At 65.9% G+C, this 56,222-nt stretch carries 50 protein-coding genes and 2 tRNA genes (1 of these 52 only partly in view); 27 read left to right on the forward strand and 25 right to left on the reverse strand.

All coding sequences use genetic code 11. The annotated features are described in order from the left end of the window. Positions 1–719: the 3' portion of an enoyl-CoA hydratase-related protein gene (locus ACFXP9_RS02275; RefSeq protein WP_397205642.1), read on the forward strand. Its footprint begins 424 nt before the window's first position; only the last 719 of its 1,143 coding nucleotides appear in the window; its start codon lies beyond the left edge, outside the window; it ends in the stop codon at positions 717–719. Here ACFXP9_RS02275 and ACFXP9_RS02280 read toward each other — a convergent pair. Continuing rightward, positions 716–4,192, reverse strand: a complete 3,477-nt coding sequence (locus tag ACFXP9_RS02280; protein WP_397205640.1) for an efflux RND transporter permease subunit — start codon at positions 4,190–4,192, stop codon at positions 716–718. The two genes, ACFXP9_RS02275 and ACFXP9_RS02280, sit on opposite strands and share 4 nt — an antisense overlap. Then, positions 4,185–5,564 (reverse strand): efflux RND transporter periplasmic adaptor subunit, encoded by a 1,380-nt coding sequence (locus ACFXP9_RS02285; protein WP_397205638.1) that lies wholly within the window; start codon positions 5,562–5,564, stop codon positions 4,185–4,187. The genes ACFXP9_RS02280 and ACFXP9_RS02285 overlap by 8 nt, the downstream gene beginning before the upstream one ends. A gap of 146 nt (positions 5,565–5,710) precedes the next feature. Here ACFXP9_RS02285 and ACFXP9_RS02290 point away from each other — a divergent pair, with 146 nt between their 5' ends. The 9 genes from ACFXP9_RS02290 (at position 5,711) to ACFXP9_RS02330 (ending at position 16,447) form a co-directional block, all read left to right on the forward strand. Further along, on the forward strand, positions 5,711–6,442 hold the full coding sequence (locus ACFXP9_RS02290) for a DeoR/GlpR family DNA-binding transcription regulator (RefSeq protein ID WP_397205636.1): 732 nt from the start codon (positions 5,711–5,713) through the stop codon (positions 6,440–6,442). A 90-nt stretch (positions 6,443–6,532) separates the two neighbouring features. Continuing rightward, positions 6,533–7,579 (forward strand): autoinducer 2 ABC transporter substrate-binding protein, encoded by a 1,047-nt coding sequence (locus ACFXP9_RS02295; RefSeq protein ID WP_397205635.1) that lies wholly within the window; start codon positions 6,533–6,535, stop codon positions 7,577–7,579. A 58-nt stretch (positions 7,580–7,637) separates the two neighbouring features. Further along, entirely contained in the window at positions 7,638–9,137 is a 1,500-nt protein-coding gene (locus ACFXP9_RS02300) for a sugar ABC transporter ATP-binding protein (protein ID WP_397205633.1), read from the forward strand. 4 nt (positions 9,138–9,141) lie between these two features. Then, on the forward strand, positions 9,142–10,119 hold the full coding sequence (locus tag ACFXP9_RS02305) for an ABC transporter permease (RefSeq protein ID WP_397205631.1): 978 nt from the start codon (positions 9,142–9,144) through the stop codon (positions 10,117–10,119). 11 nt (positions 10,120–10,130) lie between these two features. Continuing rightward, positions 10,131–11,099, forward strand: coding sequence for an ABC transporter permease (locus ACFXP9_RS02310; RefSeq protein WP_397205629.1), 969 nt, complete (start codon positions 10,131–10,133; stop codon positions 11,097–11,099). 1 nt (position 11,100) lies between these two features. Beyond that, positions 11,101–12,174 carry an aldose 1-epimerase family protein gene (locus ACFXP9_RS02315; RefSeq protein ID WP_397205627.1) on the forward strand — a complete coding sequence of 358 codons (1,074 nt, stop codon included), beginning with the start codon at positions 11,101–11,103 and terminating at the stop codon, positions 12,172–12,174. Between the two features lie 5 nt (positions 12,175–12,179). Beyond that, positions 12,180–13,103 carry a ribokinase gene (gene rbsK / locus ACFXP9_RS02320; RefSeq protein ID WP_397205625.1) on the forward strand — a complete coding sequence of 308 codons (924 nt, stop codon included), beginning with the start codon at positions 12,180–12,182 and terminating at the stop codon, positions 13,101–13,103. Between the two features lie 5 nt (positions 13,104–13,108). Next, positions 13,109–14,062, forward strand: coding sequence for a deoxyribose-phosphate aldolase (gene deoC, locus ACFXP9_RS02325; protein WP_397205624.1), 954 nt, complete (start codon positions 13,109–13,111; stop codon positions 14,060–14,062). Positions 14,063–14,074: 12 nt separating this feature from the next. Continuing rightward, on the forward strand, positions 14,075–16,447 hold the full coding sequence (locus ACFXP9_RS02330; protein WP_397205622.1) for an aldehyde dehydrogenase family protein: 2,373 nt from the start codon (positions 14,075–14,077) through the stop codon (positions 16,445–16,447). A 40-nt stretch (positions 16,448–16,487) separates the two neighbouring features. Here the strand turns inward: ACFXP9_RS02330 and pepN are convergent, their stop codons facing one another. Next, positions 16,488–19,055, reverse strand: coding sequence for an aminopeptidase N (gene pepN, locus ACFXP9_RS02335; protein ID WP_397205620.1), 2,568 nt, complete (start codon positions 19,053–19,055; stop codon positions 16,488–16,490). A 168-nt stretch (positions 19,056–19,223) separates the two neighbouring features. On the opposite strand from pepN, the gene ACFXP9_RS02340 reads away from it, so the two are divergent. From ACFXP9_RS02340 to ACFXP9_RS02350, 3 genes are all read left to right on the forward strand, one after another. Then, positions 19,224–20,015: a hypothetical protein gene (locus ACFXP9_RS02340; RefSeq protein WP_397205618.1), complete on the forward strand. Its 792-nt coding sequence runs from the start codon at positions 19,224–19,226 to the stop codon at positions 20,013–20,015. 214 nt (positions 20,016–20,229) lie between these two features. Then, on the forward strand, positions 20,230–21,804 hold the full coding sequence (locus ACFXP9_RS02345) for a Re/Si-specific NAD(P)(+) transhydrogenase subunit alpha (protein WP_397205799.1): 1,575 nt from the start codon (positions 20,230–20,232) through the stop codon (positions 21,802–21,804). A 10-nt stretch (positions 21,805–21,814) separates the two neighbouring features. Continuing rightward, positions 21,815–23,251: an NAD(P)(+) transhydrogenase (Re/Si-specific) subunit beta gene (locus tag ACFXP9_RS02350; protein ID WP_397205616.1), complete on the forward strand. Its 1,437-nt coding sequence runs from the start codon at positions 21,815–21,817 to the stop codon at positions 23,249–23,251. A 109-nt stretch (positions 23,252–23,360) separates the two neighbouring features. Here the strand turns inward: ACFXP9_RS02350 and ACFXP9_RS02355 are convergent, their stop codons facing one another. The 5 genes from ACFXP9_RS02355 to ACFXP9_RS02375 form a co-directional block, all read right to left on the reverse strand. Continuing rightward, positions 23,361–24,302 (reverse strand): NAD-dependent epimerase/dehydratase family protein, encoded by a 942-nt coding sequence (locus ACFXP9_RS02355; protein ID WP_397205614.1) that lies wholly within the window; start codon positions 24,300–24,302, stop codon positions 23,361–23,363. After that, entirely contained in the window at positions 24,289–25,728 is a 1,440-nt protein-coding gene (locus ACFXP9_RS02360; RefSeq protein ID WP_397205612.1) for a mannose-1-phosphate guanylyltransferase/mannose-6-phosphate isomerase, read from the reverse strand. The genes ACFXP9_RS02355 and ACFXP9_RS02360 overlap by 14 nt, the downstream gene beginning before the upstream one ends. Continuing rightward, on the reverse strand, positions 25,725–26,795 hold the full coding sequence (gmd, locus tag ACFXP9_RS02365; protein WP_397205610.1) for a GDP-mannose 4,6-dehydratase: 1,071 nt from the start codon (positions 26,793–26,795) through the stop codon (positions 25,725–25,727). The genes ACFXP9_RS02360 and gmd overlap by 4 nt, the downstream gene beginning before the upstream one ends. Then, positions 26,792–27,988: a DegT/DnrJ/EryC1/StrS family aminotransferase gene (locus tag ACFXP9_RS02370; RefSeq protein WP_397205609.1), complete on the reverse strand. Its 1,197-nt coding sequence runs from the start codon at positions 27,986–27,988 to the stop codon at positions 26,792–26,794. The genes gmd and ACFXP9_RS02370 overlap by 4 nt, the downstream gene beginning before the upstream one ends. 146 nt (positions 27,989–28,134) lie before the next feature. Beyond that, on the reverse strand, positions 28,135–28,692 hold the full coding sequence (locus ACFXP9_RS02375) for a YcbK family protein (RefSeq protein ID WP_397205607.1): 558 nt from the start codon (positions 28,690–28,692) through the stop codon (positions 28,135–28,137). Positions 28,693–28,997: 305 nt separating this feature from the next. On the opposite strand from ACFXP9_RS02375, the gene ACFXP9_RS02380 reads away from it, so the two are divergent. The 4 genes from ACFXP9_RS02380 to ACFXP9_RS02395 all read left to right on the forward strand — a co-directional run bounded on the left by ACFXP9_RS02380 (position 28,998) and on the right by ACFXP9_RS02395 (position 33,456). Beyond that, on the forward strand, positions 28,998–30,665 hold the full coding sequence (locus ACFXP9_RS02380; protein WP_397205605.1) for a L,D-transpeptidase family protein: 1,668 nt from the start codon (positions 28,998–29,000) through the stop codon (positions 30,663–30,665). 26 nt (positions 30,666–30,691) lie between these two features. Then, on the forward strand, positions 30,692–31,783 hold the full coding sequence (locus tag ACFXP9_RS02385; protein ID WP_397205604.1) for a UDP-3-O-(3-hydroxymyristoyl)glucosamine N-acyltransferase: 1,092 nt from the start codon (positions 30,692–30,694) through the stop codon (positions 31,781–31,783). A gap of 12 nt (positions 31,784–31,795) precedes the next feature. Further along, on the forward strand, positions 31,796–32,059 hold the full coding sequence (locus ACFXP9_RS02390) for an acyl carrier protein (protein ID WP_397205602.1): 264 nt from the start codon (positions 31,796–31,798) through the stop codon (positions 32,057–32,059). A gap of 188 nt (positions 32,060–32,247) precedes the next feature. Beyond that, positions 32,248–33,456: a beta-ketoacyl-[acyl-carrier-protein] synthase family protein gene (locus ACFXP9_RS02395; protein WP_397205797.1), complete on the forward strand. Its 1,209-nt coding sequence runs from the start codon at positions 32,248–32,250 to the stop codon at positions 33,454–33,456. 132 nt (positions 33,457–33,588) lie between these two features. Here the strand turns inward: ACFXP9_RS02395 and ACFXP9_RS02400 are convergent, their stop codons facing one another. Further along, complete coding sequence (locus ACFXP9_RS02400; protein WP_397205600.1) at positions 33,589–34,428, reverse strand: invasion associated locus B family protein; 840 nt, start codon at positions 34,426–34,428, stop codon at positions 33,589–33,591. A 541-nt stretch (positions 34,429–34,969) separates the two neighbouring features. Here ACFXP9_RS02400 and ACFXP9_RS02405 point away from each other — a divergent pair. Next, a complete protein-coding gene (locus ACFXP9_RS02405; protein ID WP_397205599.1) occupies positions 34,970–36,565 on the forward strand; it encodes a helicase HerA-like domain-containing protein in 1,596 nt (531 codons plus the stop codon). On the opposite strand, the gene ACFXP9_RS02410 is transcribed toward ACFXP9_RS02405, so the two are convergent. Continuing rightward, positions 36,508–36,879 (reverse strand): DUF6477 family protein, encoded by a 372-nt coding sequence (locus tag ACFXP9_RS02410; RefSeq protein ID WP_397205597.1) that lies wholly within the window; start codon positions 36,877–36,879, stop codon positions 36,508–36,510. The genes ACFXP9_RS02405 and ACFXP9_RS02410 overlap by 58 nt on opposite strands. 214 nt (positions 36,880–37,093) lie before the next feature. Here ACFXP9_RS02410 and ACFXP9_RS02415 point away from each other — a divergent pair, with 214 nt between their 5' ends. Then, positions 37,094–38,233, forward strand: a complete 1,140-nt coding sequence (locus ACFXP9_RS02415; protein ID WP_397205795.1) for a DUF6456 domain-containing protein — start codon at positions 37,094–37,096, stop codon at positions 38,231–38,233. 52 nt (positions 38,234–38,285) lie between these two features. Here the strand turns inward: ACFXP9_RS02415 and ACFXP9_RS02420 are convergent, their stop codons facing one another. Continuing rightward, positions 38,286–38,822, reverse strand: a complete 537-nt coding sequence (locus ACFXP9_RS02420) for a peroxiredoxin (protein WP_397205595.1) — start codon at positions 38,820–38,822, stop codon at positions 38,286–38,288. Positions 38,823–38,969: 147 nt separating this feature from the next. On the opposite strand from ACFXP9_RS02420, the gene lipA reads away from it, so the two are divergent. The 3 genes from lipA (at position 38,970) to ACFXP9_RS02435 (ending at position 41,105) form a co-directional block, all read left to right on the forward strand. Next, entirely contained in the window at positions 38,970–39,944 is a 975-nt protein-coding gene (lipA, locus tag ACFXP9_RS02425) for a lipoyl synthase (RefSeq protein ID WP_397205593.1), read from the forward strand. Between the two features lie 99 nt (positions 39,945–40,043). After that, positions 40,044–40,127, forward strand: a tRNA-Leu gene (locus ACFXP9_RS02430). A gap of 243 nt (positions 40,128–40,370) precedes the next feature. After that, positions 40,371–41,105, forward strand: coding sequence for a CatB-related O-acetyltransferase (locus ACFXP9_RS02435; RefSeq protein WP_397205591.1), 735 nt, complete (start codon positions 40,371–40,373; stop codon positions 41,103–41,105). 90 nt (positions 41,106–41,195) lie between these two features. Here ACFXP9_RS02435 and ACFXP9_RS02440 read toward each other — a convergent pair. Then, a tRNA-Ala gene (locus tag ACFXP9_RS02440) sits at positions 41,196–41,271 on the reverse strand. Positions 41,272–41,432: 161 nt separating this feature from the next. Continuing rightward, positions 41,433–41,756 (reverse strand): FYDLN acid domain-containing protein, encoded by a 324-nt coding sequence (locus tag ACFXP9_RS02445; protein WP_397205589.1) that lies wholly within the window; start codon positions 41,754–41,756, stop codon positions 41,433–41,435. A gap of 97 nt (positions 41,757–41,853) precedes the next feature. On the opposite strand from ACFXP9_RS02445, the gene ACFXP9_RS02450 reads away from it, so the two are divergent. Together ACFXP9_RS02450 and ACFXP9_RS02455 are read left to right on the forward strand one after the other, a co-directional pair. Next, positions 41,854–42,573, forward strand: coding sequence for a M48 family metallopeptidase (locus tag ACFXP9_RS02450; RefSeq protein ID WP_397205587.1), 720 nt, complete (start codon positions 41,854–41,856; stop codon positions 42,571–42,573). A gap of 30 nt (positions 42,574–42,603) precedes the next feature. Next, positions 42,604–43,248 carry a GntR family transcriptional regulator gene (locus ACFXP9_RS02455; RefSeq protein ID WP_397205585.1) on the forward strand — a complete coding sequence of 215 codons (645 nt, stop codon included), beginning with the start codon at positions 42,604–42,606 and terminating at the stop codon, positions 43,246–43,248. A gap of 21 nt (positions 43,249–43,269) precedes the next feature. Here ACFXP9_RS02455 and ACFXP9_RS02460 read toward each other — a convergent pair whose 3' ends face one another. The 5 genes from ACFXP9_RS02460 to ACFXP9_RS02480 all read right to left on the reverse strand — a co-directional run bounded on the left by ACFXP9_RS02460 (position 43,270) and on the right by ACFXP9_RS02480 (position 46,606). After that, positions 43,270–43,965, reverse strand: coding sequence for a ceramidase domain-containing protein (locus ACFXP9_RS02460; RefSeq protein ID WP_397205583.1), 696 nt, complete (start codon positions 43,963–43,965; stop codon positions 43,270–43,272). Between the two features lie 106 nt (positions 43,966–44,071). Further along, positions 44,072–45,358, reverse strand: a complete 1,287-nt coding sequence (locus ACFXP9_RS02465; protein ID WP_397205581.1) for a homoserine dehydrogenase — start codon at positions 45,356–45,358, stop codon at positions 44,072–44,074. 78 nt (positions 45,359–45,436) lie between these two features. After that, the gene (locus tag ACFXP9_RS02470) at positions 45,437–45,907 is read right to left on the reverse strand and encodes a methyltransferase family protein (RefSeq protein WP_397205579.1); all 471 of its coding nucleotides are present in this window, start codon (positions 45,905–45,907) and stop codon (positions 45,437–45,439) included. A gap of 24 nt (positions 45,908–45,931) precedes the next feature. Further along, positions 45,932–46,456, reverse strand: coding sequence for a hypothetical protein (locus ACFXP9_RS02475; RefSeq protein ID WP_397205577.1), 525 nt, complete (start codon positions 46,454–46,456; stop codon positions 45,932–45,934). A 24-nt stretch (positions 46,457–46,480) separates the two neighbouring features. After that, positions 46,481–46,606 (reverse strand): hypothetical protein, encoded by a 126-nt coding sequence (locus ACFXP9_RS02480; RefSeq protein WP_397205575.1) that lies wholly within the window; start codon positions 46,604–46,606, stop codon positions 46,481–46,483. A gap of 22 nt (positions 46,607–46,628) precedes the next feature. On the opposite strand from ACFXP9_RS02480, the gene ACFXP9_RS02485 reads away from it, so the two are divergent. Beyond that, positions 46,629–47,402 carry a 5'-nucleotidase, lipoprotein e(P4) family gene (locus ACFXP9_RS02485; RefSeq protein ID WP_397205573.1) on the forward strand — a complete coding sequence of 258 codons (774 nt, stop codon included), beginning with the start codon at positions 46,629–46,631 and terminating at the stop codon, positions 47,400–47,402. A gap of 45 nt (positions 47,403–47,447) precedes the next feature. Here ACFXP9_RS02485 and ACFXP9_RS02490 read toward each other — a convergent pair whose 3' ends face one another. Beyond that, positions 47,448–48,617: a Hint domain-containing protein gene (locus ACFXP9_RS02490; protein ID WP_397205571.1), complete on the reverse strand. Its 1,170-nt coding sequence runs from the start codon at positions 48,615–48,617 to the stop codon at positions 47,448–47,450. 213 nt (positions 48,618–48,830) lie between these two features. Continuing rightward, entirely contained in the window at positions 48,831–50,975 is a 2,145-nt protein-coding gene (gene scpA / locus ACFXP9_RS02495; protein WP_397205569.1) for a methylmalonyl-CoA mutase, read from the reverse strand. A 56-nt stretch (positions 50,976–51,031) separates the two neighbouring features. Here scpA and ACFXP9_RS02500 point away from each other — a divergent pair, with 56 nt between their 5' ends. Next, complete coding sequence (locus ACFXP9_RS02500) at positions 51,032–51,577, forward strand: DUF4174 domain-containing protein (RefSeq protein ID WP_397205567.1); 546 nt, start codon at positions 51,032–51,034, stop codon at positions 51,575–51,577. A gap of 48 nt (positions 51,578–51,625) precedes the next feature. Further along, complete coding sequence (locus ACFXP9_RS02505) at positions 51,626–51,820, forward strand: hypothetical protein (RefSeq protein WP_397205565.1); 195 nt, start codon at positions 51,626–51,628, stop codon at positions 51,818–51,820. Here the strand turns inward: ACFXP9_RS02505 and ACFXP9_RS02510 are convergent. From ACFXP9_RS02510 to ACFXP9_RS02530, 5 genes are all read right to left on the reverse strand, one after another. After that, on the reverse strand, positions 51,768–52,490 hold the full coding sequence (locus ACFXP9_RS02510) for a hypothetical protein (protein ID WP_397205563.1): 723 nt from the start codon (positions 52,488–52,490) through the stop codon (positions 51,768–51,770). The two genes, ACFXP9_RS02505 and ACFXP9_RS02510, sit on opposite strands and share 53 nt — an antisense overlap. Further along, a complete protein-coding gene (locus ACFXP9_RS02515) occupies positions 52,487–53,362 on the reverse strand; it encodes a restriction endonuclease (protein WP_397205561.1) in 876 nt (291 codons plus the stop codon). Before ACFXP9_RS02515 ends, ACFXP9_RS02510 begins: the two co-directional genes overlap by 4 nt. A 44-nt stretch (positions 53,363–53,406) precedes the next feature. Beyond that, the gene (locus ACFXP9_RS02520; protein WP_397205559.1) at positions 53,407–55,452 is read right to left on the reverse strand and encodes an acetyl-CoA carboxylase biotin carboxylase subunit; all 2,046 of its coding nucleotides are present in this window, start codon (positions 55,450–55,452) and stop codon (positions 53,407–53,409) included. Between the two features lie 122 nt (positions 55,453–55,574). Continuing rightward, positions 55,575–55,790, reverse strand: a complete 216-nt coding sequence (locus tag ACFXP9_RS02525) for a hypothetical protein (protein WP_397205558.1) — start codon at positions 55,788–55,790, stop codon at positions 55,575–55,577. A 108-nt stretch (positions 55,791–55,898) separates the two neighbouring features. Beyond that, positions 55,899–56,141, reverse strand: a complete 243-nt coding sequence (locus ACFXP9_RS02530) for a hypothetical protein (RefSeq protein ID WP_397205556.1) — start codon at positions 56,139–56,141, stop codon at positions 55,899–55,901. Positions 56,142–56,222: the final 81 nt, after the last annotated feature.

A 56,222-nucleotide genomic window follows, 5' to 3' on the forward strand; every position in this document is an offset into this window, starting at 1 on the left:
AAACACAGATCGGCATGACCGCGGATCTGGGGGTGCTGCAACGGCTGCAAAAGCTGATCCCGGCAGGGATGGCGCGGCAGATGGCCTATACCGCCGAACGCCTGAGTGCCGACCGGGCGCTGGCGCTGGGGCTGGTCAACGCGGTGCTGCCCGACCCGGCGGCGCTGCTGGACCACGCGCAGGGGCTGGCGCGTCAGATCGCGGATCAGTCACCTATGGCGGTGTCGGGCTGCAAGCAGGCGCTGAATTTCGCCCGCGACCACCCCACCCCCGAGGCGCTGGCACAGATGGCGCTGATGCAAAGCGCGGTCTTCGACCCGTCCGAGATGGCCCGCGCCATCACCGCATGGCGGGAAAAGCGTCCGGGCGATTTCGACGATCTGGCGGCGCTGGGGTCGCTGGATGCGCTGACAGGCGCGGGTGAACAGGCCGCCGCACCGACAGCAAAGCCGTCGCCACAAGCGGCGCGACAGGCGGCCCCGGACCCGGACGCCGCCGCGAAACCCGCAGCCGGGATCGCCGCGCCTATCGGTGACCTGCTGGACGATCCCGCCAGCCGCGCGGTGCTGGAAAAGCACCTGCCGGGCATTGGCGCCCATCCCCAGATCGGGTTGGCGCGGCAGATGACGCTGGCGGCGGTCGCGCCGCTATCCGGCGGGCTGATCAGCGATGCCGCACTGGCCGCGATCGCGGCTGATCTGGCGGCGCTGCCGCATTAACCGGGGCGGCGGGATTGACCGGGTCTGCGGGCGCGGGCGGCCCAGACCAGCAGCCCCGCGCCGGTCAGGCCCGCCAGCACCGCATAGGCCGCCATTGCCGCCCCCGCGCGGGTGGTGATGGCGCCGGTCAGCGGCCACCAGCCCGGCACGCCCCCCAGCGGCGCTGCGATAAAAGGCGCGGCCAGCACCAGACCGGCCAGCCCGATGCCCGCCGCCGCCCATCGCAGCGGCGCGCGGGTGGCGCGGGCAGACCAGCCACGCCGCAACGCGGCGCGGGCGCGGCCCAGATCGGCCCCGATCATCAGCGTCGCCGGCACCACCAGCAGCACGATCACCAGCCCGAACCCCAGCCCATAGCACAGCGAAACCACCGTGGATTTCAGAAACAGCGCCTGACTGGAACGTTCATACAGCAGCGGCGCCAGACCCAGAACCGTGGTGGCCGTGGTCAGCAGCACGGCGCGAAAACGGTCGCCCACCGCCGCAATGATCGCCGGGCGCAGGGCGCGGTCGCGGGCGTGGTCGTCAATGGTCGAAATCAGCACGATGGAATCGTTGATGATGATCCCCGACATGCCGATCAGCCCCACAACCGAAAACATCGACAGCGCGATTCCCCACAGGTGATGCCCCCAGACCGCGCCGATCAGGCCGAAGGGGATCACCGACATCACCACCAGCGGCCGGGTCCAGCTGGCAAAGATCCAGCACAGCACCAGATAGATCCCGGTCAGCGCCAGCGCGAACCCGGCCATGGCCTGACCGCGAAAATCGCGTTCCTGTTCCTTCAGCCCGGTCTGCACCGTGTCGACCCCATGCGCGGCGGCCAGTTCGGGCAGGATGGTCTGGCCGATCTGGCGCTGGATCAGGGCCGCGCGGGCCGGGTCGTCGCCAAAAATATCGCCGGTCACGGTGATCTGGCGCTGGCCGTTCTGGCGGCGGATGGTGGAAAAGCCGCTGCGTTCGCGCAACTGCACCACATCACCCAGCGCCACCCATTCGCCGCGTTCGGACCGCACCCGCATCCGGTCCAGAAAATCGCCAGCGCGGTCGCGCGGGTCCAGCGTGACGCGGATGCTGGCGCTGCGGGTGCCCTCGGGCCAGGTGGCGGCCTCGATCCCGGCCAGCTGCGCGCGCAGATCCGCCGCCAGCCCCGCCGTGGTGAACCCCAGCGCCCGGCCCTGCGGTGACAGCACCAGCTCAAGCTCGGGCTTGTCATAGGCCATGCTGTCCTCAAGCGCGGAAACCTCGGGGAAGCGGGCCAGCCGCGCCTTCAGGTCCTCGGCGGCGTGTTTCAGCCCGGCGGCATCCGCCCCCGTCAGCATGACCGAGATCGCATCCCCCGCCGGACCGGCGCGAAAGCCGCGAAAGCTGATGGTTTCCAGCAGCGGGTGCTGCGGCGCGGCCTGTTGCAGGTCAGCGATGAACTGGAAGCTGGACCATGACCGCAGATCGGGGTCGATCAGTTCGACCGTGACCGAACCCAGCAGGTCGGCATCGCGGGTTTCGGCACCGGGCAGGGGGCGGCCGGCATGACCGCCGGTTTCGGCCAGTACATAGGTCAGCGGATCGCGGCCATCGCGCTGCGCATAGCGCGCGGCGACCTGCGCCACGCTGTGCTGAAGTGCAGCCATCACCGCCATCGTGTCATCCCGCGTCGCCCCCGGCGCCATCAGGAAATTGCCGGTGATCGTGCCGCTTTCCGGGGCGTCGAAAAACCGCCACGGCACCGTCCCGGAAACGATCGCCGCCCCCGCCCATGTCAGCCCCGCCAGCATTATCGCCAGCACCGCATAGCGCAGCCGGATGGTCCAGCCCGCCAGTGGCCGCACCACCCGCGCCACCAGCCAGCCAAGCCCGCGATTGACCGCCATTGACGGGCGGTCATACCAGCGCGGCTGGCCAAGGCGGCCAAGCGCGTGCGCCATGTGATTGGGCAGCACCAGAAAACATTCCACCAGCGAGGCCATCAGCACCGCGATCACCGTCTTGGGCACATCCTGAATCATCCGTCCCATGGTGCCGCCGATGGCCACCAGCCCGGCAAAGGCGATCACCGTGGTCAGGGTCGAGGACACCACCGGCGCCGCCATGCGCCGCACCGCGCGGGTGGCGGCCTGACGGGGTGGCTCGGCCAGATGGCGGGCGCGGAAATCGGCATGTTCCCCGACCACGATGGCATCATCGACGATGATCCCCAGACACAGGATCAGCGCGAACATCGACATCATGTTCAGCGTCACCCCGGACAGATACATGAAGGCCAGCGCCGCCAGCATCGAGGCCGGAATGCCCGCCGCCACCCACAGCGCCGTTCGTGCGTTCAAAAACAGGAACAGCAGCACCACAACCAGCCCCAGCCCCAGCAGGGCATTGTCCAGCAACAGCCCCAGCCGGTCCGCGATCATATCGGCGCGGGTGCGGATCAGGTCCAGATGCACCCCCTGCGGCAGGGTGGGGCGGATGTCGTGCAGCAGGGCCTCGACCCGGTTCTGAATCGCGATGGCGTCCCCCGCCGCCGATCGCTGAACCCGGATCAGCACCGCCGGATCGTTGTCGTGGAAATAGGCGCGCGCATGGCCCGGACCATGGGCGGTGATATCGGCCACATCGCCCACGGTCAGCTTGCTGCCATCGGCCCCGGCGCGCAGCACCAGCGCCGCCACCGCCGCCGGGTCGCGGGCCTGACTGCCGGTGCGGATGCGCGCGGCGCCGGTGGCCACATCGCCCGCCGGCTGACCCGAGACCGCAGGCGCAATGGCGGCGGCGATCTGGGACAGGGTCAGGTCATGGCGGATCAGGCTTTCGCTGCGCAGGCTGACCTCGACCTCGGGGGCGGCGATGCCCTGAATGGTGGCGCGGGTAATGCCGCGCGCATACAGCCGGTGCAGCAGGTCGTCGGACAGCCGCGCCAGCTGGTCCAGACCGACCGGCCCGGTGACCACGATATCGGCCACGCCGTCACGCCATGCCGCGCGGCTGATATCGGGGCGCTCGGCGGCGTCGGGCAGGTCGCTGGCGGCGGCGATGGCGGTTTCGGTTTCCGACAGGGCGCGTGACATGTCCCAGCCGGGTTCAAATTCCATCTCGATCCGGGCGCTGCCTTCGGTGGCGCGGCTTTCGGTGCGGGCCACGCCCTCGACCGCCATCAGCGCTGGTTCCAGCACCGCGACAATGGCGCTGTCGACATCCTCGGCCCCGGCGCCGTCCCAGCGGACGCTGACGTTGATCGCCTCGATCACGCTGTCGGGAAAGAACTGTGCCCGCAGGCGCGGGGCGGCGTAAAGCCCGGCCACCACCATCACCGCCAGCACCAGATTGGCCAGCGTGGCATGGCGCACGAACAGCGCCAGCAGCCCGCGATCCTGATCGCCGGGCGTGGCATCGGCTGTTGGGGGTGACGCCGGGTTTGGCACCGGGCGGGTCAGCGCACCGGGCGCGGCGTCTGGCCGGGGGATGGGGGTGTCAGCCATCGGCACGCGCCGCACCGCTGTCGGGTTGCGCCGGGGCCGTCGGGGCGGGGGCATCGCCGGGCGCGGTCCGTGGGGTGGGTTCGGGGGCGGGTTCGGGCCTGCTGTCCCGTGCCGGGCGAATGCGGATGCCCGCGCCCAGATAGGGCGCGCGGCTGGCCACCACCTGCGCCCCCGCCAGCGTCGCCGGCACGGCGATAATCACCGTGTCGGCCTGTCGGCGCAACACCTGCACCGCCACCGCCGACAGCCGCCCCTGATCATCCGCGACCAGCACCGTGCCATCGCCCCCCAGCGCGCCCGCAGGCAGTTCCGCCGCCTGTTGCAGCGACGGTTCGGGAATGGCGACGCTGACGAAATCGCCGGGGCGCAGTGCCGCGCCGCCCTGGGTGATCGCGGCAAAAACCTGCCGTCCGGCGCTGCCATCCGCGACGCTGGCGGCGGTGCGGTCCAGCCGCGCCTGCGCCACGATATCGGTGCCGGCATTGCGCAGCGTCACCATCAGCGCCGCGTCGGGCAGGCTGCCGGTTGCGGCCACCAGCCGCGAGAATTGCGCCACCGACAGCGGCAGCGCCACCTCGAGCGATTGCGGGTCGATGATTTCGGCCAGCTTTTCGTTGACGCTGGCCAGCCCGCCCTCGACCGCGGTGACATTGGTGACGCGACCGGCAAAGCGGGCGCTGATGCGGGTCTGATCCAGCACGCGGGCGGCCTCGGCCAGGGCAATGGTGCTGCGGCGCAGCGCGTTTTGCGCCGCCGTGACCGCCGATTCGGCATCAGCCAGCGCCGCGCGCCGGGTCAGCACCGCCTGCGCCGCCGCCGAGGCCGCCAGTTCCACCGCCTCGCGTTCGGCCTTGGTGCCAAGCCCGCGTTCGGCCAGCCGCGCCTGCCGGGCGACCGCCGCGGCGCGCAGACCGGCCTGCGCCTGCGCCGCGTCAAGGTCGTCGCGGGCAATGCCGACACGGCGGCGGGCATCGTCCAGCGCCGCCTGTGCGTTTTCGGTCATGGCCTGCTGGTTGTCATGTTCGGCCTGTGCCGCCGACGGGTCGATGCCGATCAGCACCTGTCCGGCGCTGACGCTGCCGCCTTCGTGCAGGGCAGGGTCCAGAAACACGATGCGGCCAGCCGTCCCGGCCCGCAATTCCAGCCGCCGCCGCGCCTGAACCGCGCCAAAGACCTGAATGACCGGGGTCACCGTGCCGCCGGTCAGCGTCACCAGCGGCGCGGTATAGACCTGTTCGGCGCGCGGGCGACCGGCGCGTGCCGCCGGGTCAGGCGACAGTGCCTGCCACAGCTGCGCCGCCGCCAGCGCCAGAAACATGATGGCCAGCGCGGTCACCACCAGTCCCGCCGCAGCCCGTCGCATGAAACCCATAACCGATCCGCAATTTTCCCTTCCGCGTTCTTAGCATGAAAAAGGGAAATGAAACCCTAACCGCTTGCTTCTTTTGTCCGGGTAAGAATATTGCCTGAAATACGCGTCGCCCGCAAATATGTGACCACAGCAGCCGAGACACCGCCATGACCAGACCCAGCCGCCGTCAGGAACGCATCGACCAGCTTGCCGCGCTGATGCAGCCGCAGGGCCGGGTGCGGCTGCGTGACGCGGCGCGGCTGCTGGATGTGTCGGAAATGACCCTGCGCCGCGATGCCGAGGACAGCGCCACCCCGTTTACCTGTCTGGGCGGCTATCTGGTCGATCAGCGCCTGAGCCGGGGCGATTATGTGTTTGAACGCGAAAAGCTGCACCATACCGAGGCCAAGATCGCCGCCTGTCGCGCGGCGGCAGCCTCGGTCCGGCCGGGCGAGGTGGTGTTTGTCGATTGCGGCACCACCACCCCGCATCTGGCGGCGGCGCTGCCTGCCGGTCAGGGGCTGACGGTGCTGTGCTATTCGCTGAACGTGGCCGGCATTCTGGCCCGTCGCGGGCTGGATATGGTGATGCTGGGGGGCACCTATCACCGCAATAACGATTCCTTTTACAGCGAATCCAGCCTGCGGATGCTGCGCCGCTATCGACTGGACCGGGCGTTTTTGTCGGCGGGTGGCTGGGACCGCGAAACCGGGGCCAGTTGTTCGCATTTCGAAGAGGTCGCGATCAAACAGACCGCGATCGAACGCGCCGCGATCAAGGCGCTGGTCATTGACAGCTCGAAATTCGGCAAGACCCGCCCGGCGCATTTCGCCGCACCCCAGCAGATTGGGGCTGTCTTTTCCGACAAGCCGGCACCGGACTGGTCCCCCGGCGCTTGACAGCCGGCCTGCGGATGCGGCAAGCAGTCAGATAATGTTGCAATTCAAACATTACTGCAATGCAGCATCACAGCAGGGGGGTTACACACCATGAAACGGAAACTGACCGGCGCCATGACGGCGCTGTTTATCTCGGTCGTGCCGGCGCTGGCGGGGGGCGTGGTCGACACGTCCGGCCTGAATGCCGGGCTGATCGAAACCAGCGACGATCACAAATATACCATCGCCACCGTGGTCAAGGTCGACGGCATTGCCTGGTTCGACCGGATGCGCGACGGCGTGGATCAGTTCAAGGACGATACCGGCCATGACACCTATATGGTCGGCCCGTCGCAGGCCGATGCCGCAGCACAGGTGCAGATGATTGAAAACCTGATCGCGCAGGGCGTCGACGCCATCTGCGTGGTGCCGTTTTCGGTCGAGGCGCTTGAGCCGGTGCTGAAAAAGGCGCGCGATCGTGGCATCGTCGTCATCGCGCATGAGGCATCGAACATCCAGAATGTCGATTTCGACATCGAGGCGTTTGACAACCTCGCTTACGGCGCCAACCTGATGAAGGAACTGGGCCAGCAGATGGGCGGCAAGGGCAAATATGTCGCCACGGTCGGCAGCCTGACCTCGAAATCGCAGATGGAATGGATCGACGGGGCGGTGGCCTATCAGAAGGAACATTTCCCCGAGATGGAACAGGCGGTCGAGCGTCTGGAAACCTATGACGACGCCAATACCGATTACACCAAGCTGAAAGAGGCGATGACCGCGCATCCCGACATTGCGGGCATTGTCGGCGGCCCGATGCCGACCTCGGCCGGGGCGGGGCGTCTGATCGCGGAAAGCGGGCTGAAAGGCAAGCTGCATTTCGCCGGAACCGGGCTGCCCTCGGTCGCGGGGGAATATCTGGCCAATGGTGATGTCGGCTATATCCAGTTCTGGGACCCGGCGGTGGCGGGCTATGCCATGAATATGCTGGCTGTTGCGGCGCTGGAAAAGAAGGGCGACCAGATCGCGGAAGGTCTGGATCTGGGGCTGAAGGGCTATGAGGCGCTGGCGGTCCCGGATGCGGCGCGGCCCAATGTGCTGTATGGCGCGGGCTGGGTCGGTGTGACCGCTGAAAACATGGATCAATACGACTTTTGATCCTTTGCGGGCCGGGGGTATTCCACCCGGCCCGTCTGTCTTTAACCGGAATCGAGATATGCCAGACAAGCCCCTGATCGAGCTTCGCAATATCACCAAGCGCTTTGGCGGCGTGGTGGCGCTGGACGCGGTGTCCATGACCATCGGCGCCGGCGAAATTCACTGTCTGGCCGGCGAGAACGGGTCCGGCAAGTCGACCATCATCAAGGTCATGTCGGGGGTGTATCAGCCCGATCAGGGGCAGGTGCTGATTGACGGCCGGTCCGTCGGGCGGCTGACCCCGGTGCAGTCGGTGCGCCATGGCATTCAGGTGATCTATCAGGATTTTTCGCTGTTCGGGAACCTGACCGTGGCGGAAAACCTGGTGCTGAACACCTATCTGCGCGACGGGCGCAGGCTGATGGACTGGGGTCAGGCGCGGGGGCTGGCACAGGCGGCGCTGGACCGGCTGAACGTGACGCTGGACCTTGACCGGCTGGTCGATACGCTGCCGACCTCGGGCAAGCAGATCGTGGCCATTGCCCGCGCCGTGATGGCCGATGCCCGGCTGCTGATCATGGACGAACCCACAACCGCCCTGACCCGGCACGAGGTCGACGGCCTGTTCCGCATCGTGCGCGAATTGCAGGCACAGGGCATCGCCATCCTGTTTGTCAGCCACAAGATGCGCGAGATGCTGGAAATCTCGGAACGGCTGACGGTGTTTCGCAATGGCGCCAAGGTTGCCGAGGGGCCGATTGCGGATTTCGACGAACCCTCCATTACCCGCGCCATGACCGGCCGCGACATCACCGCTGTGCATTACCAGTGGCAGCCCGACGACCCCGCCAACCCGCCCCGGCTGGAGGTCAGCAACCTGACCGTCCCCGGCGAGGTTGCGGATGTCAGCCTGTCGCTGCGCGCCGGCGAGGTGGTGGGCCTGTCCGGGCTGATCGGGTCGGGGCGCACCGAACTGGCGCTGGCGCTGTTCGGGATGAAACCGGCCAGCGGCACTGTCCGCGTCGATGGCCGTGACCTGAACCCGCGCAGCGTTCAGCAGGCCATCGCGGGCGGCATCGCCTATGTCCCCGAGGACCGGCTGTCCGAGGGGCTGTTTCTGCCGCAATCCATTCTGCGCAATTCCATCGCCGCCGCCATCGGGCGGTTCTGCCGCGGGCCGTTCCTGAACCGCCGTGCCGCGCGCGAACAGACGCAGGCCATGTTCGAGGCGATGCAGGTCAAGGCACCGGGGCTGGACTTTCCGGTCTCGAACCTGTCGGGGGGCAACCAGCAGCGCGTGGTGATCGGGCGCTGGCTGATGACAGGCGCGCGGGTGCTGATCCTGAACGGCCCGACCGTGGGCGTGGATGTGGGGTCCAAGGAACAGATCCACCGCATTATTCACGATCTGGCGCGCGAACAGGGGCTGGCGGTGCTGATGCTGTCCGATGACGTCCCCGAGCTGGTGCATAACTGTAACCGCGTGCTGGTGATGCATCGCGGGCGGCTGGTGGACCAGATGCAGGGCGCGACACTGACCGAAGACGCGATCAATGATCGCCTGAAACGACTGGACTGACGACATGGCTATTTTGCGCAGCACGGAATTCGCGATTGCCTGCGTCCTGATTGCGGCCATGGTCGTGATCGGGCTGATCAACCCGGCCTTCTGGTCGCTGGATAACCTGTTCAGCCTGATGCGCGCGAATGTGGTGATCGGGATCATGGCGCTGGGGGTGCTTTTGGTAATGATCTCGGGCGGGATCGACGTGTCGTTCACCGCCTTTGCGGTGGCGGCGATGTATCTGACCGTGCGCGGCATGGTCAGCCTGGGGTATGACGGGGTGGTGCTGCCCTTCGCGGCGGCGACGCTGATCGGGCTGGCGCTGGGGGCGTTCAACGCCGCGATCATTTACCGGCTTAAGATGATCCCGCTGATCGTGACGCTGGGGACCGGGTCCATTGTGCGCGGTCTGGTGCTGGGGCTGGTCGGCACCAGCATCGTCAATATCAACAAGATGCCCAAGGATCTGATCGAATTCGGCAAGACCGATATCGTCACCATGCAGAATGCGCAGGGTGCCAGCTTTGGCCTGACGGCGATGGTGCTGGTCTATCTGGTGCTGGCGCTGCTGATCCATCTGGCGCTGCGGCGCACGATGATCGGGCGCTCCGTCTATGCCTACGGTGCCGCGCCCGAGGCGGCCAAGCGCGTGGGCTTTGACACCCGCAAGACGGTGTTTTTCGTCTATTGCACGGCGGGGGCGCTGGCGGGGTTTGCGGGGCTGCTGCACGCCTCGATGATCTGGCTGGCCAACCCGCGCGATTTCGTCGGGCTGGAGCTGGACGTGATCGCGGCGGTGGTTCTGGGCGGGGCCTCGATCTTTGGCGGCAAAGGGTCGGTGATGGGCACGCTTTTGGGGGTGTTCATGCTGGTGATGATCAAGAATTCGCTGATCCTGATGGGGATCGACACCACATGGCAGCGCGTCGTCGTCGGCGGCATCATTATTCTGGCCACTGCGATCACCGCGCTGCGGGACCGCAAGGCGATGTTCTGAAGGGGGCGGCGATGAAGAATTTCCAGAAACTGCTTGGCCGCGACAGCAATCTGCAACTGATCGCCATCACCATCATCGTTTTTGCGCTGATGGCGGCGATGAACCCGCGCTTCCTGAATTATTACAATTTCGAATCGATCAGCTTTTCGATGCCGGAACTGGGTATTCTGTCCATTGCCATGATGGTGGCGATGCTGACCGGGGGCATCGACCTGTCGGTGGTGGGGATCGCCAATCTGGCCGGTATCACGGCGGGCATCCTGTTCCAGCGGCTGGCCGCCGATGGCGGGGTCAGCGGCGCTGAAACCGCGCTTGGCGTGGCCGTGGCGCTGGGGGTCGGGCTGTTGGCGGGGCTGCTGAACGGGCTGCTGATCGCGTGGCTGCGCATCACCCCGATTCTGGCGACGCTGGGGTCGGGGCAGGTCTTTACCGGGCTGGCACTGGTGCTGACGGGCGGGCCGGCCATTGTCGGCTTTCCGGCGGCGTGGAACTGGATCGGCAATGGCAAGCTGGCGGGGATCGCCTTTCCCTTCATCCTGTTCGTTTTGGTTTGCGTGGGCGTGTCCCTGCTGCTGTCGCGCACGGCCTTTGGCGTCAACCTGATGCTGATCGGGTCAAACCCCAAGGCGGCGGTGTTCGCGGGGCTGCGCAAGGCGCGGATGATCTGTTGGTCCTATATGCTGACCGGGGGGCTGGCGGCGCTGGCGGGGATCATCCTGTCGGGGCGCACCAATGCGGCGAAATCCGATTACGGCCAGTCCTATCTGTTGCAGGCGGTGCTGATCGCGGTGCTGGCGGGCACCAACCCGGCGGGCGGCAAGGGCAATGTGCCCGGCGTGGCGATTGCGCTGACGGCGCTGATGTTCCTGTCCTCGGGGTTCCAGATGATGCGGGTGTCGAACCACCTGATCGACTTTATCTGGGGGGGCTTCCTGATTGCCGTGATCGCGCTGAATGCGGCGCGCAACAAGGACCACTGACATGAGCGTGACCATCCCCCTGCATCGCGACCACTTCCCGCCGACCCCGCGCCTGATCGCGCGCGCAGGCGGAACCGAGGTGCACGGCTTTTCCTATGCCAGCGGTGTCGAGGCGCTGGTGATCCAGACCCCGCGCGGTTACGTCACCGTGCTGCCCTTCATGGGGCAGATGATCTGGGATGCGGTATTTGACGGGGTCGATCTGTGCATGGGCAATGCCTTTCGTCAGCCCTTGTCTGCTACGGAAATTGCCCAGACCTATGGCTGTTTCGCGTTTCATTCCGGTCTGCTGCGCAATGGCGTGCCGGGGCCGCAGGACAACCACGCGGCGCATGGCGAAATGCCCACCGCGCGGATGGATTCCGCGACGCTGATCCTGGATGACGCGGCGGTGACGCTGTGCGGGGAATATGAATATGTGATGGGCTTTGGCGCCCATTACATGGCCCGCCCGCATGTCCGCCTTGGCGCGGCCGATACCGTGGTCGACATGGGTATGGCGGTCGAAAACCTGTCCGCCGCGCCGATGGACCTGATGTATATGGCGCATGTCAATTTCGCCTTTGTGCCGGGCGGGCGTATTCACCAGCCCGCGCCCTTTACCCCCGACCGCACCCGCGTGCGCCGCGCGGTTCCGGCGCATGTGACGCCCAACCCCGCCTATCTGGCGCTGATCGACCGGCTGGCCAGCGACCCGGCGGCGATGCAGGTGCTGGACCAGCCTGACCAGTATGACCCCGAGCAGGTGTTTTACATCGACGCCCCCGCTGTGGACGCCGAAGGCCAGACCCACCTGATGCTGGAGCGCCCCGAGGGGGACGGCTTTGTGCTGTCCTATGCCCCGGTTCAGTTCCCCCGGCTGGTGCGCTGGGTGCTGAATGGCGGCGATGCGCAGGTGGCGGCTTTCGCGCTGCCCGCAACCTGCGAGCCAGAGGGGTATAACGCCGAAAAGGCCAAGGGCAATGTGCAGCTGCTGGCACCGGGTGCCGAGGCCGTCTTTACCACCCGCATGGGCTATGTCACCGCGCAGGATGTGCCGGCACTGGCGGCAATGATTGCCGGACTGAAAGGATGAACAGGATGAAAATCGGTGTTGTCGGCTCGAACATGTATGACCTTGTCACCTATATCACCCGGATGCCCGCCCCCGGCGAAACCATCGAGGCCCCCAGCTTTGAAATGGGCTTTGGCGGCAAGGGCGCCAATCAGGCGGTCGCCGCCGCGCGGCTTGGCGGTGACGTGCTGATGATGACGCGTCTGGGCGATGACGTGTTTGGCGATGCCACGCTGAAAAACCTGCGCGATAACGGCATCGACACCCGGCTGTGCGAAAAGGTGCCCGGCACCCCCAGCGGCGTGGCGCCGATCTTTGTCGAACCCTCGGGCGAGAATTCGATATTGATCATCAAGGGCGCGAATGCCACCCTGACCCCCGATCAGGTCGATGCCGCCGGGGATGTGCTGGCCGAATGCGGGCTGATCCTGATGCAGATGGAAATCCCGGTCGAGACGGTTTACCGCACGATCGAACTGGCCGCGCGTCACGGCATCACCACCATCCTGAACCCCGCGCCCGCCGCCGCCGATCTGGACGCGGCGCGGCTGAAGGATCTGGGGTTTCTGGTCCCCAATGAAAGCGAACTGGCGCTGTTGTCAGGGATGCCAACGGGAACCGAGGCCGAAACCCTTGCCGCCGCCCGCGCGCTGATCGCCAAGGGCGTGCGCAATGTCATTGTTACCCTTGGCGGGCGCGGGGCGCGTATCGTGACCGCCGATGATGTGATCACCATTCCCCCGGTCGCCGTCGACCCGGTCGACACCACCGGGGCGGGCGATGCCTTTATCGGCGCTTTTGCCCGCTATTACGCCGAAACCCCCGATGCCGCCGCCGCCGCCGGTCAGGCCGCGCGCTATGCCGCGCTGTCGATCACCCGGCGCGGCACCCAGAAATCCTATGCCGATGCCGAGGGCTTCGCCGCCTTCTGCGCCCGATTGGAGGGCTGAACCCGATGCCGCATGATTTTCCCCGCAATACCGGCACGCCGCTGACCCCGGACTGGTTTGCGCAGGTCAATGTCAACCGATCCGCGACCGAGCGCCGCGCCGCAACCATCGGCGCCCGCCGCAGCGTCAAGAAACAGTGGCAGGCGGCGTGGCTGGTCCATGCCATCCGCTGTATCGACCTGACCACGCTGAATGGCGATGACACGGCGGGCCGGGTGCGCCGCCTGTGCGCCAAGGCCCGCCAGCCGCTGCGCCCCGACCTGATGGCGGCGCTGGGGGTCGAGGGGCTGACCACCGGTGCGGTCTGTGTTTACCCGACAATGGTTGGGCACGCGGTCAGGGCGCTGGAAGGGTCGGGCATTCCGGTGGCCTCGGTCGCGACGGGCTTTCCCGCCGCGCTGACGCCGCTGCCGCTGCGGCTGGCGGAAATCACCTATGCCGTCGAACAGGGCGCGGCGGAAATCGACATCGTGATCACCCGCGAACATGTGCTGACCGGCAACTGGCAGGCGCTGTATGACGAAATCGCCGCCATGCGCGAAACCTGTGGCGATGCGCATATGAAGGCGATTCTGGCGACCGGCGATCTGGGAACGCTTGGCAATGTCTATCGCGCCTCGATGGTGGCGATGCAGGCGGGCGCGGATTTCATCAAGACATCGACCGGGAAAGAGGCCGTGAACGCCACGCTGCCCGTCACCCTGACCATGGTCCGCGCGCTGCGCGATTATCAGGACCTGTCGGGTCAGATCGTCGGGTTCAAACCTGCGGGCGGGCTGCGCACCGCCAAGGACGCGATGAACTGGCTGTCCCTGATCCGCGAGGAACTGGGCCGCCGGCATATGGATAACGACCTGTTCCGCATTGGCGCCAGCTCTCTGCTGGGGGATATCGAGCGTCAGCTGGAACATCACGTCACTGGCCGTTACGCGGCCGCGGCACATCAGCCGCTTGCCTGAAGGACGCCTGTCATGACCACGATCAAGGATATTCTGGACACCATGGAATACGGCCCATCCCCCGAGGCCAGCGATGCGGTCACGGCGTGGATCGCCACCGCGCCGCGCGGCCATTTCATCAATGGCCGCTTTACCGACGCGGCGGACACCCCCATCGCGGTGACCAACCCCGCCACCGGCCAGCAGATCGCGCAGGTCGCCAAGGCCAGCGCCGAAGATGTCGACACCGCCGTCAGGGCCGCCCGCGCGGCACAGGCCGGATGGGCGGCGCTGCCGGGGCATGACCGGGCGCGGTATCTGTATGCCATTGCGCGCCATGTGCAGAAACGCGAACGCTTTTTGTCGGTGCTGGAAACCATCGACAATGGCAAGCCGATCCGCGAAACGCGCGATATCGACATCCCGCTGGTGGCGCGGCATTTCTATCACCATGCCGGGTGGGCCTCGGGGCTGGGTGATGCGTTTCCGGGTGCGAAACCCGCCGGTGTCTGCGCGCAGGTGATCCCGTGGAATTTCCCGCTGCTGATGCTGGCGTGGAAGGTCGCGCCGGCGCTGGCGGCGGGCAATACGGTGGTGCTGAAACCGGCGGAACAGACGCCGCTGTCGGCCATCGCCTTTGCCGAAATCTGCGCCGAAATCGGCCTGCCCGACGGGGTGGTCAATATCGTTCAGGGTGACGGCGAAACCGGGGCCGCGCTGTGCGGGCACCCGGATGTGGACAAGGTGGCCTTTACCGGCTCGACCGAGGTGGGGCGCATTATCCGCCGCCAGCTGGCCGGGTCGGGCAAGAAGCTGTCGCTGGAACTGGGGGGCAAATCCCCCTTCATCGTGATGGCGGATGCCGATCTGGATTCCGCCGTCGAGGGCGTCGTCGATTCCATCTGGTTCAATCAGGGCGAGGTCTGCTGTGCCGGGTCGCGCCTGCTGGTGCAGGAAGGCATCGCCCCGCGCTTTTACGCCAAGCTGAAGGACCGGCTGGCAACAATGCGCGTCGGTGATCCGCTGGACAAATCCACCGATGTGGGTGCGATTGTCAGCGCCGAACAGCACGCCCGCATTACCGAATTGCTGGCACAGGGCCGGGCCGAGGGGGCCGATCTGCATCAATGCGACTGTGACCTGCCTGCTGACGGCTTCTTTGTCGCGCCGGGCTTTTTCACCGATGCCGAACCCGCCAGCACCGTGGCCCAGGTCGAGATTTTCGGCCCCATCGCCGCCGCCATGACCTTTCGCACCCCGTCCGAGGCGCTGGAGCTGGCGAACCAGTCGAATTACGGGCTGGCGGCCTCGATCTGGTCGGAAAATATCAGTGTCGCGCTGGATCTGGCGGCCGGGGTCAAGGCCGGGATCGTCTGGATCAACTGCGCCAACCAGATGGACGCGGCGGCGGGCTTTGGCGGCATGAAGGAAAGCGGCTTTGGCCGCGAAGGTGGCCGCGAGGGGATGTTCGAATATCTGTTGCATCCGGCCAAAACCGTTGCCGCCCCCGCCGCGGATGTCGATTTCAGTGCCGCGCCGACGGCGGGTGACACGCTGTCGCTGCCGGGCATTGACCGCACGATGAAGATGTATATCGGCGGCAAGCAGGCCCGGCCCGATGGTGGCGCCAGCTATGCCGTGCGCGACGCAAAGGGCGCGGTGACCGGGCTGGCCGGGATCGGCAGCCGCAAGGACATCCGCAACGCGGTCGAGGCCGCCGCCAGGGCCGGGGCATGGGCGAAAGCCACCGCGCATAGCCGGGCGCAGGTGCTGTATTATCTGGCCGAAAATCTGGATGCCCGGCGCGATGACTTTATCGCCGCCCTGCGCCAGACCGGCGCGTCGGACAAGGCCGCACAGGCCGAATTCGATGCCGCGATCCGCCGCATCTTCTGGTATGCGGGGCAGGCCGATAAATTCGACGGCGCGGTGCATTCCACCAATGGCCGTCAGGTGACGGTGGCGATGAACGAACCGTGGGGCGTGGTCGGCATCGGTTGCCCGGACAGCGCGCCGCTGCTGGGGCTGGTGTCGATGCTGCTGCCGCTGATCGCGATGGGCAACCGCGTGGTGGCCGTGCCCTCGCCGCGTCACCCGCTGATCGCGGGGATGCTGTATCAGGTGCTGGATACGTCCGATGTGCCGGGCGGGGTGGTCAATTTTGTCACCGGCGACCGCGCCGCGCTGGTGCAGGTGCTGGCCGCGCATGACGCGGTGGCGGCGGTCTGGTCCTTTGGCGACGCCGCCGAAAGCACCGCGGTCGAGGCCGCCGCAGCAGGCAACCTCAAGCCCACCTTCGTGGGCTACGGTCAGATGCCCGACTGGCAGGATGACAGCGCGCAGGGCACCGAATGGCTGCGCCGCGCGGTGCAGGTCAAGAATATCTGGCTGCCCTACGGCGCCTGATGCCGGAACGAAAAGGGGCGGTTCGACCGCCCCTTTTTCTTTAGTCTGCCGACAACATCCGGCCCACCATTTCCGCCAGATTGCGGCTGAGGCCGGGCAGGGCGTTGATGCGGTCCAGCGCCGCGCGGGCACTGGCGCGGCGGGCGCTGTCGTAACGCGGCCAGATCTCGAACGCGCCGGACATGCGGGCGGCGATCTGGGGGTTGACCGGGTCCATCCGCATCAGCCAGTCGGCCATCAGGTCATAACCCGACCCGTCAGCGGCGTGGAACCCGGCATGGTTGGCCGCCAGCCCCGACAGCAACGCGCGAAAGCGGTTGGCGTTCTTCCAGTCCCAGTCGTCGCGCTGCGTCAGGGCCTGCGTCACGCGGGCGGCGTGGTCGGGCGGGCAGGCGGCGGGCTGGATCATGAAGAACTTGTCCATCACCAGCCGGTTGTCGTGGAAGCGTGCGTCGAAATCGGCCAGCGCGGCATCGGCCTTGCCAAGCCGGATCAGCGCGGTCAGCGCCCCCAGACGTTCGGTCATATTGCCGGCGCTGTCATACAGCGCCTGCGCCCGCGCGCCGCCATCCAGCCGCGACAACAGCCCCAGCGCCGCCAGCCGCAGCGACCGGCGCGCGGCATCGGCGGGGTCGGGGGCATAGGGGGCGTCGATGCGGCACTGGTCGAACAGCGCCGCCAGCCGGTCCTGATGCGCCTGCGCAATGGCCCGCGCCAGATCACCGCGCGCGCGGTGGATGGCATCGGGGTCGGGGGTGGCACCGGCCTGCGCGATGGCGGCGGCGATGCCGTCCTCGGATGGCAGGCTCAGGCACAGGGCGGCGAAGCCGGGGTCGTCCATCGCCCCCTCAAGCAGCGGCCCCAGCGCGGCGATCAGCACGTCTTGCGGGGCGCTGCGGCCCTGCGCCTGCGCCACCAGAATATCCAGCGCCAGCGCGTTCCCGGCCTCCCACCGGGCGAAGGGGTCGGTGTCATGGGCCAGCAGGAAGGCGCGGGTCTGCGCATCCATGGCCCGGTCCAGCACCACCGGGGCCGAAAAATCGCGCAGCACCGACACCACGGGCCGCGCGCCAAGCCCGTCAAACCGGAAGCTTTGCGTGGCCTGGGTCATTTCCAGCACCGTGGTCGGCACCAGCTCGTCGCCATTGGGACCGATCAGGCCGGTGGCGATGGGGATGACGCGGGCGGGCTTGTCGCTTTGGCCCGGTGTCGGCGCGGTGCTTTGGGTAAAGGTCAGCACCAAGCGGCCCGCATCGGCGTCCCAGTCCTCGGTCATGGTCAGGCGCGGGGTGCCGGCATCGGTATACCAGCGCCTGAACTGGGTCAGGTCGCGGCCCGTGGCATCCTGAAACACCGCCAGCCAGTCCTCGATCGTGCAGGCCTGCCCGTCATGGCGGTCGAAATACAGGTCCAGCGCCGCGCGCCAGCCGTCATCGCCCACCAGCCGTTTCAGCATCCCGATCACCTCGGCGCCTTTTTCGTAAACAGTGGCGGTATAGAAATTGTTGATCTCGCTGTAATGATCGGGGCGCGGGGGGTGGGCCAGCGGGCCTGCATCCTCGCGGAACTGACGGGCGCGCAGCTCGATCACGTCAGCGATGCGCTTGACCGCGCGGCCGCGCATGTCGCTGGTAAAGGACTGGTCGCGGAACACGGTCAGACCCTCTTTCAGGCACAGCTGGAACCAGTCGCGGCAGGTGATGCGGTTGCCGGTCCAGTTGTGGAAATATTCATGCGCGATCACGCCCTCGATGCGTTCGTAATCGGTATCGGTCGCGGTTTCCGGGCTGGCCAGCACCAGTTTCGAGTTGAAGATGTTCAACCCCTTGTTTTCCATCGCCCCCATGTTGAAATCATCGACGGCGACGATGTTGAAATTGTCCAGATCATATTCGCGCCCGTAAACCTGTTCGTCCCAGATCATCGACTTTTTCAGGCTGTCCATGGCGAAGCCGGCGCGGTCCTGATCGCCGGGCCGCACCCAGACATTCAGCGCCACCTTGCGCCCCGACCGGGTGGTGAACTGATCCGGGATCGCGGTCAGATGCCCGGCCACCAGCGCGAACAGATAGGCCGGTTTGGGCCACGGGTCGTGCCAGATGGCGCTGTCGGCCTGACGGTCCATGGAATTGCCATTCGACAGCAGCACCGGCAGGTCGGCATGGATGGTGACCTCGAACGGGGCCATCACGTCGGGACGGTCGGGATACCAGGTGATGTGGCGAAAGCCCTCGGCCTCGCACTGGGTGCAATAGATGCCGCCCGACATATACAGCCCCTCGTTCGTGGTATTGGCGGCGGGGTCGATGCTGACTGTGGCTTCAAAGGTAAAGGGACCATCGGGCAGGGCGGCGCGGGCAATGGTCAGGCGGTCGCTGGTCCGGGTGACATGGGCATCCGCGATGGGAGTGCCGTCGATCGACAGGGCGCGGGTGGTCAGCCCGACACCGTCCAGCACCAGATCGGTTTCGCCGGTGGGGGTCAGGTCCAGCCGGGACCGGACGATGGTATTATGCGGGTCAAGGGTGAACTCCAGCCGGGTTTTCGTCAGCGTGAAGGGCCAGGGGCGGTAATCGGACAGCAGGAATGTCGGGCGGGGATCGGTCACGGTGACCTCCTGTTTTCGTGAAAACTTTGACGGCGGGGGGGAACTTGTGCCTTTCCCGTGTGTTAGGCGCAGGACAGCCGGGTCGCAAGCCGAAGGTCCGGGGATCGCCATGTCGTGATCTTCGCCCGCCCGCCGCCCGCGCCGCAAGACGAAACGAGGAGGTGCCCGATGGCCCATTACGACCCCAACGACCCGCGCCGGTCGCAGACCGAAGACCCCAACCGTCCCGTCGATCCGGCGCCGCAGGTCAATGAAACCTATGTCGAGCCGGTGGAAAAGCGCGCCTCGCCGCTGCCGCTGATCATCGGTGTGCTGCTGGCGCTGGCTTTGGCCTATTTCGTGCTTCAGCGTTACATGGCCAGCGACGATGTGGTCGTGAACGAAGGTGACACCACCACCGTCACCACCGAGGCCCCCGCCACCACGACCGAGATCCCGACCGAGGCCGCCCCGGCAGGCGAAGCCCCCGCCGACCCCGCCGCCGAGGCCGAGGCCGCCGCTGATCAGGCCGCCGATGCCGCCGACAAGGCCGCCGATGATGCGGCCCGTGCCGCCGACAGCGCCGCGCAGGCCGCCGCAAATGCGGTGGACGAGGCCGCCGACAAAGCCTCGCAAGAGGCAGGTGCCGCGGCTGACGCTGCGCAGAAATCGGCTGCCGAGGCTGCGGCGGCGGCTGACAAGGCCGCCGACAAGGCGGCAACCACCGCCGAAGATGCGGCCAAGGCCACCGGCGCCGCCGTTGGTGACGCGGTCGATGCCACCGCCGAGGCCGCCAAGGAGGCCGCCGATACCGCGGTCGAGGCCGCCAAAGATGCCGCCAGGGCCGCCGAGGATGCGATGGAATCGGCGCGTGATGCCGTGACCACGCCGACCCCGGTCACGCCTGTTCCGGCCACCGACGCCACGTCGCCCGATGCCGCAATCACCGTTGAACCGGCGGACAAACCCGCGTCCAACTGATTGTATCGCAATGATTTTCGCCGTCGCAGCCCATGGTTGCGGCGGCTTTTTTCATTTTATGTCGCGGCCTGGGCATTTCACGAAAGGGAATTGCGGGGTTGCGCAACACATAGACATTTCAGAACATGAGGCCGGGTTCTTGAGGAAAAATCTTTCGCGGTGTTAGATACCGCTAACGCCGGCCCTGCCGGAGGTTCACAATGGGGGATTGCCAGTGAAGATAGGCGCGTTGACAGAGACGCAGGACGGTGAAGCGCGGGTCGCGATCACGCCATCCTCGGCGGCTCATTTGCAAAAGCTGGGGCATCAGCCCTTTGTCCAGTCCGGGGCCGGGGTGGCCGCAGGCTTTTCCGATGACCAATACCGCAAGGCCGGGGTCGAGGTCGTGGCCGATGCGCAGGCCCTGACCGATGCGGTCGATATTGTCGCCAAGGTGCGCCCGCCCGAAACCGCCGAACTGGACCGGATGCACAGCGGCCAGACGCTGATTTCGTATTTCTATCCGGCGCAGAACAAGGACCTGCTGGAAAAAGCCCGCGCGCAGGGCATTACCGCAATTGCGATGGACATGGTGCCGCGCATTTCGCGCGCGCAAAAGATGGATGCGCTGTCGTCGATGGCCAATATCGCGGGCTATCGCGCGGTGATCGAGGCGGCGAATAATTTTGGACGTTTCTTCACCGGTCAGGTCACGGCGGCGGGCAAGGTGCCCCCGGCCAAGGTGCTGATCGTCGGCGCGGGCGTTGCCGGTCTGGCGGCCATCGGTACGGCGGTCAGCCTTGGCGCGCAGGTCTATGCCTTTGACGTGCGTCCCGAAGTTGCCGAACAGATCGAATCGATGGGCGCGGAATTTGTTTTCCTCGATTTCGATCAGGGCACGCAGGACGGGGCCGCGACCGGCGGTTATGCCGCGCCCTCCAGCCCTGAATTCCGCGAAAAACAGCTGGAAAAATTCCGCGAACTGGCGCCGCAGATGGACATCGTCATCACCACGGCGCTGATACCGGGCCGCGATGCGCCGGTGCTGTGGACCGCCGACATGGTGCAGGCGATGAAGCCGGGCAGCGTCATCGTCGATCTGGCGGCGGAAAAGGGCGGCAATTGCGAACTGACCCAGAAAGACCAGCGCATCGTCACCGATAACGGCGTGGTCATCATCGGCTATACCGATTTTCCGTCGCGGATGGGCGCACAGGCGTCCGAGCTGTATGGCAACAATATCCGTCACTTCATCGCCGATCTGACGCCGGGCAAGGACGGGATCGTTAACCACAATATGGAAGACGACGTCATTCGCGGCGCGACGGTGACCCATGACGGTGCCATCACCTTCCCGCCGCCGCCGCCCAAGGTCGCGGCCATCGCGGCGCAAAAGCCCAAGGAAAAGCCCAAAGAGCTGACGCCCGAGGAGCGCCGCGCCAAAGAAATGGCCGATTTCAGGGCACAGACCAGGTCGCAGGTCACGATGCTGGCCGTGGGCGCGGTGCTGATGCTGCTGGTGGGCGCGGTGGCGCCGGTCAGCTTTCTGAACCATTTCATCGTGTTTGTGCTGGCGTGCTTTGTCGGCTTCCAGGTGATCTGGAATGTCGCGCATTCGCTGCATACGCCGCTGATGGCGGTGACGAACGCGATCAGCTCGATCATCATTCTGGGGGCGCTGATGCAGATCGGGTCCGGCTCGGGCTGGGTGATCGTGCTGGCGGCGCTGTCGGTGCTGATGGCGGGCGTGAATATCTTTGGCGGCTTCCTGGTCACGCGCCGGATGCTGGCCATGTTCCAGAAATCGTAAGGAGGGGATGATGGAATACGGATTCACCACCGCCGCTTATGTGGTTGCCGCCATTCTGTTCATCCTGTCGCTGGGTGGACTGTCGGGGCAGGAAAGCGCCAAGCGCGCGGTCTGGTATGGTATTGCCGGCATGGCGCTGGCCGTGCTGGCCACGCTGATGGGGCCGGGGGCCGGGCATTGGTGGCTGTCGGTCATCATGATCGCCATTGGCGGTGCTGCGGGCTGGGTCATTGCCAAGCGCGTGCAGATGACCGAGATGCCGCAACTGGTCGCCGCGATGCATTCGCTGGTCGGTCTGGCGGCTGTGTTCGTGGGCTTTAATGCCCAGATCGAGCTGGCCCGCGTGCTGCGCGCCCGCGCCGAAGGGCTGGTCCATGACTTTCACGGCTTTGCCGCCGTGCTGGCCCATAAAACCCCGGCCGAACTGGCCATGCTGCGGGTCGAGGTGTTTTTGGGCATCTTTATCGGTGCGGTGACCTTTACCGGGTCGATCGTGGCTTTTGGCAAGCTGTCGGGCCGCATTGACGGCAAGCCGCACAAGCTGCCCGGTGGGCATATGTGGAATGCAGGCGCTGCCGCGCTGGCGCTGATTTTGGGCATTGCCTATTGCGCCGGGGCCGGGATCTGGGCGCTGATCCTGATCGCGGTCATCGCGGGCTTTATCGGCTGGCACCTGATCATGGGTATTGGCGGGGCCGATATGCCGGTCGTGGTGTCGATGCTGAACAGCTATTCCGGTTGGGCCGCCGCGGCGATTGGCTTTACGCTGGGGAATGACCTGCTGATCGTGGTCGGTGCACTGGTCGGGTCCAGCGGGGCGATCCTGTCCTATATCATGTGCAAGGCGATGAACCGCAGTTTCATCAGCGTGATCCTTGGCGGTTTCGGTGGCACCACCGGCCCCGCGATGGAAGTCGAGGGCGAGCAGATCGCCATCGACGCTGATGGCGTGGCCGCTGCCCTGAACGAGGCGGACAACATCGTCATCGTCCCCGGCTATGGCATGGCGGTGGCGCAGGCGCAGCAATCGGTGTCAGAACTGGTGCGCAAGCTGCGCGCGGCGGGCAAGACTGTGCGTTTCGCCATTCACCCGGTCGCGGGGCGTCTGCCCGGTCACATGAACGTGCTGCTGGCCGAGGCCAAGGTGCCCTATGACATCGTGCTGGAGATGGACGAGATCAACGACGATTTCCCGCAGACCGACGTGGTGATCGTCATCGGTTCGAATGACATCGTGAACCCGGCGGCGCAGGACGACCCCAACAGCCCCATCGCCGGAATGCCGGTGCTGGAAGTGTGGAAGGCCAAGCAGGTCTTTGTGTCCAAGCGCGGGCAGGGGACCGGTTATTCGGGGATCGAAAACCCGCTGTTCTTCAAGGACAATACCCGCATGTTCTATGGCGATGCCAAGAAAAGCGTGGATGCGCTGCTGCCGATGATCGACTGATCGGGGCAGTTGCCAGAAAAACGGGGCGGTCCTTGCCGGGGCCGCCCTTTTTGCATCGCCGTGCGGGTGGTGATGCGGCTTTGGGGTATTTGGACAACGAAGAAGCGGGTCACAGCCTGTCGCGCGCGGCGGCCAGTGACAGGGTCAGCGCCGGGCGCAGGTCGATGGGCGGCTGCCAGCCGTGGCGGCGGGCAAGGCTGCTGTCGATCAGCTTATGGGCCATACCCTCGGGGCGGGTCAGGTCATGGCTGAAGCGGCCCTGCCAACCCGCGATATGGGCGATCATGCGGTAATAGTCATTGACGCTGTGGTCGCGGCCCTGACCGGTATTCATCATCTGCGGCAAACGGGGCAGGCCGGGCAGGATTGTCAGGATGAAACCGGCCAGCGCATCGGCGGGCAGGAATTCGCGCCGCGCCGTGCCGCTGCCCCAGATCTGGATTTCGGGGCTGTTGCTGCGTTCGGCCTGCACGATTTTCGTCAGGATGGCGGCGATCAGGTGGCTGGCCTGGCTGCCGAAATGGTCGTCGGGGCCGAACAGGTTGCACGGCACCAGCGTGCGATAGGCGCGGTCGGGAAATTGGGTGGAAATCGCGCGGCACAGGTCGGCCCCGGCGATCTTGGCCAGCGCATAGCCCTGATTTGTGGGCTCCAGCGGGGCGGCCAGCAGGTCGCCTTCGCGCAGGGGCTGGCGGTAATCGCGCGGATAGATACAGCTTGACGCGATGAATACCAGTCGCCGGATGCCAGCCTGATGCGCGCCCATCAGGGTGGCGTCGTTCAGGCGCAGATTGTCGGCCAGAAAGCCGATCGGGTCGTCGATATTGGCCTGAATGCCGCCGACCCGCGCGGCGGCGTGAATGACGGTGTCGATGCGGTGTTCCGCCAGCCAGTCCGCGACCTGCTGGCGGCTGGACAGGTCCAGTTCCGCGCGGGTCGGGGCCAGCAGCGTCAGGTCCGTCCGCGTTTGCGCCGCGCGCTGGATGGCACGGCCAAGCAGCCCGCTGCCGCCGGTCAGGGCCACGCGGGCCGGGCGGTCAGTCGCGGGCATAAAGATCCTCGAACCGGGTGATGTCGTCTTCGGCCAGATAGGCGCCGGTCTGGACCTCGATCAGCACCATGGGCAGTTTGCCGGGGTTTTCCAGCCGGTGCCGGGCGCCAAGCGGGATATAGATCGACTGGTTTTCCGTCACCAGCATCACGTCGTCATTCAGCGTCACCCGCGCCGTGCCGCTGACCACGATCCAGTGTTCGGACCGGTGCATATGGCTTTGCAGGGACAGGATGCCGCCGGGCTTGACCACGATGCGCTTGACCTGAAAGCGGTCGGATATGGCCAGCGTTTCGAACCAGCCCCAGGGCCGGTGGTCGCGGGCAAAGCGTTCGGCCTGCCGCGCGCCGCGAGCCTTCAGCGTGGCGACGGCGGTGCGGACCTGTTGCGCGCGCGATTTGTCAGCCACCAGAACCGCGTCGCCGCTGGCCACCACCACCAGATCGCGCAGGCCAATGCCGACGATTTCGGTGTCGGGGTCGTCGCTGCGCAGCAACGTGTTGTCGCAATCCAGCGCCGTGCTGTGCGGGCCGGCCACCACGCCGCGTGGGTCGGGTGTCTGGGCCAGCCCCTCGCGCCAGATGGCATCCCAGCCGCCAAGGTCGTTCCAGTCGCCGTCATAAGGCACGACGGTCAGGTTTCCGGCCTGTTCCATCACCGCATAGTCGATCGACAGGTCGGGCAGGCCGACCCATGGCTGCGGTGCCAGACGCAGGAAATTCAGGTCGCGCTGCGCGTAATCCAGCGCCGCCTGCACCCGTTCGGGGTAATCGGGGGCGTGGCTGGCAAAGGCGTCGATCATCACATCGGCGCGGAACAAAAAGATGCCCGCATTCCACAAAAACCCGCCATCGTTCAGCATCTGCGCGGCGTGGGCAGCATCGGGCTTTTCGACAAAGCGGTGCAGCGGCGCAATGCCCGGACCCGCCGGTTGCAGATAGCCATAGCCGGTTTCAGCCCGGTCCGGGGTGATGCCAAAGGTGACAATCCGCCCGTCCTGCGCGGCGGGAATGCCGGCGCGGATGGTGGCGGTGAACCCCGCCGCATCGCGAATCAGGTGGTCCGAGGGCGCGATCAGCACCAGTCCCTGCGGGTCATCGGCCGCCACCGCCATCGCGGCGGCCAGAACGGCGGGGGCGGTGTTGCGTGGCTCTGGCTCGATCAGGATATCGCGGGGGGCGATGCCGGTGGCGGCCATCTGGTCGCTGACGATAAAGCGGAAATCGCCATGGGTCAGGATCAGCGGCGCGCCGAAACCGGGGCCGGACAGGCGGCGCAAGGTGGCCTGAAACAGCGATTCCTGACCGGTCAGGGCGACGAATTGCTTGGGGAAGGCCTTGCGCGAGGCAGGCCACAGGCGGGTGCCGGACCCGCCGGTCAGGATGACGGGGGTGATGGGTGCGGGGGGCGTTTGCGGTTGCGTCATTCCAGCACCCCATAGGCACGGCGGGCCAGCCGTTCGGTTTCCAGCAGGCGCAGATCCTCGGCCACCATTTCGCGCACCAGATCGTCGAAACTGTGCCGGGGCTGCCAGCCCAACAGGCGGCGGGCCTTGGCGGCATCGCCTTGCAGCAGGTCAACCTCGGTCGGGCGGAAATAGGCCGGGTCGATGCGGATCACGCAGCGGTCGGTCCCGGCGATGCAGGCGCATTCGTCAACGCCCTGACCGCGCCAGTCCAGCGTCATGCCCTGCGCGGCAAAGGCGGCATTGCAGAAATCGCGCACCGAATGGGTCTGGCCGGTCGCCAGCACGAAATCATCGGGCTGGTCATGCTGAAGAATGCGCCACATGCCGTCGACGTAATCGCGGGCATGGCCCCAGTCGCGGCGGGCGTCCATATTGCCAAGATACAGCACCTCTTGCAGCCCCAGCCGGATGGCGGCGACGGCGCGGGTGATTTTGCGGGTGACGAAGGTCTCGCCGCGGATCGGGCTTTCGTGGTTGAACAGGATGCCATTGGCCGCGAACATGCCATAGGCTTGGCGGTAATTCACCGTGATCCAATAGGCATACAGCTTTGCCGCCGCATAGGGGCTGCGCGGGCGAAAGGGGGTGTCTTCGGATTGCGGGGCCGGGGCATCGCCATACAGTTCCGAGCTGGAGGCCTGATAGATCCGGGTGTGGTCCGCAAGCCCGGTCAGGCGCACGGCCTCGAGCAGGCGCAGCGGACCCAGCGCATCGGCATTGGCGGTATATTCGGGCATGTCAAAGCTGACGCGGACATGGCTTTGCGCGGCAAGGTTGTAAACCTCGTCCGGGCGGATTTCCGCGATGGTGCGGATCAGCGCGCTGCCATCGGTCATGTCGCCGTAATGCAGGTGAAAGCGGCTGCCGCTGTGCGGGTCGATCTGAAGGTGGTCGATGCGCCCGGTATTGAAGCTGGAGGATCGCCGCTTGATGCCGTGGACGATATAGCCCTTTGCCAGCAAAAGCTCGGCCAGATAGGCGCCATCCTGTCCGGTGACGCCGGTGATCAGGGCGGTTTTGGTCATGTCATGTCCCCATGGGTGGCGACCTGTTCGACGATCTCGCGCAGGCGGGTCAGTTGCGGGCCAAGCGGCAGGTGGCCATTGCCGGTGAACAGCCCGTTTCGGTCAATGTTTTCCGCCACCGGCACCGGGCCTGCAACGCTGTGATCCAGCTTGGCGATCACCGGGTTGGCCAGAAAATTACCCGCCACGATGGGGCGGCTGTCAATGCCCGCCGCCGCCAGCGCCCGCACCAGCGCCGGGCGCCGCCCGTCCAGCCGGTCGCGCAGGGTCAGGGCAAAGCCGAACCACGACGATTCGCCGGTCTGGCGCTGGATGGTGACATCGGGGCAGTCGCGAAACAGGTCGCAAAACAGGCTGGCATTGGCCCGCCGCTGTGCGACAAAGCTGTCCAGCCTGGCCAGCTGCGATTGCCCCAGCGCGCCCTCCAGCTCTAGCGGGCGCAGGTTATAGCCGGGCAGGACAAAGCGGAACTGGCGCAGGAACGGGTCCGGGTCCAGCGGCAGATGGGTGTCGGCGGGCAGATCACGCGTCCAGCCATGCGCGCGCAGCGACAGCATGGTGTCGCGCAGGCGGCGGTCGGGGGTGGTGACCATGCCGCCTTCCATCGTGCAGATATGGTGCGAAAAGAAGGACGAGAAGGTGCCAAACATCCCGAAAGTGCCCGCCGCGCGCCCCTCCAGCCGCGCGCCCATGGATTCGCAGTTATCTTCCACCAGCAGGATGCCCGCATCGTCACAGATCCGGCGCAGGCGGGTCAGGTCGGCAGGGTTGCCAAGCAGGTTGACGGCGAAAACGGCGCGGGTGCGCGGGGTTATCGCGGCCTGCACCTGATCGGGGTCGATATTCAGCGTCTGCGGGTCGATATCGACAAAGCGCAGGCGCAGCCCCAGCTGGGTGACCGGGAAATAGGTGGTGGACCAGCTGACCGCGGGAACGATGATGTCATCGCCCTGACGCCAGCCAAGATCGGGGTGCCAGAAACAGCCCGCCAGCGCCAGCAGATTGGCGGCCGATCCGGATGAGGCCATCACGGCAAAGGGGCTGTCGGTATGGGCGGCAAAAGCCTCCTCGAAGGCGCGGACCTCGGGGCCCATGGTGTGGCGGCCACTGGCCAGAACCCGGCGGATCGCCTGATCTTCGGCCTGATCCCAGGTCGGGCTGGCGAGGGGATAGAACATCGCGGGGTCTGTCATCGCAAAACCTGTCATGGTCGCGCAACCAGCGATAGACCAAACCGGACATGCCGTAAACGGGCTGTGGTGTCAGGGCCGTGAACCGGCACGAAAAAACCCGCCGGAAGCGGGTTTTTCGACGCGTGAACGGCGGCATGGGCGGGCGGTCAGCCGCCCCAGTGGCGGATCGGGCCGCAATCCATATGCACGAAGTTCGAGCGCGAGTATTTGCCGACGCCGCCGCCATTGCAGGCCATCGCCGCCTTGTACATCTGGTTGACCGAGCGCGATTTCAGCCGCAGATCCGCCGCCTTGCCCTGCATATGCAGCGAGTTGCGCGCAACCCCGCTGGAGCGCGAGCGCAGCATGGCATTGGTTTTGGGCGAGCGATAGCCCGACAGCATCATATAGGGTTCATTGGTGCGCAGCAGCCGGTGCGAGGCGGCGGCAATGTCGATGGTGCGCGGGTCGATGCCCTTGATCTGGCCGGTGCGCCAGTCGCGCATGAAATAATTGATCTCGTTCAGGGCCTCGCGGATATATTTGCCATCGACCCAGTAAACGGTGTCGAGGCTTTCACCGGTGCGGCCATTATACATCGAGATGCGGCGCAGATCGCCGGCCCCGCGCAGAATACCGAAAGCATTCGCCGAGACGGGGGCCGCTGCCACGGTGGTCGCCGCAAAGATACCCAGAAGGCCGCGGCGGGAAATGTCGATTGTCATGTCGGATCGCCTGTCCTGCTATTGTTCTTGCCGCTTCCTGCGGCTGGCCCGGTATATCCCGAACTCGTTAAGATTGTGTCACCAAGCGCCAGGTGATGCACGGAAATAGTTCCCGCCATGGCGGAACTTTGCCATCATGGGCGGAATCTTGCCGGTCTGAACGCTGTGGTCAGGAAAATTTCGTGGCTGTGGCACGGGGGCTACGCGTCAAGGCGCAAATTGTCGCTTTTCCCTGCCCGAACTTTACGCAGCCTGCGGACCGTGCGAATCTGCGTCAAAGCATAAGAACAACGGACGATGCAGGCATGACACCCTTTTCCGGCACCGGTTTTGCCCGGCAGACAGGCAGGCGATTCGCGGCGATTCCGGTCGCGGGTCTGATCGCGGGGCTGACCCTGCTGGCGCCCGCCTGGGCACAGACAGCCGCGCCGGGGCAGGGCGTGGCCGCCCCCCGGCTGGAGTTCACCGATTTCGAATGGGCGCTGGCCGAGGCCGTGGCGACCGACCCCGGTCTGGCGGGCTTTTACGGCAGCAATGGTCTGACCCCGGTTTTTGCCGGTGACACGGGCGCGGCGCGGCGTCAGGCGCTGGCCGATGCGGTGGCCCATGCCGCTGAACATGGCCTGCCGCCCGCGCGCTATGCCCTGCCGGCGGGCGATGCTGCGGCGCAGGGCAGCGACCCGGTCGCCCGCGCGCAGGCCGAATTACAGACCGCGCGTGTCGCGGCGCTGTGGGTGCGCGACCTGACCGGGGGGCTGCTGGACCCGTCCACGCTGGCCCCCGACATCAAGCGCAAGGTCACCCGCCCGCCGCTGACCCAGGTGCTGGACCGGTTCCTGAAGGCGCCCGACCCGGTCGCCTATCTGGCCGGGCTGGGGCCGCGCGACCCGCGCTATGCGATGCTGCAAAAGGCGCTGGGGGGCGGGTCCGACCTGATCGCCCCGCCGGATGCGCCCAAGGCCCCCGAGGTGGTGCTGCGCCCCGGCCAGCGCGGGCCGGGGGTGGCCGATCTGCGGGCGCGTCTGGCCAGTATCGGCTTTGCCGCCGACAGCGCCGACCCGCAGCTGTATGACCAGCCGCTGGCCGATGCGGTGCGCGCCTATCAGACCCGTGCCGGGCTGACGGCGGATGGCGTCAGCGGGCCGCAGACGGCGCGGCGGCTGAATGGCGGCTTTGGCCCGCATAAGCGCGACATTCTGATTGCGCTGGAACGGATGCGCTGGCTTGGCGATCAGGATCTGAACGCGCGCCATGTCTGGGTGAACATCCCCGAATACACCGCCGAGATCCGTCAGGACGGGCAGCGCCTGTTCCAGACCCGCGTGGTGGTCGGAAAGGCCAATAACGAATTTCACACGCCCGAATTTTCGGATCAGATGGAATTCGTGGTGGTCAATCCGCGCTGGAATGTGCCGCGCTCGATCACCGTCAAGGAATATCTGCCGCGCCTGCAAAAGAACCCCAACGCGGTCAGCCATCTGGATGTGGTCGACAGCCGGGGCCGGGTGGTGCCGCGCGGCCAGATCAATTTCGGCCAGTATACGGCATCAAGCTTTCCCTATCGGATGCGGCAGAAACCCAGCGATGACAATGCGCTGGGGGTCGTGAAATTCATCTTTCCCAATCCGTGGAACATCTATCTGCACGACACGCCGACCAAGCATCTGTTCGCCAATGCCCGCCGCGCCTATTCGCATGGCTGCGTGCGGGTCGGTGACCCGGTCGATTTGGCAACGGCGCTGCTTTCGCCACAAAGCGACGACCCGCGCGGACTGTTCGATCGCGCCCGCGCCAGCGGCGACGAGCGCTGGCTGAAGCTGGAACCGCCGGTGCCGGTGCATCTGGTCTATTTTACCGCCCTGCCGGACCAGACCGGCCGCATCCGGCATTATGCCGATATTTACGGCCGCGACGCGGCGGTCTGGAACGGGCTGCTGCGCGCCGGGCTGGAAAGCGGGGATGCGGAAGGTTAAGTCTGCATCCTGAAAGGGGTGCATCCATGACCATCACGATTGCCGAACTGGCCCGCGCATTGGGGGCTGAAAGCTGGGGCGACACGGCGTTGCGCGTCAGCGGCGCGGCGGAACCCGCCGCCGCCACCGATGACCAGATCGCGCTGGCCATGGCGCCCAAATACGCGCAGGCGCTGCGGCCCGGCGCGGTGGCGATTCTGGCGCCGGGCATGGACCCTCAGGCATATGGCCTGCGCGCCGCCATTTTTGCCCCGCGCCCGCGTCTGGTGATGTCGGGGCTGACCCGTGCCTTCGACCCCGGTGCCGATTTCGGGGTGGCGGCGGGGGTCCACCCTTCGGCGGTGATCGCGGATGACGCGCAGATCGGTGAAGGCGCGCTGATCGGGCCGCTTGCGGTCATCGGCACAGGGGTGCGGATCGGCGCGGGCGCGCGGATCGCGGCGCATGTCAGCATCGGGCGCGACACCCGGATCGGGCGCGATGTGACGCTGATGACCGGGGCGCGGCTGGCCCATGGCGTGCGTCTGGGCGACCGGGTCTGGGTCAATCAGGGGGCGGTGATTGGCAGCGACGGGTTTTCCTTTGTCACCCCCGAGGAATCGGGCGTCGAACAGATCCGCCACAGCCTTGGCCAGCGCGACACGATCACGCAGCAAAGCTGGCACCGCATTCACAGCCTTGGCGGGGTCGAGATCGGGGATGACGTCGAAATCGGCGCCAATGCCTGCATCGACCGCGGGACCGTGCGGGCAACCCGCATCGGCGCCGGGACCAAGATCGACAACCTGTGCCACATCGCCCATAATGTCGAAATCGGGCGCGACTGCCTGTTCGCGGGTCAGACCGGCATTGCGGGATCGACCCGCGTTGGCGACCGGGTGGTTCTGGGCGGGCAATGCGGCGCCAGCGACAATATCTTTATCGGTGATGACGTGATCGCCGGTGGCGGGACCAAGATCTTTACCAATGTCCCCGCCGGGCGGGTCATTCTGGGCAGCCCCGCCACCAGGATGGAAACCCACGTCACCGCACAGAAAAACATCCGCCGTTTGCCGCGTTTGTTCGATCAGGTGGCGAAGCTTCAGGAAACTGTTACAAAACTGATGGAAAAGGCCTGAGCGGAGGCAGCCATGACACAAGACGTAAAGACCCGTATCAAAGCGATCATTGCCGAACAGGCGATGCTGGAACCCGATCAGATCACCGATACCGCCACCCCCGAGGAATTGGGCATCGACAGCCTTGGGCTGGTCGAATCGATTTTCGCCATCGAGGAGGAATTCGACATCTCGATCCCGTTCAATGCCAATGAACCGGACCAGTCGGATTTCGACATTTCCAGCATGGGCGCGATCATTGCCGCAGTCGAAAAACTGATCGCGGAAAAGACCTGATGGCACCCAAGAAGGTCAAGGCCGACAAGCCGGGCAAGGCGGATAAACCCGCCAAGACCCGGCGGCGGATGCAGGCGCCCGAAACCGGGGGCAGGATCGTGGACGGGCCTGCGGCGTCACAGCCTGCAAGGGGCACCCCGCCCGCCGCGCCGGCCTATGTCGCGCCGGTGCCGCAGGGGCCGTCGGGGCTGCGCCGGGTGGCGATTACGGGCGCGGGCACCATCAACGCGCTGGGGCGCAATGTGGCCGATACGCTGGCCGCCTTCCGCGAGGGGCGCTGTGGTATCACCGATCTGGATATCCGCGATGTCGACCGGCTGGGGATTCGCATTGGCGGGCAGGTGCATGACTGGACCCCCGAGGACCATTTCAACCGCCAGCAATGCGTCCTGTATGACAAATTCACCCAGTTCACCCTGCTGGCCGCCAAACAGGCCGTGGCGCAGTCGGGCCTGTCCTTTGCAGGTGAGCTGGGGCTGTGTTCGGGCGTCGTGCTGGGGACGGCAGGCGGCGGCGTGAACACCTGGGACGACAATTACCGCACCGTTTACGAAGAGGGAAAGAACCGCGTTCATCCCTTCGTCGTGCCCCGGCTGATGAACAATGCCGCCGCCAGCCATGTCAGCATGGAATTTGGCCTGCGCGGCCCGTCCTTTACCGTGGCCACCGCCTGCGCCAGTTCCAACCATGCGATGGGTCTGGCTTTCCAGATGGTTCGGTCCGGGGCTGCGCGGGTCATGCTGGCCGGCGGGTCCGAGGCGATGCTGTGCTTTGGCGGCATCAAGGCATGGGAGGGGCTGCGGGTGATGTCACGCGACGCCTGCCGCCCGTTCAGCGCCAATCGCAACGGCATGGTTCAGGGCGAGGGCGCGGGCGTGTTCGTCTTCGAGGATTATGACCACGCTGTCGCCCGTGGCGCCGATATTCTGGCCGAGGTGGTGGGCTTTGCCATGTCATCAGACGCGCAGGACATCGTGATGCCAAGCGCGCAGGGGGCCGAACGCGCCATTACCGGCGCGATGCAGGATGCGCGGCTGAACCCCGATCAGGTCGGCTATATCAACGCGCATGGCACCGGCACGGCGGCCAATGACAAGACCGAATGCGCCGCCGTGGCCCATGCTTTCGGGCCACATGCCGACCGGCTGATGATGTCCTCGACCAAGTCGATGCACGGGCATCTGATCGGCGGCACCGGCGCGGTGGAATTGCTGGCCTGTATCATGGCACTGCGCGATGGCGTGATCGCCCCCACCATCGGATACGAGGAACCCGACCCCGAATGCGCGCTGGACGTGGTCCCCAACACCGCGCGCGAGGCCCGCGTCGATGTGGTTCTGTCCAACGCCTTTGCCTTTGGCGGGCTGAACGCGGTGATCGCGCTGCGCCGGGTCTGAAGGCGCGGGCGGTTCGCGCGCGTAACGCCGGGGCCGTCGGGGGGGCACATTAGCCCCGAAAAAGCATTACGCCCGAAAAAGGCCCGCCATTGGCGGGCCTTTCGCAATCATCGGGTCGGTTAGCTGACGCGATCAGTTGGCGGGCTTGGCCGCATCGGCGGCGGGTGCGTCCTTGCGGGCGGCTTCGGCGGCGGCCTGAAGCTCTTTCGCGATCTTGCTCAGCTCGTCATAACCGGCGGTAAAGCCTTTCAGCGACAGGTTCAGGTTGAACATCTCGGCTTCCGGGGCGCCATAGGGCAGCAGGCTGACGGTGGCCTTGTTGCCGCGCTTAAGCTGCGCCAGCTCGTCCGCGGTAAAGCCCATCCGCGCCACACAGCCGACCGGCGCGCAGAAATTGAACGGATAGCCGCGTTTCTTGCCCGCATCGACCTGAACCGCGATGCCATGCAGCAGGTCGGTTTCCAGCGGCGCCACCAGCGTCGCGCCAGCCACGGCCTTGCCGCCGCCGAACAGCGGGATCAGCGTTGCCTCGGCCACGGCAGTGCCCTTGTCGTCCTTCATCAGCTGATACAGCTCGCACGGGTCGTGACCCTCGGCGGTCTTGATGCAGCGCAGGGTCCAGTCGCCAAAGGTTTCCTTGGCGTAATAGGTGCCGGTCTGCGGCGCGTCATCCTTGGCCGCTGCCGGGGCATCCGCCGCCGGGGTCGCGGGGGCGTCTGCGGCGGGGGCATCCGCTGCGGGGGCGTCCGCCGCCGCTGCGTCGCTGGCGGCTTTGGCGGCGTCATTGGCCGCATCGGCGGCTTTGGTCGCGGCATCCGCCGCATCCTTGGCTTCGGCAGCAGGGGCGGTGGTGTCGGTTGCGGCATCTGCCGCCGGGGCCGGGGGCGTGGCGTCCTGCGCCAGCGCGAAACCGGCGGGGCCGGTAATGGTGAAAATCGCGGCAAGAAGGGCCGAAGAAGTCTTGGCTGCCATGTGAAGCGTTCCTTTGAATGTCAGTCCGGTGCCGGAATAGCACGGCAAGGCCCGGCTGTCAGGCCTTGGCCGTTCAACGTATCGGGAAGGTGGCGCGTTCCCCGGTCAAAAGGCAAGGCCCGATTTGCGGCCGCGGCGGGCCGGGGCGCGGGCGGATGGGTGAAAGCCGCTGCGGGGCGGTATTTGCCTGCGCCATTCGCGCCGCCACCCGCGCCAGACGCAGCCGCGCCTGATCCCGGCCCACCGGGGGGTGAATATGTGCAGGAAACGGCATGTTTTGCGGGGCAAACGGAAAAGGGCCGCGTGATCCGCGACCCTTTTCACTCCTACCCTGCCGGACTGGCCGGTCATCATTGGGCGTCAGGCTAGCGGGGGATGGTTCAACGGTCAACCATTTTCACAAAACCGACAGATCCCTGCGACGGGGCATGTTGACGCGCGCAGTCATGGCCCTTGGCCGGTGGCGCCTGTCATGGCAGTAACGCAGACAGCGACAGCGGCCAGCGGATTGGCCGGGCAGGAAAAACGGGGGTGGTCAGGGATGAAAACGGTCGATCTGGAACAGGGCGTGGTGTTTGTGGGCGGCGGCGGGGCGGATTATGCCGAACCCCAGCACCTGCTGCTGAAATATGCCAACCGGCACGGGCTGATCGCGGGGGCGACCGGCACCGGCAAGACCGTGACCCTGCAAACGCTGGCCGAATCGTTCTCGGACGCGGGGGTGCCGGTGTTCATGGCCGATGTGAAGGGCGATCTGTCGGGCATCGCCAAACCCGGCAGTGCGGATGCCAAACTGCATCAGCCCTTCAGCCAGCGCGCGGAAAAGATCGGGTTCGACCTGCGCTATGACCGCTATCCGGTCACTTTCTGGGATATCTGGGGCGAACAGGGCCATCCCGTGCGCACCACCCCGGCCGAGATGGGGCCGCTGTTGCTGTCGCGGCTGCTGGAACTGACCGAAGCACAGGAAGGGGTGATGAACATCGCCTTCCGTGTCGCGGATGAACAGGGGCTTGCGCTGCTGGATCTGGCCGACCTTCAGGCGATGCTGGTCTGGGTGGGGCAGAACGCGAAGGATCTGTCGCTGAAATACGGCAATGTCTCGACCGCATCGGTGGGGGCGATCCAGCGGCGGTTGCTGGTCTTGGAAAATCAGGGCGGCGACCGGCTGTTTGGCGAACCGGCGCTGGCGCTGTCCGACATCATCCGCCAGGACGCGGGCGGCAAGGGCGTGATCAATGTGCTGGCGGCGGACAAGCTGATGAACGCGCCGCGCCTTTACGCCACCTTCCTGTTGTGGCTGCTGTCGGAACTGTTCGAGCAACTGCCCGAGGTGGGCGACCCCGACAAACCCCGCGTGGCGTTCTTTTTCGACGAGGCGCATCTGTTGTTCGACGATGCCCCGGCGGCGCTGATCGACAAGGTCGAACAGGTGGCGCGGCTGATCCGGTCGAAAGGGGTCAGCATCTGGTTCGTGACCCAGAACCCCGCCGATGTGCCCGATTCGGTTCTGGGCCAGTTGGGCAATCGTGTTCAGCACGCGCTGCGCGCCTTTACCGCCAAAGACCAGAAGGCGCTGCGGCAGGCCGCCGAAAATTACCGCGCCAATCCCGGTTTCGACACCGCCGAGGCCATCCAGCATGTCGGCACCGGCGAGGCCGTGACCTCGTTTCTGGAAGCCAAGGGTGTGCCGGGGATGGTGCGCCGCACGCTGATCCGGCCACCGCAGTCACAGCTGGGACCGGTCAGCGCGGCGGAACGGGCGGCGATTATGGCGGCATCCGGGATGGGGCTGAAATACGACCAGACGGTCGATCGCGAATCGGCGCGCGAAATGCTGGCGGCACGCGCCGCCGATGCCGCCCGGCAGGCCGAAAAAGCCGCCGCGGATGACGATTTGTTCCAGATGGATGGCGACGGCTTCCGTCAGGGCCGCCGATACCGCGCCGGTGACGATGACACCCGCCGCACCAGCACCGGCACCAGCACCGGCAGCCGCCAGACCAGCCGCAGCGCCGCCAGCCGCAGCGACAGCATCGCCGAGGCCTTTGGCAAAAGTCTGGCGCGTCAGGTGGGGACTCAGGCCGGGCGGGCACTGGTGCGCGGGGTGCTGGGGTCGCTGTTCCGCGCCCGCTGAGCACGCATTTCCGCCAGAATCGCCACCATCAGCAACACATGCCGGTGCATGTCGTAATCGGGGCGCCGCGCCAGCCGGGCGGCGTTCTGGGCTGATTCGGCCTGATGTAACAGCGCCAGCGCCGTGTCATGTCCGGGCAGGGCCTCGCAGCGCAGCAGCCGGGGCAGGTCGCGCCCGCGTTTCCACAGCGACTGTCCGGCCTGCGCGGCCCGGATCAGGCTGCGCGGGCGGCGCAGCTTTTGGGCCGGTTCAGCGGCCCCCAATGCGCGGCTGGTCAGCGGAAAGGCGATGATATTGGGAATGTGACAGGTCATGGCAGCCTCGGGTCAGATGATTCGGCTGACAGAATGGCACAACCTTTGCGGGTGTTGCGGAATCCGGTAAACAGCGCGCGGTCAGGCAAGGATTCGTTAAGGATTATTAGCGAAAGGTAAGCACATCACCGCCGAATCCCGGTTCAGCCGGTTCGGCAAAACAACCCAAGGATGATTCGCGCCCCAGCCGAATCGTCTTTCAGGATCAAAAGGACTGATGATGAGCTTGCTGCCCACGGATTTCGCCACCCAAACCCCTGTCGAAACCGCGCGCCCCGACCAGGGGGATTGCGTCCCGCAGGACCCGGCGGCGACCGATCAGGCGCTGGCCGCAGCCGAGGACGCGAAATTGTATCTGCGCCATGTCGAGGGCGGCGAATCGATCCGCGCCCTTGCGCGCGAGGCGGGCTGTCACCCCTCGACCATGCTGCGCCGTATCCGCAAATATGAACAACGCCGCGACGATCCGGTGGTGGACCGCGCCATCGCACAGGCCGGCAAGCGCAGCGACAAGGCCGCGATGCTGCGGGTGCTGCGCCGTCTGGCGGAACCGCGCGCGCAACTGGCCCTGTCCGAGGTTATGGACAAGGCCATTGTCAGCCGCGATGACTTGCGCACCGCCATCCTGCCACGGGCGCTGGCGCAGGACATCGTGCTGCGCGGCTGGGTCGACCTGCTGGGGTCGGGGCGGATTGCGCGCTATCGGCTGAACGGCAGCGGTCGCGCCGCGCTGCGCAACCTGTCGCGCCCCGGCAGCCCGATTCCGCGCCATGACGATCTGACCGATGCCCGCCCGGTGGGCGTGGCCGAACAGGCCGCGGGGTTCGACCCCGCCCCCAGCCATGCCGACCGCCACCGCCTGTGGGAGGACCGCGTCCTGCCCGACCCCGAGGATGGCAAACGCCGCCGGATGCGGGTCAATGTCGCGGAAAGCCCGCTTGGCCTGCTGGCGCGGCGCAGCGGCCCGGATGGCCAGCCGTTCCTTGGCCGCGATCTGGTCGCCGCCGGCGAACGCATCCGCGAAGATTACGAACTGGCGCAGATGGGGCCGCGCGTCACCCAGAACTGGGACGGGTTCATGACCGCCGGCATCGACAGTGGCCGCAACGGCGCCCGGCTTGGCGGCGGTTCGGTCGCGGCGCGCGACCGGGTGGCGGCGGCGCTGCGTGAACTGGGGCCGGGGATGGGCGATATCGTGCTGCGCGTCTGTTGTTTTCTGGAAGGGATCGAGATGACCGAACGCCGTCTTGGCTGGTCGGCGCGATCGGGCAAGGTGGTGCTGAAGCTGGCGCTGATGCGGCTGGAACGCCACTATGCCGAAACCTATGGCAAGGGCGCGCCGCTGATCGGATAAGAAAAAAGGGGCCATCGCGGCCCCTTTTCCACTGTCGCAAATGCGGTTGCGATCAGGCTTTGTTGTCTTCCAGCCATTTCAGCACGGTTTCGGGCGACGATTCGCCGTAAGGGTCGGTGGCGCAGTCGTCGCAGCGGCCCTCTTCTTCGAACCACGCCTCGATCTTGCCATCATTGACCACGGCGGCATAGCGCCAGCTGCGCGGGCCAAAGCCCAGATTGTCCTTGCGCACCAGCATACCCATCTGGTCCGTGAACGCGCCCGAGCCGTCGGGGATGACCTTGACGTTGCTCAGGCCCTGCGCCTCGGCCCATTTGTTCATCACGAAGCTGTCATTGACCGACAGGCAGTAGATCTCGTCGATGCCCAGTTCACGGAACTTGTCGGCGTTCTTTTCAAAGCCCGGCAGCTGATAGGTCGAGCAGGTCGGCGTGAACGCGCCCGGCAGCGAGAACAGCACAACGCGCTTGCCCTTGAAATAATCATCCGTGGTCACAGGCTGCCAGCGGAAGGGGTTGGGACCGCCGACCGATTCGTCGCGGACGCGGGTCTGGAAGGTCACTTGCGGAACATTGGCGCCGATTTCCATGGCGGTTTCTCCTGTTCGGTGGGTGTGTCCGGCACCTCTAGCACCGCCGCGCCCGCCCCGCAAACCCGCCCGCGGACGCATCGCCGCGTTGAACTGTGCGGCCAAACGGCCTAAATCGGGGGGATCACAGCCAAAGGCGCCATTCCCATGACCGATCAGCCCGTTCCCCTGCTGACCCCTGCGCGGAAATCCGCCGCACGCCACCCCGAAAAGGCGCATAAGCCCGATCAGGCGCAGCCGAAAAAGCCGGACTGGATTCGCGTCAAGGCCCCGGTCAGTCAGGGCTACAAGGACACCCGCGACCTGTTGCGCAACAACCGCCTGTCGACCGTCTGCGAAGAGGCCGGCTGCCCGAATGTGGGCGAATGCTGGTCGCAGGGCCACGCCACCATGATGATCATGGGCGAGGTCTGCACCCGTGGCTGTTCCTTCTGCAACGTCATCACCGGCAAGCCTGACGCGCTGGATGTGTTCGAACCCGGTCGCGTCGCCCACGCGGTGCAAAAGCTGGGTCTGCGCCATGTCGTGATCACCTCGGTCGACCGCGACGATCTGGACGATGGCGGGGCCGAGCATTTCGCCCAGACCATCCGCGCCATCCGCCACCGCTCGCCCGACAGCACGATCGAGATCCTGACCCCTGACTTTCTGAAGGCCAGCCCCGGCGCGCTGGAAACCGTGGTCGAGGCCCGGCCCGACGTGTTCAACCACAATCTGGAAACCGTGCCCGGCCTTTACCCGACGGTGCGTCCCGGCGCGCGCTATTTCCACAGCCTGCGGCTGTTGCAGAAGGTCAAGGAACTGGACCCGGCGATGTTCACCAAATCCGGCATCATGGTCGGCCTTGGCGAGGACCGGCAGGGCGTGTTGCAGGTGATGGATGACATGCGCGCGGCGGATGTCGATTTCATCACCATCGGCCAGTATCTGCAACCGACGCCCAAACACCACCGCGTCGACCGTTTCGTCCCCCCCGAGGAATTCGCCGGATACGAAAAATCGGCCTATGGCAAGGGCTTCCTGATGGTTTCGGCCACGCCGCTGACGCGATCCAGCTATCACGCCGGGGACGATTTCGCGCAGTTACGCGCCGCGCGTCTGGAAAAACTGGGCCGCGCCTGAGGCCAGACCAAAGGCGCGCCCGCGCCGGCAGGGGGCGGGCAGGGGGTGGCGCAACTTTCCCTTGCCGCGCCCCGGCGCTGCGGTTATGTCACCCCAAGGGCCCGAGTGGCGGAATGGTAGACGCAGCGGATTCAAAATCCGCCGCCGCAAGGCATGTCGGTTCGAGTCCGACCTCGGGTACCAGCCCTGACCTGACCTTGACGAATGTATTTGCCGCTGCCGTGCCCGGCCGTCCGCGCGCTGGTAAACGCGTCTGCCGCAGCGCTTTTCCGGCAACGGTATTCCCCCGGTGTCAAGTCGCAGCCCCATGAAATGCAATGTCTTTTTCACTTGGGGGTGGTGTCATGTCAGGCGATGCATTCGCAGCGGGCTTTGACAGCGCGGGTTTTGCCGGGCAAGCTGTGCGCCCGGACAAAAGGGGTGGGCATGGTGCAGGACCGGTTTGTGATCACCGATGCGGGTGCGGCCTTGCGCAGCGGGCTTGTGGCGTGGCGCGGCCTCAGGACCGGTCAGCCGGTCAGGCAATGTCACGCCGAATTTGAACTGTTCGGCGAACATCCTGCGCTTGACCTGATGCCCATGGGGGCTTTCAGCTATACCCACTCGCTGTTTCATTGCACCCGTGTCGGACGATATTGTTCGATTGCCGAAAACGTCCGGGTGATGGGCGACAGTCATCCGCATCACTGGGTGTCGACCAGCCCGCAATTCTATTCCGCGTGGAACCGCCGGCGCTCGGCCATGCCCCAGCCGCAGAGGGCGCTGTCCTATACGGACAAGCGATTTCCGGTGTCGATCGGGCATGATGTCTGGATCGGGCAGGATGTGCTGCTGAAGGGCGGCATCCACGTCGGCGATGGCGCGGTGATCGCGGCAGGGGCGGTGGTGACACGCGATGTGCCCCCTTACAGCATCATGGGCGGGGTCCCGGCACGGGTGATCCGGCCCAGATTCGACCCAGATATCGCGCAGCGCCTGCACGACCTTCAATGGTGGCTGGCCGAACCGTCCCAGATCATCGACCTGCCTATCGACCAGCCCCGGCGGTTTGTCGAAATGGCCGAGGCCGCCAAACCGCAATGGCGGATCAAGCCCCTGGCTTACAAAACGCTGGCGCATCACCTTCAGGACGGCGCGATCAAAGGCGTTGCCCCCGCCTGACCACACGGCCCGACCGCGATGTGCCGCCTGGCCGAAGCCCCATAACAGGGCGCTTTCAGCCCGCAGGAAAAATATATTCAAAGGATGAATTGGTGGAGCCAAGGGGAGTCGAACCCCTGACCTCTTGAATGCCATTCAAGCGCTCTACCAACTGAGCTATGGCCCCACCGGAGGTCCGCATCGGTGTGTCACCGTCTGCGTGTGGCGTCGTATATGGGCTGTTTCGCGGCGGCGCAACCCGAAAAATGCAGTTTCGTCATCCTTGTGTCGCAAAAAATCAAACGGGGCCCAAAAGGCCCCGTTTTTCAATTTGTTAGCGCAGAATTTTTATTCGTCATCGTCGTTCGATACATCCGCGATGTCGTCCAGCGAGACATTGTCGTCATCGTCGTCATCATCCAGCAGATCATCGTCCAGATCGCCGTCGCTGCCGGCATCGTCCAGATCGTCGTCATCCAGCACATCGGACTGGTCGTCATCCTCGCGGGCGGTCTTGTTGGTCACCAGCGACCGCGACCGGCCATTGGTCAGGCTTTCCAGCGTGAACACATTGCCACAGGCGGGGCAGGTCATCGGGTCTTTGTTCAGGTCGTAAAAGCGCGTCGCGCAATGCGGGCACAGGCGTTTCGTGCCCCATTCCTCTTTGGGCATGGCAATCTCCTTCAGCCGCCATTAGACAGGTAAATCCGGTGTCCCCTGCCACAGCGCGCAGGGGCTGTCAAAGCATTTCGGGCAGGCAAACACGGCAATGGGCAACAGTGTCACAATCCCGGATCAGATCGCGCTGGATGGCGGTATCCGGGTGCGGCTGCGGCGCGTGGCGCGGGCGCGGCGGATGGTTTTGCGGGTCTCGCGCAGTGACGGCGCGGTGACGCTGTCGCTGCCGGCGCGGGCAACACTGGCACAGGCGCGCGCCTTTCTGGACAGCAGGGCAGACTGGCTGGCCCGCACCGTCGCCGCCATGCCGGGACCGGCGCTGGTGGCCCATGGCGCACAGCTGCCGGTGGCGGGGCAGGTGCTGACCGTGACCCCGGCCCCCGTGCGTCTGGTCGGGGTGCAGGGTGCGGCCCTGCTGGTCCCGGCCAGCCGCCCCGCCGGGCCGCTGGTGCAGGCATGGCTGAAACACCGCGCCCATGACCGGCTGTGTCAGGCCTGTGACGGCTTTGCGCTGCGGCTGGGGCGGCGGGTGACGGCGATCAGCCTGCGCGACACCCGGTCGCGCTGGGGCAGTTGCACCCATGACGGGCGGCTGATGTTTTCGTGGCGGCTGGCCATGGCGCCGCCGCCGGTGCTGGATTACGTCGCCGCGCACGAGGTCGCGCATCTGGCGCATATGGATCATTCCCCGGCGTTCTGGTCCCAGGTTGAAACCCTGATGCCGGGCCACGCGCCGCATCGCGCCTGGCTGCGCCGACATGGCGCCGACCTGTTGCGCTGGCGGTTCCGTGGCGATGGCATTGCCGATTGACGGCGCGCCTTTTTGTGATCACAAAACAGCATGAGCCAACGCCGCCCCCCGGAACCCGCCGCGCATGAGCGCCTGTACCGCGCCCTGCGCGCGCGCATTCTGGTGGGTGAACTGGCACCTTCCGCGGCGCTGACGCTGCGCGGTCTGGCGCAGGACTACGGCACCTCGATGACGCCCGCGCGCGAGGCTGTGCGCAGGCTGGTGGCCGAAGGGGCGCTGGTGCTGTCAGCCTCGGGGCGGGTGACGACGCCCGCGCTGTCCGATGACCGGATCGAGGAACTGGCCGCGCTGCGGGCGCTGATCGAACCCGAACTGGCGGCGCGCGCCCTGCCACGGGCGCATTTCGCGCTGATTGACCGGCTGGCCGCGATCAACAGCGGCATTGCCGAGGCCGTTCAGCGCCATGACGCGGTCGGCTATATCCGCAGCAATCTGGAATTTCACCGCACGCTTTACCTGCGCGCGCAGGCCCCGGCGATGCTGGCGATGCTGGAAACCATCTGGCTGCAACTGGGGCCGACGATGCGGGCGCTTTACGGGCGCGTCAAACGCAACGACCCGCCGCGTCATCACCGGATGATCCTGGCGGCGCTGCGGGCCGGGGATGAGCCTTCGCTGCGGCTGGCGGTGCGGGCCGATGTCACCCACGGGCTGCGCCATCTGTCCGGCGGCTGAGGCCAAAGGCCCCCCGAACCATCACCCTGCGCGGGGACTGCGGATCAGCACTTGCAGCAACAGGCCGATCATCAGCCCGTTCAGCAGATGCCAGATGAAATGCACCCCCAGCGGCAGCGTCGCGCAGACCCGCATATCCAGCGTCCGCGCGATCAGCGAGACCAGAAAAACCGCCCCCGCCGCCGCGATCCAGCCCCGCATCGGGTGCCGGCGCCGCCACGTCACCACGCCGAAAACCGCAAAGGCAATCACCGCAGGCAGATACTGCCCTGACCCGTTCAGCGGGTCTGTGGCCGGACCGACCGGCGCGTGATCCGGCCCGCCGCCGCCCATGGTTGCCAGATACAGAACGGTTATCCCCGCCAAAACCGCCAGCGCCATCGCCACCACGCGACCGGGGCGCACCCCACCAAGCCGCGACATGGCCACAAACACATACAGCGCCACAAAGGACCAGATCGGCACCACATCGGCATATTCCGACCAGCGATTGGCAAAGGTGTGAAACAGAAATGACCCCAGCCCGATCAGCCCGGCCAGCCCGATCAGCCCCCAGATCAGCGGGTTCGGCTCGGCCTGCCGCCGCGCCTCGGACCAGCCCCAGATCGCGGCCAGAATGAAGGACAGGTTGGTCAGGGCATTGACCGGCTCGGCCCAGAAGGACGGGTCCAGCCGCTCGCAGTAGATATCAATCGGCTGGGTCCAGAACGCGGGCATCGGGGCCTCCCTGATCGTCCCCTCAAGCTTGCGCAACATCGCGGCGGCGCGCAAGCCTGTGCATCTTCGTTGCCCAAATACCCGGCGGCCGCGCGGCCGGTGCGGGTTACAGTTCCTCGATCCGCAATTCGACCGGCTCTCCGACCAGAACGCCGGTGGCGGGCAGGGCGGCGATGGCGTGGTCGATGGCCTCGGGGGTGGTGGAATGCGTGACGATCAGCACCGGCGCCTGACCGGTGTCGCTGTCATATTGCCGCATCTGGTCGATGGAAATCCCGGCATCGCCAAGCACCGTGGCCACCTTGGCCAGCGCGCCGGGTTTGTCCAGCAATTCCATGCGCATGTAATAGGGCGCAGGCACGGCGGTGCGGGCCGGCACCGGGGCCGACAGCGCGGTCGCGGGCTGGCCAAAGACCGGCAGGCGCACATTGCGGGCCAGATCGACAATATCGGACATGACGGCGCTGGCGGTCGGGCCTTCGCCCGCACCGGCGCCGCGCAGCACGATCTGACCGACGCTGTCGCCCTCGATCACCACCATATTGGTGCCGCCCTGCAACTGGCCGATGGGGCTGTCGGCGGGCACCAGACAGGGCGACATGCGCTGTTCCAGCCCGCGCCCGGTCATCTGGGCCACGCCCAACAGCTTGATGCGATAGCCCAGTTCCCCGGCGCGGCGGATATCGTCGATGCTGACGCGCTCGATCCCCTCAATCTCGACCGCGTCAAAGGCGACGCGGCTGCCAAAGGCGATCGAGGACAGGATGGCCAGCTTGTGGCTGGCGTCGATCCCCCCCACATCCAGCGTCGGGTCAGCCTCAAGATAGCCCAGTTGCCGGGCCTCTTCGAACACCGCCTCATAGGGCAGGCCCGCCGATTCCATCCGCGTCAGGATGTAATTGCAGGTGCCGTTCATTACCCCCATCACCCGCTGGATGCGGTTGCCGGCCAGCGATTCGGTCATCGCCTTGATGACCGGAATGCCCCCGGCCACGGCGGCCTCGTAACGGATGGTGCGGCCAAGCGATTCGGCCAGCAGGGCCAGTTCCTGCCCATGTTCGGCCAGCAGGGCCTTGTTGGCGGTCACCACGTCCTTGCCGGCACGCAGGGCGATCTCGGTCGCTTCGCGGGCGATGCCGGTCGACCCGCCGATCAGTTCGACGAACAGGTCGACGTCGTCGCGCGCCGCCAGAACGCGGGCATCGGTTTCCCAGTGATAGCCCGACAGGTCGGCATCGCGGTTCTTGCGCGGGTCGCGGGCGCTGACGGCGCTGATGGCGACCGGGCGACCGGCGCGCGCGCACAGCAGGTCCATATGCTGCTGGATGATCTTGACGACACCGATACCGACAGTGCCAAGACCGGCAATGCCAAGACGCAGGGGGGCGGACATGGGGGGCCTCTTTTTTCTGCTTCGCGCGGTGTTAGCCTGCCACGGGCGGCGTTGCAACGCGGCCCGGCGCAAAAGCCGTCAGATCCAGCGCCGGGTTTCGGCCCGATAGGCGGCGTAATCGTGCGGAAAGCGGGCGGCCAGACGCGCCTCTTCGGGCAGGATGAAACGCCGGGTCAGCACCAGCATGAACAGCGGCACCAGCACCGGCAGGGCATAGGGGGCCGAAAACACCAGACACAGCCCGGCCAGCAACAGCGCATCGGCCAGATAGATCGGATTGCGCGAGATCAGATAGGCCCCCCCGGTGACCAGCGCGCGGGCATCCCGATGCGGGTGCAGGGTGCTGTGCCGCATCACGATCTGGACCGCAGCGGCCGCCATCAGCACCAGCGCCGAAAAGATCACCGGCCAGCCGATCACCCATTGCAGCGTGCTGTCCACCGGCAGCACCCGCCCCGCCACGAAGGCCAGCGCGGCAAACCCGGCCAGCCAGACCGGCGGCAGGTCGATCAGGCCGGAAACAGGGTGGTCGGAACGGGCAGGGCGCATTGGTCGGGCCTTTCGGTTGGGGACCTATCGTGGCAGGGTCTCGTCGCCCCAGCCGCCCTCGATCCCGGTGCGGCGCATGATGCCGACGACGCGGCGGGTCAGGCCAAGGCAGCGGGCGTTGACCTCGTCCAGTTGCGCCACGCTGAAGGTGCCGTCAAAGGACTTGCCGCGGGTATTGATGAAATCGGGGTGCCATTCGCCCTCGCGCGGGGTGGGCTTCCACGAGGCATGACAGATCAGGTTGCGGTCGTCGCGCAGCACACGCAGGGCCTCGACCAGTTCGTGATCCTCGGCCATGTCGGGGTTTTTTCCCATCGCGGCGGCAAAGCTGTCGATCAGGGTGCCAAGGGAATCATCGGCCAGATCCTCGATCCGCTGCACCCAGCGGCGCAGGGCGGCCTCGCTGGGGTCGGCCCCCAGATGGTGCTGGCTGATGGCATAGATCGCCCGTTTCAGCGCCTCTTCCAGATAGCCAAAGCCCGCCACGCAATGCCCGATCGCGGTGGCGAAATCGTCGGGCAGGCGGTGCGGGGCGCGCGGAAAGGACATGGCGGGTCCGTCTGTGAGGCCGCGTCATGGCCCGGTGACGGGCGGCGGCAGGGTGTTCCATGCGTGGCACAGCGCCGCCGCAAGGGCAAGCCGCGCGGCGGGGTAAACCGGGTTGCAGCCCACCGGTCGGGTATGTTTGCCTGTGCTCATCTGACCAGGCAAAGGACTGACGATGCAACATGCCGTGACCCTGACCGCCGCCCTGCTGGCCGCCACCACCGCCGTTCAGGCCGAAACCGCGCCCGCGCCCGAATCTGTGCCCGATGCCCCGTCCTGTCAGGTGGCGGAATACGCGATGGCGATCCGCTGGCAGCAGGCCTCGGGCGAGGCGGCGGCGTTGCAGCATCAGGCCTATGCGCTGGCGCGGCTGCGTCTGGACGCGGCGCTGGAAAAAGGCGGCGAGGGAACGCCCGCCATCGTCACGGATCTGGATGAAACGGTTCTGGATAACAGCGCCCTGCTGGCGCGCGATGTCGCGGCCTGCCACGATTTCACCGGCTGGGACACCTGGAAGGACTGGGAACGCAATGGCCAGCCGACGCTGATCCCCGGTGCCAAAGCGTTTCTGGATTATGCCGACAGCAAGGGGGTGGCGATCTATTACATTTCGGACCGCTATGACGAAAACAAGGATGCCACGCTGGCGACGCTGACCGGGTTGGGGCTGCCGCAGGTCAGCGCCGATCACGTTTTGCTGCTTGGCCCGCCCAAGGGGGATCGCCGCGCCATCGTTGAAAAGGACCATCGCATCGTGCTGATGCTGGGGGATACGCTGCACGATTTCGAAACCGAATTCGAGGGCAGCGATGCCGCCCCGCAAAAGGCCCGCGTGGGCGAACAGGCCGACCGGTTCGGGGTGGACTGGATCATGCTGCCCAACCCCACCTATGGCGATTTCAAGCGGTCTGGCCTGCAGGGCTGGGATGCGCCGATCGTGACCGAATAAGCCGCTGTCCCGGCGCGCCCCGGTGGCGTGCCGGGCCGCCCGCGTTCAGCCCCGCAGCCAGCTTTCCAGCAATGGCCGCGCCTTGCGCTGATGCGCGGCGGCGGCCTTGCGCCCCTGACGCCCGGTCAGGAAATCGCGGGCAGGCGCCATCGGCGCGGTGTCGGTGTCGGCCAGTTCGGGGAACAGCGATAACAGCTCGGCCCGGCTGTCGGCGGGCAGGCCCGCCAGCGCCATCTTGCCCGCGTAAAGGGTCTCGGTCAGGGCGCCTTCGGACAGCACGATCTGGTGGCTGCGGCACATGATGTGGTGATAGGTCACCGCCCCCGTATCCAGCCGGGCAATGCCGTTGACGCCTTGCAGATGTGTGGCCGCGACCAGCACCTGCGGGCGGTCGAACAGCCGCTGCACCGCGCGCGAGGCGATCATCACCCGGTGCTGCGGGCTGACCAGCAGGTCGCGATGCGGCAGCCCCGCCCCCAGCGCGCCTGCGGGAATGCGGATCGGCTGCCAGTTCGGATTTGCCGCCAGTTCCGCCGCCGACAGCGCCCGCCGACCCGTCCAGACCAGCGGCTGCGCGCCCTGATCCAGCGTGGTGACGGCATCGCCGGGGCGCAGATCCTCGACCCGCAGCGGACCGTTCGGGGTGTCGATCAGCGTGCCCGCGGCAAAGCATTGCAGCGAGGCATGGGGCACATAGGTGCTGTTGTCGAAAACGCCGCGGGTGGCGGTCAGCCACTGACCGGCAGGCGGATAGATGATTGTGCCATCCGGCTGCGGCAGCACCAGCAGGTAATAGCCGTTTTCATTGGTCTGAATGGCGTAATCGTCATTCAGATCGACATCCAGAACCGCAATGTCATAGCTGTTCTGCCCGTCCGAGACAGTGAATTTGAAGTCATAGATGATGGAACGTTCCGCCCCATACAGCGTCGTGGTCTGCGCGTAGGGTCCGTATTTGCCATGGTTGTTACTGATATAGTCGTCAACATTGGCATCGTTATTGCCAGCAACGCCTGATGGCTGGTCGCCATTGAAATTCACGGAACCTGCTGCGGCCTCGTTCACCGTCATCGGGCTGCGGGTGCCGTTCCACTGGAAAAGATCGCCCTGCGATACATTGCGGTAATTGATATAAGTATAACCGCCATACCCATCCGGCCGCGCCAGCGTGGTGGATGATCCCAGAATCGCATTGTCATACTGGAACTGGGGCATAATGAACCATTTTGTCTGTCAGTTAACGGATGCGATCCGCCGAATATGCGGTGCATGGGCGCAGGGCAAGGCGTTTTTCAAAACCGGTTCGTTTTTTCCACCAAACGATGAAAAAATATCTTTCATCACAATCTGGATGTGTTCGGTGCCCTGCCGAAAACCGGGCCGCGTCGGCGGCCCGGTGGAAAGGGTGTCACCCTGTCGGTCGCGGGGTCAGCCGTTGCGGGCGGCGCGGACCAGATCCATGATTTCGCGCGCGGCGGCGGGGATGTTGGTGCCCGGCCCAAAGATCGCCTTGACGCCTGCCTTGCGCAGAAAGTCGTAATCCTGCTGCGGGATCACGCCGCCGCAGATGACGATGATGTCTTCGGCCCCGCGTGCCTTCAGTTCCGCGATCAGTTGCGGCGCAAGCGTCTTGTGACCGGCGGCCTGACTGCTGATGCCGACGATATGCACATCGTTGTCGATGGCATCCTGCGCGGCCTCGTCCGGGGTCTGGAACAGCGGGCCAACATCGACGTCGAAACCGATATCGGCAAAGGCGGTGGCAATGACCTTGGCGCCCCGGTCATGGCCGTCCTGACCCATCTTGACCACCAGCATCCGGGGACGGCGGCCTTCCTGTTCGGCAAAGGTTTCCACATCGCGCTGGATCTGGGCAAAGCCCTCGTCACCCTCGTAGGCGGCGCCATAGACACCGGCCAGCGTCTTTACCTCGGCGCGGTGACGGCCGAACACGTTTTCCATGGCCATGCTGATTTCCCCAACAGATGCACGGGCGCGGGCGGCTTCGACCGCGGCCTCCAGCAGGTTGCCACCCTCGCGGGCGCGGCGCTCGACCTCGGCCAGTGCGGCGTCGCAGGCGGCCTGATCGCGGCTTTCGCGGATCATTTGCAGGCGGTCGATCTGGGACTGGCGCACCTTCATATTGTCGATGTCCAGAATGTCGATCGGGTCCTCTTTATCCTTGCGGTATTTGTTGACGCCGACGATCACCTCTTCGCCGCGGTCGATCATCGCCTGACGGCGCGCGGCGGTTTCCTCGATCCGCAGCTTGGGCATCCCCGAGGCCACGGCCCTGGTCATGCCGCCCATTTCCTCGACCTCTTTGATCAGCGCCCATGCTTTTTCGGCCAGCTCGGCGGTCAGGCTTTCGATGTAATAGGACCCGGCCAGGGGATCGACGACATGGGTGATGCCGGTTTCCTCTTGCAGGATCAGCTGGGTGTTACGGGCGATCCGGGCGGAAAATTCGGTGGGCAGGGCGATGGCCTCGTCCAGGGCGTTGGTATGCAGCGACTGGGTGCCGCCAAGCGCCGCCGACATCGCCTCATAGGCGGTGCGGATGACGTTGTTATAGGGGTCCTGTTCCTGCAAGGACACGCCCGAGGTCTGGCAATGGGTGCGCAGCATCAGGCTGCCGGGTTTTTGCGGGTCGAATTCGGTCATGATGCGGTGCCACAGCAGCCGCGCCGCCCGCAGCTTGGCGATTTCCATGAAGAAATTCATGCCGATGGCAAAGAAGAACGACAGTCGCCCGGCGAATTTGTCGACATCCATGCCCGCCGACAGCGCCGCGCGCACATATTCGCGCCCGTCAGCCAGCGTATAGGCCAGTTCCTGCACCAGGTTGGCCCCGGCCTCTTGCATGTGATAGCCCGAGATCGAGATGCTGTTGAACTTTGGCATCTCGTTACTGGTGTATTCGATGATATCCGCGATGATCCGCATACTTGGCTCGGGCGGATAGATATAGGTGTTGCGGACCATGAATTCCTTCAGAATGTCGTTCTGAATGGTTCCCGACAGGACCGAACGGTCATGGCCCTGTTCCTCGCCGGTGACGATGAAATTAGCCAGAATCGGGATCACCGCGCCGTTCATGGTCATCGACACCGACACCTTGTCCAGCGGGATGCCGTCAAACAGGATCTTCATGTCCTCGACGCTGTCAATGGCAACGCCCGCCTTGCCGACATCGCCCACCACGCGCGGGTGATCGCTGTCATAGCCCCGGTGCGTCGCAAGGTCGAAGGCGACCGACACCCCCTGCTGGCCGGCATCCAGCGCCTTGCGGTAAAAGGCGTTCGATTCCTCGGCGGTGGAAAAGCCGGCATATTGGCGGATGGTCCATGGCCGCCCGGCATACATCGTCGCGCGCGGGCCGCGGGTAAAGGGCGCGATGCCGGGCAGGGTGCCCATATGCGCCAGCCCCTGCGTGTCATCGGCGGTATACAGCGGCTTGACCTCGATCCCTTCCAGCGTGTCCCAGTTCAGGCTGTCGGGGTCACGGCCTTTCAGTTCTTTTTCGGCCAGCTTGCGCCAGTCGGACAGGGTGGGTTTCGGATCATTGCTCATGGTCGGTCCTTTCGCAGGTGGCCCCGGCGCCTATATTAAGACGAAACGAGGTGCCGATGAAACTGAATGGGTTAATATTCGTGGCGGCTGTGACCGCGCTGGCGGGGCAGGGGCTGGCCATGGGGGGCGGCGACAAGGTGCCGCCGCCGGTGGCCGTGCCGCACCATGACACCGCGCCCGACAGTGCGCAGGTCACGCCCGGCCCGTCGCGCCCGGTCGGGGCGCTGGCCCCGCAGGATGATTTGCGCATCATCGCCGCGCCTGACGCCCCACAGGATTTCCGCTGGCAGGCCCGGCCCGTGGTGGTCTTTGCCGATACGCCCGACGACCCGGCCTTTACCGAACAAATGCGCGAGATCACCCGCAATCCGCTTGCCCTGGTGGAGCGCGATGTGGTGGTGATCACCGATACCGACCCGGCGGCGGGGTCAGACTGGCGCAAACGGCTGAAACCCAATGGTTTTGCGGTGGTGGTGATCGACAAGGACGGGCAGGTCAAACAGCGCAAGCCGATCCCCTGGTCCGTGCGCGAGATTTCCCGCGCCATCGACAAATTCCCCCTGCGCCGGCAGGAAATCGGCCGCGCCGGCCTGTTGCCGTGATTGCAATTTGCGCCCGCCGCCGCCATATTGAACCTGACGGAGGTTCGCATGACTGACATCACCGCATCCCGCCCGGTCCCGGCGCAGCCGCCGCGCAAGGGCGAACGCCCGGCACTGCGCCCGGTGGTTAAGCCCGCACAGGATGCTGCCCGCGCGGCCCGTGATGCCATGATTGCCGAGGCCGAGCGCATCATGGGCGTGTCCCCGATTCTGGGCGTGACGGGTCCGCCGCCGGGTTACTGACCCCGGCATTCCCGGTCCCGGTCCCGGTCTTGACCTCCGCAGCGCTGACACCCCCGGCGTTTTCGCTGCCGACCGTGCGTTCCCCAGCGTCGCTGACCCCGGCATTCCCGCCCCCGGCTGGCCGCGCCGCGCGTCCGGTGCCGTCCATATTCGCCGCAATCGCCAGCATGGCGGTCTGGCCCATCTCCAGCGCCTCCAGCCGGAAGGTGACGTAATTGCGATACATATCGGCGGCCCGCGCGGCGCCGACCCTGTCCACATCCAGCGCGCGCAGATCCGCAATCGCGGCGCCGATCACGTTCAGCTGGCTGTAATACAGCACCAGCGGGTCGATCGTGTCGCGCGGCAGGACGTGAATATCGGCCAGAATGGCGCGGAAAATGGCGTCATTGGCCTCGGTCGGGATGGTGGGAAAGTAACCCGGCTCACCCTCGATCCGGGTGGCGATCCGTTCGCCATATTCCGCTAGGTCATAGCGCCGCAACGCCGCCACATGGGCACGGATTTCCGCAAACAGCGCGCGCTGAACATCGCGCACCCGTTCCGCCCGCAGCCGCGCATCGCGCCGCCGCACAGCCATGCCGTTCACCACCCAGCCCACAGCCACAAAGCCCCCGGCAATCAGGGCCTGAAAGACGCGGGGGTCAAGGATGGCATCGCGCAGGGTCATTCAAAGAAACTCTCGTCCAGTTTCGACACTGGAAAGCTTTCCACCACGCGGCAGCCGACCGAATGGCGGATCATCAGCCGCGCCAGCTCGGCCCCGTCGATCATGACGATACGCCTTGACAGCTTCGCCGCCGTGTCGCGCGCGGATGCCGTGAAATGCGAGGTGGTGACGAAAATGCCCTTGGTCACGTCCTGCATCGCCAGCGCGCCAAAGAAATCGCGCATGGCGCCCGACCCGACCGGGTTGCCGGGGGCATAGCGTTTGGCCTGAAAATACACCTGATCGACGCCAAGCGGATCAAGATTGACCACGCCGTCCACCCCGTCATCGCCCGATCTGCCGATGGCGCGGGCGGTGTCGTCGCCCTCGCCATAGCCCATGCGGGTCAGCAGATCGGTAATGGCGGCCTCGAAAAAGGCGGGTGGGGCGCTGTGCAGGCGTTCAAGCAGTTCAGCGGCAAGGGCCTCGGTGATCTGGCTGTGGGCAATACGGATGGTCTCATCCGGGGTGGCATCGTCGGGCGACGCAGGCTTTTGCGGCCTTGCCGTGGCCTTATCGGTGACAGACTGCAAGAACGCCCGGTTCAGAATTTCGGGCGGGTTGGCCAGCACCGCGCGGCCGCGGTCGGTTACTTCGTATAGCCCTCGTTGTAAGCGATTAAGAAGACCGGAGCGCGCCAGATAGATAACCGCCCAACTCAAGCGGTTGGTCAGTAGGGTCTGGCGCCCGCTACTAATCATCTCGGAGCGGTCTTCGGTTGAAAGTTGCAGAGCATCGGCAATAATCGTGCTGAGTTCGGAAACCGTGCGCGGCCCTTCGGCGCTGGCGCGCAGGGCCGGAAGCATCAGCATCTGAAAGGTTGGAACGGCCATGTCTGCCCCTTGGGAATCGCTGGCCTTGCGGCCCGCGCGCTGTCTCATTCGAACTCGATAATCACATCATCGACCTTCAGGCTTTCGCCCGGCGCGGCGTTGATCTTTTTGACCACGGCTTTCTTTTCGGCGCGCAGGATGTTTTCCATCTTCATCGCCTCGACCGTGGCCAGCGCCTGACCTTCCTGCACCTCGTCGCCCTCGGCCACGTTGATTTTCACCACCAGACCCGGCATCGGGCACAGCAACAGTTTCGAGGTATCAGCCGCCTGTTTTTCCGGCATCAGCCGCGCCAGTTCGGCGGCGCGGGGGCTGCGGACGCGGACCTTCATATCGGCCCCGCGCAGACGCAGGCGATAGCCCGAGGTGATCTTGTCCACCTTCATCACCAGCGGCTGGCCGTCCACCCGCAGCCGCGCCAGCGACTGACCGGGCACCCAACCGGATTCGACGCGCAGATCCTGCCCGTCCACGGTGACGGTCGCCCCGTCACGGTCGGCCTGAATGCGAACCGGGAATTCGGCCTTGTCGATGGTGACGACCCAATCCGAGCCGACCTTGCGTTCATGGTTCCCCAGCCGCCCGGTGATGCGGGTGCGGCGGATTTCGGCCACGCGATACATCGCGGCGGCGGCGGCCACGACGCGCAGCTGCATCGGGCGCGGCAAATCGACCCCGGCAAAGCCCTCGGGGTATTCCTCGGCGATAAAGGCGGTGGTCATGTCACCGGCGATGAATTTCGGGTGATCCATCACCGCCGACAGGAAGGGCAGGTTATGGCCGATGCCCTCGACCTCGAACCCGTCCAGCGCCTCGCGCATGGTCTCCAGCGCGGCGGCGCGGTCCTGACCCCATGTGCACAGCTTGGCGATCATCGGGTCATAGAACATGCTGATTTCGCCACCGTCATACACGCCGGTGTCATTGCGCACCGCGGTGTCACCCCGCGCCGCCGCGTCGTTCAGCCATTTGCCGCTGTCGACCATCGGCCCTGCCGCGACCTCGGCCGGGGGGGCATAGCGGGTCAGCCGCCCGATCGAGGGCAGGAAGTTGCGATACGGGTCCTCGGCGTAAAGGCGGCTTTCGATGGCCCAACCGTTGATTTTCAGGTCGGATTGCGCGAAGGGCAGCGTTTCACCGGCGGCGACGCGGATCATCTGTTCGACAAGGTCGACGCCGGTGATCAGCTCGGTCACCGGGTGTTCCACCTGAAGGCGGGTGTTCATTTCCAGAAAATAGAAATTGCGCCCGCCATCGACGATGAATTCCACCGTCCCGGCACTGGCATAGCCCACGGCCTTGGCCAGCGCCACGGCCTGTTCGCCCATCGCCTTGCGGGTGGCTTCGTCAAGGAAGGGGCTGGGGGCCTCTTCGATGACCTTCTGGTTGCGGCGCTGGATCGAGCATTCGCGTTCGTGCAGGTAAACCGCGTTGCCGTGCTGATCGGCCAGCACCTGAATTTCGATATGGCGGGGCTGGGTGACGAATTTCTCGATGAAGATCCGGTCGTCGCCAAAGCTGTTGGCGGCCTCGTTGCGCGACGATTCAAAGCCTTCGCGGGCCTCCTGGTCGTTCCAGGCGATGCGCATCCCCTTGCCGCCGCCACCGGCACTGGCCTTGATCATCACCGGATAGCCGATCTGCTGGCTGATCCTGACGGCCTCGTCGGCATCCTCGATCAGGCCCATGTAACCGGGAACGGTGCTGACGCCGGCCTCTTGCGCGATCTTCTTAGAGGTGATCTTGTCGCCCATCGCCTCGATCGCCCTGGCGGGCGGGCCGACAAAGATCACACCTTCCTTTTCCAGCGCCTCGGCAAAGGCGCGGTTTTCCGACAGGAACCCATAACCGGGGTGAACCGCCTGCGCGCCGGTCTGGCGAATGGCGTCCATGATCTTGTCAATGACGATATAGGACTGGTTCGCCGGGGGCGGGCCGATATGGACGGCCTCGTCAGCCATTTTCACATGCAGCGCGTTGCGGTCGGCATCCGAATACACGGCGACTGTCTTGATGCCCATCTTGCGGGCGGTCTTGATGACGCGGCAGGCGATCTCGCCCCGGTTGGCGATCAGGATCTTGTCGAACATGGCTGTCCCTTGGGTTTCTGGGTGGCGGTTATCGGGTGAAATGAAAAAACGCCGCCCCGGTATGCGACCGGGACGGCGTGAAAAGATCTGGGGTGCGCGACAGGGCGCGCGGGCCGAAAGCCTTACTGGCAGACGCCGACGTCGTTGCACAGCGCGCCAGCGGCGCCGCCGATGGCCGCGCCCGCAAGGACGTTCTTGCCGGCAAGGTCGGCAATGACCGCACCGGTGCCCGCACCGATAAGGGCGCGGTCGGTATCGGTCGGCTGGATGTTCTGGGTGCAGCCGGCGACACCGGCAAGCCCGGCCAAAGCGGCACAAAGCACAAGCGTTTTACGCATGGGATACGTCCTTGTTCAAAAGCCCCCTGCGGCCTTGCAGGGGGGCGGGGGTGTCGGTCAGCGCGCGACCCCGCCGCCAGGTTGCGGCGCGGTCGCGGCTGATATCGGTCAGTAACCGCTGCTGGCGCAAACGCCGGCGTCGTCGCACAGCGCGCCGGCGGTGGCGCCAAGCGCGGCCCCGGCAACGATGTTTTCGTCAAAGGCTTTCGCGGCGACGGCACCGCCGACCGCGCCAAGCGCGGCGCGTTGCGCATCAGCGGACATATAGGGCTGGCCACCGGGCGCGCAGGCCGACAGGGTGGCAGCAGCGGCGACAACGCCGCCAAGGCGGAAAAGGGTGGAAACGTGCATGGTTCACTGCCTGTTTGTTGGCGCCGCTGGGGCGCGGTTAATCCTGAATGCCCGTCCAGTCTGGCACGAAACATCCGATCA

It is taken from the genome of Paracoccus jiaweipingae, from assembly GCF_044335505.1.
Classification (GTDB): domain Bacteria; phylum Pseudomonadota; class Alphaproteobacteria; order Rhodobacterales; family Rhodobacteraceae; genus Paracoccus.

What these genes read in the sequence shown, in the direction of transcription:
- ACFXP9_RS02510 (WP_397205563.1), bottom strand. Translation starts at nt 52,490, where the DNA reads ATGACCCTGCGCGATGCCATCCTTGACCCCCGCGTCTTTCAGGCCCTG.
- ACFXP9_RS02450 (WP_397205587.1), top strand. Translation starts at nt 41,854, where the DNA reads ATGGGCAACAGTGTCACAATCCCGGATCAGATCGCGCTGGATGGCGGT.
- ACFXP9_RS02350 (WP_397205616.1), top strand. Translation starts at nt 21,815, where the DNA reads ATGGAATACGGATTCACCACCGCCGCTTATGTGGTTGCCGCCATTCTG.
- ACFXP9_RS02405 (WP_397205599.1), top strand. Translation starts at nt 34,970, where the DNA reads ATGAAAACGGTCGATCTGGAACAGGGCGTGGTGTTTGTGGGCGGCGGC.
- ACFXP9_RS02375 (WP_397205607.1), bottom strand. Translation starts at nt 28,692, where the DNA reads ATGACAATCGACATTTCCCGCCGCGGCCTTCTGGGTATCTTTGCGGCG.
- ACFXP9_RS02310 (WP_397205629.1), top strand. Translation starts at nt 10,131, where the DNA reads ATGAAGAATTTCCAGAAACTGCTTGGCCGCGACAGCAATCTGCAACTG.
- ACFXP9_RS02470 (WP_397205579.1), bottom strand. Translation starts at nt 45,907, where the DNA reads ATGCGCCCTGCCCGTTCCGACCACCCTGTTTCCGGCCTGATCGACCTG.
- ACFXP9_RS02315 (WP_397205627.1), top strand. Translation starts at nt 11,101, where the DNA reads ATGAGCGTGACCATCCCCCTGCATCGCGACCACTTCCCGCCGACCCCG.
- ACFXP9_RS02385 (WP_397205604.1), top strand. Translation starts at nt 30,692, where the DNA reads ATGACCATCACGATTGCCGAACTGGCCCGCGCATTGGGGGCTGAAAGC.
- ACFXP9_RS02460 (WP_397205583.1), bottom strand. Translation starts at nt 43,965, where the DNA reads ATGCCCGCGTTCTGGACCCAGCCGATTGATATCTACTGCGAGCGGCTG.
- rbsK (WP_397205625.1), top strand. Translation starts at nt 12,180, where the DNA reads ATGAAAATCGGTGTTGTCGGCTCGAACATGTATGACCTTGTCACCTAT.
- ACFXP9_RS02295 (WP_397205635.1), top strand. Translation starts at nt 6,533, where the DNA reads ATGAAACGGAAACTGACCGGCGCCATGACGGCGCTGTTTATCTCGGTC.
- ACFXP9_RS02300 (WP_397205633.1), top strand. Translation starts at nt 7,638, where the DNA reads ATGCCAGACAAGCCCCTGATCGAGCTTCGCAATATCACCAAGCGCTTT.
- ACFXP9_RS02340 (WP_397205618.1), top strand. Translation starts at nt 19,224, where the DNA reads ATGGCCCATTACGACCCCAACGACCCGCGCCGGTCGCAGACCGAAGAC.
- ACFXP9_RS02280 (WP_397205640.1), bottom strand. Translation starts at nt 4,192, where the DNA reads ATGGCTGACACCCCCATCCCCCGGCCAGACGCCGCGCCCGGTGCGCTG.
- ACFXP9_RS02475 (WP_397205577.1), bottom strand. Translation starts at nt 46,456, where the DNA reads ATGTCCTTTCCGCGCGCCCCGCACCGCCTGCCCGACGATTTCGCCACC.
- lipA (WP_397205593.1), top strand. Translation starts at nt 38,970, where the DNA reads ATGACCGATCAGCCCGTTCCCCTGCTGACCCCTGCGCGGAAATCCGCC.
- ACFXP9_RS02520 (WP_397205559.1), bottom strand. Translation starts at nt 55,452, where the DNA reads ATGTTCGACAAGATCCTGATCGCCAACCGGGGCGAGATCGCCTGCCGC.
- ACFXP9_RS02380 (WP_397205605.1), top strand. Translation starts at nt 28,998, where the DNA reads ATGACACCCTTTTCCGGCACCGGTTTTGCCCGGCAGACAGGCAGGCGA.
- scpA (WP_397205569.1), bottom strand. Translation starts at nt 50,975, where the DNA reads ATGAGCAATGATCCGAAACCCACCCTGTCCGACTGGCGCAAGCTGGCC.
- ACFXP9_RS02420 (WP_397205595.1), bottom strand. Translation starts at nt 38,822, where the DNA reads ATGGAAATCGGCGCCAATGTTCCGCAAGTGACCTTCCAGACCCGCGTC.
- ACFXP9_RS02485 (WP_397205573.1), top strand. Translation starts at nt 46,629, where the DNA reads ATGCAACATGCCGTGACCCTGACCGCCGCCCTGCTGGCCGCCACCACC.
- ACFXP9_RS02480 (WP_397205575.1), bottom strand. Translation starts at nt 46,606, where the DNA reads ATGAGCACAGGCAAACATACCCGACCGGTGGGCTGCAACCCGGTTTAC.
- ACFXP9_RS02410 (WP_397205597.1), bottom strand. Translation starts at nt 36,879, where the DNA reads ATGACCTGTCACATTCCCAATATCATCGCCTTTCCGCTGACCAGCCGC.
- gmd (WP_397205610.1), bottom strand. Translation starts at nt 26,795, where the DNA reads ATGACCAAAACCGCCCTGATCACCGGCGTCACCGGACAGGATGGCGCC.
- ACFXP9_RS02455 (WP_397205585.1), top strand. Translation starts at nt 42,604, where the DNA reads ATGAGCCAACGCCGCCCCCCGGAACCCGCCGCGCATGAGCGCCTGTAC.
- ACFXP9_RS02465 (WP_397205581.1), bottom strand. Translation starts at nt 45,358, where the DNA reads ATGTCCGCCCCCCTGCGTCTTGGCATTGCCGGTCTTGGCACTGTCGGT.
- ACFXP9_RS02400 (WP_397205600.1), bottom strand. Translation starts at nt 34,428, where the DNA reads ATGGCAGCCAAGACTTCTTCGGCCCTTCTTGCCGCGATTTTCACCATT.
- ACFXP9_RS02370 (WP_397205609.1), bottom strand. Translation starts at nt 27,988, where the DNA reads ATGACAGACCCCGCGATGTTCTATCCCCTCGCCAGCCCGACCTGGGAT.
- ACFXP9_RS02445 (WP_397205589.1), bottom strand. Translation starts at nt 41,756, where the DNA reads ATGCCCAAAGAGGAATGGGGCACGAAACGCCTGTGCCCGCATTGCGCG.
- ACFXP9_RS02500 (WP_397205567.1), top strand. Translation starts at nt 51,032, where the DNA reads ATGAAACTGAATGGGTTAATATTCGTGGCGGCTGTGACCGCGCTGGCG.
- ACFXP9_RS02290 (WP_397205636.1), top strand. Translation starts at nt 5,711, where the DNA reads ATGACCAGACCCAGCCGCCGTCAGGAACGCATCGACCAGCTTGCCGCG.
- deoC (WP_397205624.1), top strand. Translation starts at nt 13,109, where the DNA reads ATGCCGCATGATTTTCCCCGCAATACCGGCACGCCGCTGACCCCGGAC.
- ACFXP9_RS02490 (WP_397205571.1), bottom strand. Translation starts at nt 48,617, where the DNA reads ATGCCCCAGTTCCAGTATGACAATGCGATTCTGGGATCATCCACCACG.
- ACFXP9_RS02435 (WP_397205591.1), top strand. Translation starts at nt 40,371, where the DNA reads ATGGTGCAGGACCGGTTTGTGATCACCGATGCGGGTGCGGCCTTGCGC.
- ACFXP9_RS02355 (WP_397205614.1), bottom strand. Translation starts at nt 24,302, where the DNA reads ATGCCCGCGACTGACCGCCCGGCCCGCGTGGCCCTGACCGGCGGCAGC.
- ACFXP9_RS02390 (WP_397205602.1), top strand. Translation starts at nt 31,796, where the DNA reads ATGACACAAGACGTAAAGACCCGTATCAAAGCGATCATTGCCGAACAG.
- ACFXP9_RS02530 (WP_397205556.1), bottom strand. Translation starts at nt 56,141, where the DNA reads ATGCACGTTTCCACCCTTTTCCGCCTTGGCGGCGTTGTCGCCGCTGCT.
- ACFXP9_RS02305 (WP_397205631.1), top strand. Translation starts at nt 9,142, where the DNA reads ATGGCTATTTTGCGCAGCACGGAATTCGCGATTGCCTGCGTCCTGATT.
- ACFXP9_RS02330 (WP_397205622.1), top strand. Translation starts at nt 14,075, where the DNA reads ATGACCACGATCAAGGATATTCTGGACACCATGGAATACGGCCCATCC.
- ACFXP9_RS02525 (WP_397205558.1), bottom strand. Translation starts at nt 55,790, where the DNA reads ATGCGTAAAACGCTTGTGCTTTGTGCCGCTTTGGCCGGGCTTGCCGGT.
- ACFXP9_RS02515 (WP_397205561.1), bottom strand. Translation starts at nt 53,362, where the DNA reads ATGGCCGTTCCAACCTTTCAGATGCTGATGCTTCCGGCCCTGCGCGCC.
- ACFXP9_RS02505 (WP_397205565.1), top strand. Translation starts at nt 51,626, where the DNA reads ATGACTGACATCACCGCATCCCGCCCGGTCCCGGCGCAGCCGCCGCGC.
- ACFXP9_RS02360 (WP_397205612.1), bottom strand. Translation starts at nt 25,728, where the DNA reads ATGACGCAACCGCAAACGCCCCCCGCACCCATCACCCCCGTCATCCTG.
- ACFXP9_RS02285 (WP_397205638.1), bottom strand. Translation starts at nt 5,564, where the DNA reads ATGGGTTTCATGCGACGGGCTGCGGCGGGACTGGTGGTGACCGCGCTG.